The following is a 57,671-nucleotide window of genomic DNA, read 5'->3' on the forward strand; positions in this document are numbered from 1 at the left end:
TTCACATGCGGTATTAATTCACCTTTCGGTGAGCTATCCCCCACATAAGGGTAGGTTCTTTACGTGTTACGCACCCGTTCGCCACTCTCATGTTTAATTAGCAAGCTAACTAAACAATCCCGTTCGACTTGCATGTCTGAACCACGCCGCCAGCGTTCATTCTGAGCCAGGATCAAACTCTCCGAAAAGAGAGTTCATGAATCCATGGATTCTTGAACTACGCTGACAAATTATTAATTGTCAGTATTTTAAGTTATTGATTGGGGTCACAATCAATCACGCTAAATAAATTTCAAAGAACACCCTGAGTTATCAGGGAAAGACTCCATTCATTTCAAAACCAAATCCCTTCGTCAAGTTTTATTTTAAACTTTTTCGTTGGGGCGAAGTTTTTGTTGAACTTCAACTTGAATCTAAAAGAACGGGAGGCCGAACACTGTTCGAATTGTTTTCCGAATCAAGCTCTTTTTTGAACTTTTTCTTCACTTCCAAAACGAGACGTTTCGAAGCGAAACAATTTAGAAAACTTTAAGAACAGGAGGCCGGAAAGTGTCGAATCGTGATTTTGATTCAAGCAGAAAATTTAATAATTTTCGCTTTCCGAAAGCCGGTTCAAAAGACCAAGTAGTGAGTTGTGCTAAAAGGAACAGAGGTGGCGGAAAGTGCCATCTTCGTTTCTCATTTCAAGCAGAAAGTTTAATTATTTTTCGGGGCTCAAACCCATCGAAAATGAATCAAAACACTCGCTTTCGCGCACCGCTAAAAAGAACAGAGGAGGCGGACAGTGCCACTTCCAAAGACTAATTCAAGCAGTTTTTTCGACTTTTTTCGGTCGAAAAACGAAGGGCGCTTGATTGGAAACAAGCTGCTTGAGAGCACTGGAAAAGAACGAAGGCCCGGACAGTGCCCAAACCTAATCATCATTCAAGCGTTTTCTGAAAAAACTTTTCCACAATGCAAATTCCACAGGGGGACATCGCCATCGAACCGCTCCAAACAGGTTGGTTAAGCCCTTTCCGGAATCAACTCGCTGAAACACTTTGGCAGATTTCTGCCAATCTCCGCCAGCACTGCCAGAGAGAAGCGAAATCCACGGCGGCACGGAGCCGCCCTCCCCCCCCCCCCTTCCCAGTCTCAGCATAGTCAGGCCGAAAACGAAGGAGACCAAACGCGCCGCCCCAGCGCAGAGCTCGCCCGATCGTGACGCCATGGCGAGCTCGCTTCTCGAAACTCGAAGCGACAGCGTTCGAGGTGTAAACATCGCAGCGACCTCCAACGCGACAAGTAGCGGGAAATGGGCAGTCGGAGGCTCGATGTAAGAGCGTAGATAATATATATATAGTTGCATTGAACAGATGAAACCCAAGTCGTGCATTCACGCTCGCCATGCGAATCATTTTCACCAAACTCGCCCGCTATTACTTAGGCAGCTACTGGCACAAGACGGTTGCATCCTAGGAAAAACCCTGTAACAGACCCAAGTTTTACAGAACAACCACGAACCCATAGAGCTTTGGACATCAAAGAGATTAAGCAGATCGTCGACCTAATGAAGAAGTCCGACCTAACGGAATTTTCGGTCGAGGAAGAGAACTTCAAATTGCAAATTAAGCGAGCGACCGAGAGCGCCAACGCCCCGCAAATCGTCAGCTACGCCCCTGCTCCTGCCGCAGCGGCTCCTGCAGCTCCCGCTCCTGAAACCGCTCCTGCGCCCGCTCCCTCCGCAGCCGTCGAGGACAATTCGAAGTACATCACTTCTCCCATGGTCGGCACCTTCTACACCGCGCCATCCCCGGACAGCTCCGCATTCGTGAAGGTGGGAGACTCCGTGGAGGCCGAAAGCGTGGTCTGCATCATTGAAGCAATGAAGATCATGAACGAAATCCAGTCCGAGCTCAAAGGCACGATCGCCGAGATACTCGTCGAGAACGGCCAGCCGGTCGAATTCGGCCAGCGCCTCTTTCGCTTGTCCTAGGGCAAAGCTCGAACCGACCACTCCTTCTTTTCAAAGAGGCAGCCAGGAGCGATTCGGCTGCCTCGCCATTTAGACCACCGTATAAGCATGCAGAAAGTATTGATCGCCAATCGTGGCGAAATCGCCCTTCGCATCGTCAGAGCCTGCCGAGAACTTGGAATCAAGACGCTCGCCGTCTACTCCGAGGCCGACATCGAATCTCTCCACGTACAGCTCGCCGACGAAGCGATTTGTATCGGCAGGGCCCCCAGCTCCGAGAGCTACCTCAGAGCGGACCGGATCATCAGCGCCGCTGAAATAGCCGATGTAGACGCCATTCACCCCGGCTACGGATTTCTCTCGGAGAACGCGGACTTCGCCGAGCAATGCGAATCCTGCAACATCAAGTTCATCGGACCATCCTCCCACTCCATCAGAATGATGGGCGACAAAGCCGTCGCCAAGGAAACGGTTCGCAACGCAGGCGTACCTGTCGTCGACGGCAGCGACGGTCCGATCGACTCGGAGGACGAGGCCCTGAAGATCTCTCAACGCATCGGCTACCCCGTCATCATCAAGGCGGTCGCCGGGGGCGGCGGTCGCGGCATGCGCGTCGCGCACAACGACATCGCCCTGCGCAAGGAATTCAACATCGCCCGCAACGAAGCCGAAAAAGCGTTCGGCAACGGCTCGGTTTACGTGGAAAAATACATCCAGAATCCGCGCCACATCGAGTTCCAGGTGCTTGCCGACAGCCATGGAAAAGTGCTTCACCTCGGCGAGCGCGACTGCTCCGTCCAGCGACGTCACCAGAAGCTGATCGAGGAAGCGCCCTCCCCTTTCCTGACGCCCGAGCTGCGCAAAACCATGGGAGATGCAGCCGTGAAGGCCACCCAAGCGGCCAACTACGAAGGAGCCGGCACGATCGAATTTCTGGTGGACCAAGACGGCAGCTTCTACTTCCTCGAGATGAACACCCGAATCCAGGTGGAGCATCCGGTGACCGAGGAAGTGACTGGCATCGACCTCATCAAGCAGCAGCTGCTCATCGCCCAGGGCGAGGCGATCGCCTTCAACCAGGAGGACATCACCTTCGACAAGCATGCGATCGAGTGTCGCATCAATGCGGAAGACCCCTCTAAAAACTTCATTCCCAGTCCCGGCAGCATCGATCTCTACTACGCGCCTGGCGGCCACGGCGTTCGCGTCGATTCCCATGCCTACGGCGGCTACGTCATCCCGCCCTACTACGACAGCATGATCGGCAAGCTCATCACCTATGGAGCGACGCGAGAAATCGCCATCCAGCGCATGTACCGGGCTCTCGAAGAATACCTTATCCGCGGGATAAAGACCACCATCCCTCTGCACAAAGCGATCCTGCGCGACCCCACCTTCCGAGAAGGCAAAGCGACCACCGCGTTCATGGCTGAATTCATGACGCACCACAAAACCTTCGAGTAGCCCTCGTCAGGAATACCAACTTAGCTGAAACAAAACGGCGAACAGGCGAGACAAAGAAACAGCAGCGTGCTAGCCTCACCGCGTTAATCTCAATCCAAACTCCTTAGTTCAAATCATGGATCAACAAGAACCAACCATCGAAATCGGCGAAGACCAGGACGGCTCTCTCGGCCAGATCAAAGTCAACCACACCGTCGTCGCGACCATCGTCAAAATGGCGGCGACCAGCGTTGCGGGAGTTGTCGGCGTCGGTGGCAGCTTCATCGAGAACGTTTCCGCCCTCTTCTCGAGCAAGGATTACGACAAGGGCGTACGTGTATCAGAAGACGAAGGCGGAAACTACCACATCGAGCTTCGCGTGCACATGCAGTACGGCGTCGAGCTCGCCAAGACCGCGGAAAACCTCCAGCTCACCGTCGGCAAGCAGGTCACCAACATGACCGGCAAGACGGTAGCCGCAGTCGACGTAATCATCGAAGGCGTCAAAATGGAGGAGGAAATCCGCCGCGAACGCGCCAAGGAAGCCGAGTCGGAAGACTAGGCCCCGCCTGAACACGCGGTATACCCCCCTCAAGTGTAATGATCGAATCGGCGAAGGAAGTCTTCACCCAGCTGTCTCCCCTGCAAATCGGCGTCGGGGCGATCGCTTTGCTGTTTCTCGCCATCGGCCTCCGACTCGTGCTCAAGAAGCCGCCCGCCCACCTCACCGCCTTCAGCGGAAACGCAGGCAACGTGCTGGTCTCCCGCAAAGCCCTGCAGGAGCTGGTGAAGCAAGCCTGCCTGCTGGACGACTGGGTCGAGGCCGCTCGCCCCATCATCCGCGTCAAAAGCGACAAGGTGGAGGCACGCGTCGAGCTACGGCTCAGCCGGCCCGACAACCTCAAGGACGTCTGCGAACGCGTTCAGGGTCACATCACCGCCCTGCTGCAGAAGTCGCTGAGCTTCGACCAAATCGGATCCATCCAGATCGTGGTGAAGAGTTTCGGGTCTGAGAGCAGGGAAACCAACGTCCTCATCGAGGAACGACCTGCCCAATCCGAACTCGGCAGCGCCTCTCCAGCTGCAGTCCAGACGCCTACGGAGCCTCAGGCGGATCAGACGCCGACCGGATCCTCCACCGCAAAGGGCGACGAAAACGATCAGAAGGACCGCGGCGTCTAGGGCTCGCCCTTCCCAATGCCCTGCGGGAGTGGGTGAGGTTTGAGTAGACAAACGCGCCGGGCGGGACAAAACCCCTTTGCATGCTTCCCCTCAATTCGATCCGCTACTACGGAATACTGGACACGGGCTACGTCTCCGCGTCCGACTGGCTCGCTAAGTACGACGCCTTGGAACGCGGCGGCGCCGGCATCATCCAAATCCGGGCGAAAACCGAATCAACCCAGCAGCGAGCCGAGCTGGTGAAACGCGTCGTCGAGCATCGATCGAAAAAGGCCGCGCCCATCGATCAGCAGCCTCACCTCATCGTGAACGACGATCTTGATCTCTGCCTTGCCCACCCAGGACTCGGCCTCCACGTCGGGCAGGACGACCTCCCTGCGGCAACGGCTCGCGAACGTCTAGGCCCCGACCGGCTGCTCGGCCTTTCCACCCATTCCTTCGAGCAGGCCAAAGCCGCCATGGATCTCGGCCCTTCCACACTAAGCTACTTCGCGGTCGGTCCCGTTTTCCCCACCCAAACCAAGCCCACCTATCAAGCGGTGGGGCTGCAACTGGTCGCTGAAGTCGCGGCGGAAGCCCCCGAACTCCCCTTTTTCTGTATCGGAGGCATCAACCGCCAAAACATTCCTCAAGTCATCGCGGCCGGAGCCAAGCGGGTAGTAACCGTTTCCGATACCCTCTGCGACGAGGATACCGCCCAAGCGGTCGCCAAATCGATCCAGCTCCTCGGACAAGCCTAGGTCGAGCCTCGCTCGGGACTGTTTTCAGGCGCCGCAGGAAAAGGTTGCGCTCGCGTGCGCATAGGGAGAAGCTACCGCTCAATGAGCGATAAAACCGACTCGCCAGCGAGGCGAGATGCGGTATCTCATTTGTAAGAGGCGCCCCTTTCGCCTGCTAGTGATCATGGCCAAATTGAATCAAAAACTCATCGCGGATAAGCTCAACCTCTCCCGGACCACCGTATCTCGCTGCTTCACCAACCATCCGAAAATCAATCCGGAAACGCGAGCCAAGGTCTTTCGACTGGCAGCCGAAATGGGCTACTCCTACTCGGCCCAACGCAACGGCAACAACGCCAAGCTCGCCGGGCGCCGCAAGCTGGCTGTCATCGTCGGCATCGGCGAGAAGGAACGCGACAAGAACGATACCAAAACCGCAGAGGAGCTGCTGACCGGCATCAGCGAGAAGGCCGCCATCGAAAAGCTCGAGATCGAGGCGTTCTACGTCGATCCGCAGTCCTTCCTACCCCAATCCAGAGCTCGCCAGATCATCAAAGGCGTGAGTTGCCTCGACTGGAAGGGCGCCATCCTCATCTACCCCCTCAAGGAGGAGGCAGTCAGCAACATCATGGCGAAATTCCCCACCGTGTCAGTGCTGGAGGACTACGACAACTGCGACGTCGATTGCATCCATCCGGACCAGATCCGCGGAATTTCACGACTCATGCAGCGCCTAGTGGAGCTCGGGCACCGTCGCATAGGATTTCTCAGCTGGAAGTATCCCGTGCACACGCCATGGGTGGAGCGTCGACTTGGGGCCTACGTCGAAAACATCTACCGCTTCGGCCTGCAACTCGATCAGGACATCATCCTCAACCTTCGCCCCGAGGAGCAAATCCCTCTCGACGAACTAGCCCAACGGGCCGCGGAGCTGACCCGTCAAGGCGTCACCGCCTGGGTTTGCGCCGCAGACCACCAGGCCTACCACCTCATCGAACGCTTCAAGTCGCTCGGCATTTCCGTGCCAGAGCATTGCTCCATCACCGGGTTCGACGGCTTGGCGCCGCCTCCCGGTCTGCCGCAGGTCACTTCGATCCACATTCCCTTTCGCGATATCGGCATTTCCGCCATCAGCTCGCTGCTCCGAAAGATCGACCACCCCAATACCAGCCGGCGCAACATTCAGGTGTCCGGCGACATGATCATCGGAGAAACCTCCGGTCCTCCTCCAAAATCCTGAACTCCTAGGCAAAGGCCTGAGCGCCTTCTCCCCAACCGGGGAAACGAAATTCGCCTCGGCGGCGCGGTTTTAGTTGCACTACTTTGCATCTTAATAGAATGTATTTCGCATGAACCCCGTGACCCTTCTAAAAGCGAAAGCAGGCGATGCGCTGCTCGGCGGCCTGGCTTTGATTTCACCCCTTTCGATCGTCTCGTCCTTCGCGGGCGAGGAAGCGAACACTTCCGGCTGGCAGCTTGTCTGGTCCGACGAGTTCGAAGTCGATGGCCTGCCAGATCCCGAAAAATGGGGCTACGACGTGGGCGGACACGGATGGGGGAACAAGGAGCTGCAGTACTACACCGAATCGCGAGCCAAGAACGCTCGCGTGCAGGACGGACTGCTCATCATCGAAGCCCACCAGGAGCCTTTCCAAGGTTCAGACTACACTTCGGCAAGACTGGTGACCCGCGACACTGCCAACTGGACCTACGGACGCTTCGAGATCCGGGCCCGGATTCCCGACGGACTTGGCACCTGGCCAGCCATCTGGATGCTGCCGGTAGACTGGAACCTCGGCTCGGGCAACTGGCCTGACGTTGGGGAAATCGACATCATGGAGCACGTGGGCTACGACGTCGGCACGATTCACGCCTCCGCCCACTCCAAAGCCTACCAATGGCAGATCGGCACCCAAAAGACCGGAACCATCGAACTCGACGACGCCACCTCCGCCTTCCATACCTACGTCTTGGAATGGACCGAGGACGTCATCCGCGCCTACGTCGACGATACCCTTTACTTCGAATACGAAAACGAACACAGCGGCTGGGAAGCGTGGCCTTACCAGCGTGACTACTACCTGATCCTCAACGTCGCCTTCGGCGGGGCATGGGGTTCGGCTAAAGGGCTCGACCCGGACTGCCTGCCCAAAGCGATGGAAGTGGACTACGTTCGCGTCTACCAGCAGGCCGAAATCTGAATCAGAGGCGACTTCCCACGCTGCCTTCCGTCCGGAAAAGCCTCTTCGGCCCTTCAATGCGACCCACCCGGCGCCTTCCGAACCGATAAACGCTGAAGCCGCGAATCGAAATCGCGGCTTCTTTGTTTCCGGAGCGTCTCGAACCGGAGTTAGCTTGCGAACGAAGCGACAGGCTGCCACGCCGTGGCCTCCGGCTCGCCTAGTTCGCTCCAGCGCCTACGAAAGCTCCTTGTCGACCCAGAAGGGGAAGTTCGCCGTGGCAACGGTGTTGGCCTCTCCGCGTATCTCAACAAACAGACGATAGGGGCCCGACTGCATTGGAGCATCGAATCGTACCGTTCCGATCGCGTCCTTCACGAAGACCGTGGAAAGGACCGCGGCCGCCTCTTCCAGATCCCCTCCCAAACGCTTGTCGCAGCTCTCGCGACGCAGACTCCAGACGATTTCAGGGTCTTCCTCTTCAGGAGAGGTCCATTCCACCTCCGCGAGGAGCGACTCCTTGGAAGCGACCTTCAAAGAGGCCGATGGCGAGCTTCCGTTTACCCGAAATGCTGAGATCTTGGGGCAGCTCCCGTCGCCGAGCTGCTCTTTCCACTGCGAGCTGATAGCGAAAACGCCCTCCGTGGCCCTACCTTCTGGCGTGAAAAGCCCGTACCAGGTGTGGGTCGTCTCCTGCTTGTTGCCCCAAAGAAAAACGTAGCTTCCCAAGCAACGCGAATCCGAGGATCCAATAAATTGATACCGATAGCGGATCTGACCGGCCTTTTCGGTGGAAGTCGGCTCGAGTTCCGCTCCCCAATCCGTCTTTTCCACCTCCCAAGCGCCGTTCGACCCCCACTCCGTGATCAGATAGGGCCGCGACCAGCCGATGGCATCCAGCGCTGGCTGCACGCGTGAAATGTCTCCGTAAGAATTGATTCCCACTAAATCCAGCGAGGGACAAAGCGTTTCTATAGCCTTGAGCGAGGCTTCATCCGCAGAGGCCAGCACCGTCATGACCGGATGCAAGCCATCGACCCGCTTGATGAAGCGAGCTACCTCTTCGACCGCCCGCCACACGTCGGGATCCGAGCCAGTCCCGAGCTCCAACTCGTTGCCCACCCCCCAAAGCAGAAGATTCGGCTCGTCTTTGATCGCGAGCACCTCTCGCTTGATCCTCTCCAGCTGTTCCGCGACCGCAGCTTCATCGGCATAGTCGAAACCGCGACGTGGCGGTTCGAGCCAATGTCCCGAGCACAGGGTGAGATCGGTTTTGCGCAATGTCGGCAAAATGTCCTGCGTCTGCTCGATTCCCCAGGTTCGCACCGAATTCGCCCCGCTCGCAGCAAGCTCCTCGATTCGCTCGCAACCACCCGCTCCATTTACGAAAAACGGCACGCCGTCACGAAAGAGCGAAAACCCTCCTTGATGCTGGCGAATCTCCACCTTGGCTGGCGGCTGATCGATAAGAGGTGCCGAGTGCTCCGTATCCATGATTATGCGACAGAGCCTCCCAACTCGCGATTTCTCCGTTCCTTCAGATCGATCTCCATGGTCTCGAGCTCGCGATTGACCAATGGGTAGAAGAATATGGCTACGATCGAAAGCAGGGCCAATCCTGCGGGGAAAAACGTAAACAGAATTCGGATACCCATCAGCGACTCGGGCGTCTGCTCGGCGTTTGCCACAAACCCGACAGACTCCAGAAACCAGCCCGCCATGGCCCCACCAATGGTGAGCCCCAACTTTTGGGCGAAAAGCGCTGCGGAAAAGACCAGACCCGTGGAGCGACGGCCTTGCTTCCACTCTCCATAGTCAGCCACATCGGCGTACATGGACCACACCAGCGGAACCGTTGGCCCCACCACGATCGAAGCGAACAGGCTGAGAAACACCATGGTCCAAAACGCGTCAGGCGGCACGAAGAAAAAGAGGCCGATGGAAAGCGCGTTGAGAGCGGAGAACCAGATCATGATAGACCGCTTCTCCATGCGTGCAGCCAAGGGCTTGGAAAACCACACTCCGATGATGAGTCCCAGCATGCCCGCGGTCATGACAATGGTCGTCTGGTCGAAAAACAGCCACATGGGCGAGCCATCGTCCTTCACGTAGTACTTGAAGTAGTAGACCACCGCCCCGTTTCGCGCCGCCACGTTGGCCAGATTGAAAACCGCGACGAAAAACAGAATCAGCCAAGGGCGATTCTTCACCAAGGCCAACAGGTCCTCCTTCAAGTTGCTCTTCTGCTGCGCCGACGGCTGGATGCGCTCCTTGGTGCCGAAAAAGGTGATTAAGAAAAGCCCGATCGAGGCCACCGCGAAGATGGCCATGGTCAGTTGAAAACCGAGCGCCTCGTCGTCAGCCCCGAGCGCCTTCACCAGCGGACGCACCAGCATCGAAATCAGCAAGCCGCCCGCGAAGGCGCAGAAGAAGCGATAGCTGGCGATCAAGGTACGCTCGCTCGATGAGCTGGACATCACTCCCATCAAAGCGGAATACGGAATATTGATCGCAGTGTACGCCATCATCATGGCAAGATAGGTGACATAGGCGTAAATGATCTTCCCGTTCGCGCTGAGGTCGGGCGTCGCAAACATCAAGTATCCAACGATTCCATACGGAACGCACATCCAGAGCAGATAGGGCCTAAACTTTCCCCATCTGCTATTGGTGCGATCCGCCACATATCCCATCAAAGGATCGTTGATCGTGTCCCACGAGCGGGCCACCAGAAAGAGCGTGCCTGCCGCCGCCGGACCTATGCCGAACACGTCGGTATAGTAGTAGAGCAGGAAAATGTTGAACGTTTGGAAGAAGAAATTCGAAGCCGTGTCTCCGAGACCGTAGCTGAGCTTCTCGCCAACGCCAATTCGTTGAGTTGCTTGGGACATTCGTTTCTAGCGTAGTCGTTTTCTAACGACAGGAGGAAGAGGTCGATCCCCACACAGGAAGGAAACCGATAAAGAGATACTTAAAAGAGGCAGCGTAGAAAACGGATTGAGAAAAGCGGCGCCGGAGCAGGTTTGCCCCGACACCGCCAAATTCCCCATTCTCCACTACCCGAGGAGATCCTTTAGAGATCCACGCCGAACTGGAGGCGGTAAGTCGTCGGCTTGGCGTAAATATAGCCGTATGCCGACTGATCGTTCATCACGTTGTAGACATTCAACTGCACGTGGGCATTTCTGTCCTCGCCGATGGTGAACTCGTACTTGGCCATGGCGTCGATATTGATGCGAGTGTCCGTTTCCAAGACCACACGCTGACCGTTGGTGTCGGTCACGAGCTGACCGGATCCGTCGGTGATGCCCGAGAAGTACTCGCGCTCGCTCTCGTACTGAAAGCCAAGGCCGAAGGAGAGGCCAGCGAACTGGCCGTCGCGAATCTGGTAGTTACCCCAGCCGCTGAGAGCATGACGCGGCGTATCATCCTGCTTTTCGCCAGCGCCGTATCCACGGCCCTGCCAGGTGGAGGTGTCGTTCGGATCGAGGAACTGATCCTCGAGCGAGTATCCAGAAAGTCCCCACGCGCCATCCGGGAAGTACCAGACGGCCCACTTGTCGACGCCGCCCGCGCCCCACTCGTATTCAGGGAAGGCGCCAGCATTGACCACCGAACGCTTGGTCTGAGCGTAGTTGAGCACGAACTGCATGTTATCGGTAGGTGCATAGTTGAACTGAGCTTCCCAACCGGATGACTCCTGGTCGCCGCTGAGGTAGGCGTCGTACCCGCCCGCTTCCGCCGCAGCGAAGTCCAGCGTAGCGTTGTTGGTATTGTCGTCCTGAGTGTAGAGCCAGCCAGGCCAGCCAGGATTTGTGGTTTTGGAAGCGTCGAAGACGCGGTCCATATAAGCGCGGCCTTCCGCCTCGGTGGCGTTGAGGTACCACGTTCCATCGATCTGATAAGCTGCGCCACTATCCACGGCCGCGTCCCATTCCGGTTTGGCGACGGTGAAGGAGCCGTTTCTCCAATCCGCTTCCACGGTGGGATTGAAGTCGCCTACATTGTAGATGATGTCGGCGTCCGGATCGAAGCGTCCCTTCGCGGGAGCTGGAGCCCACCAGTAGAAGATAGGCGTACCCGTTTGCTTGATACGGTAGGCGCTGATCGTACCGCTCAGTTTGCCTTCGATCAGGTCGAACTTGATACCTGCTTCCTCGCTTTCGGCGGTGACCGCGTCCATTGGATTGCCGTAGACGTCGCGATTGCCGTCGAAGTTTGGCATGATGCCCTCCGCCTTTAGGGCGTAAACGGAGATCCGATCGTTGAGAGCGAAGGTCAGACCGACTTGCGAAGTGTCCTTTTCCTTGGCTCCCGCATCGTTGTTGGTGACGGTGTCCTCGCGGAAATCGGTCAGCATGCCGCGGAAGTCGTTTCGGTCGCGGCGCATACCAGCCACTGCGGTCAGACGCTCGTCCAGCCAGCTGCCCTGGTACACGAGGTAGGTTCCCTGGTTCCAGGATTGGTCATGCACGTCGCTGACGTCTTCCATGCCAGGAGCAGCCGTACCATCGCCATTCACGCCGAAGCGCATGTAGGAGGAGTCGGTCGGATCCCAGTAGAAGTATTGGTTTTGGATGGTGCCGCGTGTGAAGACGTCCTTGATCGACTTCTCTTCCGAGCGTCCGAGCAAGAAGCTGTTCTGCAAGCTCCAGAGCTCGCTGTTTTCGAACAGGTCGAAGTTGTAGTTCAACTCGGCGCGGATCTGACTGCGATCGATAATCTCGTTCTTGTCCATCCAGGAACCCTGGAAAATCGCGTCCGTGACTTCGCCATAAACGAACTCGGCATCGCCGTTCTCCACACTAGCTGGGATAACCGTGATGGTGCTGCGCAGGTTTTCAGGACCGACGTTGTTGGTGATGCCACCCGACACGTCGCGAGAATCGAACTCGACCTTGGATGTGTTGTATCCAAGAAGCAAATTCAGGTTGTCGCTAAAGCTATGCGTAGCTTGCAGACGGATGTTATGCGACTCGGTATCGAGAAACGTATCGGGTCCGCTCCAGCGCATGGTGCGAATCTCCTTGTCCGGGAACTGGAGGAAACCGGCTCGTTCCAAGCGGTCCTGCTGGTTGGCCACGTTCTCGCTTGAGAGGTCGCCACGAGCGCGAACGCTTTGGAATCCCACCGCGTTCTTGTGCTCCAATCCGTACTCCATGTCGATGGTGACCTCCGTCTTCTCAGTGGGACGGAACGTGAAGATCGGCGAAATGAACTGTCGCTCGTCCTCGGCGAGCTCGGTGTAGCTGCCATTCTGCTCGTGCACCGCGGTGACGTAGTAGCCCAGCTTCATGGCGTTATCCAAGGTGTCGCCCGCTTCGAAAACCGCGCGGTAGTGCTTTTGGTTCCCGGCGCTCAGCGTCAGACGCTGCATCGGATCCTCGGTCGGAGTCTTCGGCAGGTAGTTCACTATGCCGCCGAAGTTGCCGATTCCGTACAAGAGGGCCGCGGGTCCGCGAATGACCTCTACACGTCCAATGTTTGCGGCGTCGGTGGCGAACTGGCGACGGTAGCCGTCACGCAAGGTCGCGTCGGTGATGAAGCCGCGCACCTTGTAAGAGGTTTGAGTCTTGTTGCTGGTGGCGCCTTCGGGATTGTGCACGCCGCCGATGGTGCCAAAACTGTTTCCTTTGCCCGCGTCGTTCTGCGAGGTCATCACCATGCCGGCGCTGTAGGCCAACGACTGGCGGAGATCGGTCGACCCCGTGTCCTTGATGAATTCTTCGGTGACGACTTCGATGGGCATCGGGATGTCCTTGATGGCCGCATTGAGTCGCGTGCCTGAAATCGTGTTGGTGGCTCGATATCCTTGGTCTTGAGAAGCGTCCACGGTGAAGGGAGTGAGCTCGTAGACATCGTCTTCTGACTCCTCCGAATCAAGCGTGCTGACGGATTGACCCGAAAGGGTCGCGGCGAAAAGTACGCCGGCGCCGAGACAAGCGTAGGATGCCTGCTTACGACGCGATAAGTTAGTGCGTATCATATCCATTCCTGGTTCGTGAGTTGCGGGGTTCTGGGGTGAGTGGGCCGACCGCTCGGCCGTGATTGGGGTGTTGGGGCGAAGCCAAACGAGAGACATCGCTAGGCCAGAGATGTTTGCCTCGTCGGGCTGATTTAGATGCAATTTGATACAACACCACCCGCAGGTCAAATCTTTTATTTGCACTAGTGTGCACCTTGACAAAGAATTCCTCACGATCTCATGCGCGCTGAGATCGGCGCGCGAATGCGGCGATTCAGCTCTTTCGGCGAACTCCGCCTTCGCGGAAACACGCATAAAGGTACCTAGCCGAAGGCGCTAGCTATGCTTCGGTTCCTAGTGGAATCCATGCAGCGCTTCGCTCTCACATAAGCATTCGAGGCGCGAATGCGCCCGCGTGAAAACTCTGCAACAAGCTGGTTAAGTCTGCGTGAAGACAAGCCTGCCCCCATTGACCGGTGGTAAATAAAGCGTAAGCCTAATCAGCGTCGGGCAAAGCGATCCAACGTATTCGCGTTCCCGATACACATCAAACTGAACTAGCACACGAAACATGAAAACTACCATAAAACGCCAAGCGTTGGCTGCGTTGACCCTAGCGGCGCCAGCGCTCGTCTGCGCCCAGTCCATAGAGAATCCGGAGCCGGACTACTATGAGCTCGACGCGGTCACCATCACTCCACTGGAGCAGTTCTCCAACCGAGCGATCTACGGCGAAACGCCCATCGCCTTCTCTGAAGTATCCAAGGCGGATCTCGACACCTACCTCGCGTCGCAGGACATCCCCATGGTGCTCAACTACACGCCTTCGGTCTACGCGACCACTCAAGGTGGCGGAGCGGGAGACGCTCGCATCAACATCCGCGGCTTCGACCAACGCAACGTTGCGGTCATGATCAATGGCGTTCCCGTGAACGACATGGAAAACGGCTGGGTGTATTGGTCGAACTGGGACGGCGTTGGCGACATCGCCTCCTCCGTTCAGGTCCAGCGCGGCATCTCCAATCTTGATCTGGCAGTGCCCTCCATCGGCGGCACCCTCAACATCATGACCGATCCCGCGGCCAAGCAGCGCGGCGGCATGGTCAAGCAGGAGTTCGGTTCGGACGGCTTTTCCAAAACCACCGTCATCGGCCACACCGGTCTCATCAACGACACCTTCGCGGCGTCCGCAGCAGTCGCTCGCAAGATGAGCGGCGGCTACGTCGATGGCGTCTGGGCAGACGCTTGGTCTTGGTACGTCGGAGCATCCTATAAGCTAAACGAAAACAACACCATCGAGTTCTACGGCTTCGGCGCCCCGCAGCGTCACGGCCAGAATCTCTACCAGCGCAACATCGGCACCTATAGCGAATCCTTCGCTCTCGGACTCGACTCCTACGACCCAGCCGCTCTCGATCGCTACTACGAGCGCGGCTACGCCTACAACGAAACCTGGAACTACGTCGACCCTGACTACGACGGACTTCAAGCTGACCACCACGGCATCGGACCCCGTCGTTTTCCGGACTACATCAATGAGCGCGAGAACTTCTACGATAAGCCTCAAGTCAGCCTAAACTGGTACTTCCGTCCGGAAAACAGCAAGTGGTCTTGGGACAACGTATTCTACTACTCCGGCGGCGAAGGCGGCGGCACCGGCACCTACGGCAGCGTGGCGCGTGTGATCGACTCCGGCACCTACTTCCATCGCAATCGCGACTGGAACGCCCAAATCGCCCAGAACAGAGCCAATCTGAACAGCGAAGGCCTGGCGGAGTCTACCGGCATCCTGCGCAACTCGCGCAACAACCAATGGACCATCGGAGCCATTTCCAAGGTGACCTTCGAAGCTTCCGAAAACTGGAGCACCTCCTTCGGGATCGACTGGCGCACCGCTGAGATCCAACACTTCCGCGAAGTGCGCGACTTGCTCGGGGGCGACTACTATCTCGAAAACGGCGTGCAAAAAGGACTCGGCGGCACCATCGACTACAACAACACCAACACCGTCGATTGGCTCGGAGGCTACTTCCAGGCTGCCTACGAGAAGGACGCGTTCTCCGGATTCGGCATGATCGGGCTCTCCCAGATCTCCTACAGCTTCGAGGACTTCTTCCGTCCGCTCGGAAACGGTCAGAACTACGTCATCGATTCGGACGACTTCGACGGCATGCAAATCAAGCTAGGCGGTCGCTACGACATCAATGAAACGGTCAGCATGTACGCGAACTTCGGATACGTCGAAAAGGTGCCGATCTTCGACAACGTGATCGACGACTTCACAGGCCGCGCCTACCTCAACCCGCCGGACGAAGTCTTCACCAACTATGAAGTTGGCTTCAACTACATCGACTCCGACGGAAAGCTCACCCTTGGAGCAAACATCTACCGTACCAACTGGGACGACCGCGCCTTCTCCAAAAGCCTCCGAATCGAGGAGGACACGGACAACGATGGCGTCAACGACACAGTCGTCTTCGACGAATACGTTAACATCAGCGGCGTCAATCAGCGTCACCAAGGCTTCGAACTGGAAGGCAGCTATCGCTTCAACAAGGAGTTCCGCCTGGACAGCACCTTGGCTCTCAACGATTGGGAATACACCAACAACGTGACGGCCCGAATCCCTGGCTTGGACACGGACCTGATTCCCAGCGAGTTCGACCTCTACATCGAAGGGCTCAAGGTAGGCGACGCCCCGCAGACGCAGTTCACCACTAGCCTGATCTACATGCCGACGTCGGAAATGAACTTCAGCGCTCGCATGCGTCACAACCGCGACAACTACGCCGCGTTCGACCCGCTGAGCCGTACAGACAAAACGGATACAACTCAGAGCTGGAAGGCTCCCGACTATACGGTCTACGACTTGCACATGAACTGGACCCTGCCGACTCAAACGGACGTGAAGTACGAAGTCTTCGCTAGCGTGCTCAACGTATTCGACGAAAAATACGTTCAAGACGCCACCGACAACGATCGCTTCAACAGCTTCGACGGCGACCACGACGCCGATGACGCCGCAGTGCACTTCGGCGCGCCACGCCGCATCAACGCCGGCCTAAAGATCGAGTTCTAAGCGAGCAATCGAAAAGGCGCCCGCCAACTTGCAAAGACAAGACGCTACGCTGATTTCGGCGTAGCGTCTTTTTTTGCAAACGGTCTTCGGACGACCGGCTAGGTGAGCACCGCGAAGGGAATCATCTCCGGCTCTACCAGCCATTCGAAGTCGTCGTACGACAATCGGATCAGCTCAGTGTGCGTGCCAGCCGAGAAGGCGATGGTCTCATCCTCCGCCAGCTCCGGAGCTACGAAGACTTTCATACCAAACAAGTTTCCGAACGGCGGGATCGCTCCCAAATCGCAGCCAGGAAACATGTCGATGAACTCGTCCTCCGTAGCCAAGCAGGCTTCGCGGGCGTTGACGATTTCGGCCATGTAATCCAGGTCGATATGTTCGGAAGCAGGCAAGACCGCCATGGCGAACTCGCCGTCCAGCTTCACCACCACCGTCTTCGCTAAGTCCCATCCAGACACGTGCGCCTTTGCGGCGACCTCCTGGGCGGTGTAAGCCGGCGAGTGGGTGATCTTCTCGTACTTGATGCGGTGCATGTCCAAGTACTCTGTTATTCGAGCGATAGGCATAACGCTCTCCTCCTATTTGTTTGTTCCGCTACCGAAGGATCCCAATCAGGACCTCCGAAAACGCGCGTCGCAATGCGATCGCGAGGCAACGATGTAAACCGACAAACGTCGGCGCCACGGCCCTGGGCCATGTCGTCGGCGGCAATGGAGGAATTGTAGCAGCTTATGTCAGGTTGTCCAGATCCGCGCTGCGGCTAATGCCATAAATAGGCCCTCTAACCCTCGCCTTGCGGCGAAAACCCGACCCTAGTCATCGGCCACTCGAAATCGCCAAAAAACGCTATCGGCCCCATCCCCTAGTGGAATCTCCACCCGACGCTTGAGAAACGCCTCTTCGCTCTCGAGATCGCTGACTTTCGGAGCTCCCCCCGCCCCCTCCTCCACAGGTTGCCATTGCCGCAGGTCTTCGGACCGCTCCCACTGCAGCGTCAGACCCTGGTCCCCCGAGATCCAATCGAATTCCCTCACCAGGGCGTCTCCGTCGACCGACGACTCGATTCGCTCGTCTATGATTGCCCGATCGTAGCGGCTCGGATTCGTTCCCAACGCATATTCCAGGACGAGCGGCGTCCCATCGCCGTCCTCATCGGAAAACGGATCCGTGGCAGCCACGTCATACCCGAGCTCAAGAAGCCATTCCCCAAACCCTTGGCTGAGCGTCGGCAGCAGCCCTTCGCGAGCCAGGCTTCGATTTGCGTTGTCGGCCCCGAAGCGATGCCATGAGGACAGGCCGGGGTCGCCAGTCCATTCGATGGCATACACCGATCCATCATAGCAACCAAACAGCAGGCGGCCATCCCCATCGAGGACCGGTGAAGCGTCGACGTAGTCAGAAACCAAATACTCGAGCACCAGCTCGCCTGCAGGATCCAAGGCAGACACCGAGCTGACGCCCGACCCCAAATAGCAACCGACAAAAATCCGATCGCTGTCATCGATCGCAGGAGTGGAATAGAACACGTCCCCCACATAGCTTTCCCACAGTTTGACCCCTTCCGTGTCGACGCAGTACACGAAACCGTCATGGCTGGCGAACACCAACGAACCATCGGAAAGCAAGGCGACTCCAGTGTCGATCGCTTCCTCGGCTTGAAACTTCCACAGAAAATCTCCCTCTGGACTCACCGCGTAGAGCCCACCGTCCCCACCGCCAAAGTAGACCGTACCATCATCACCTATGGTTGGAGAACTCTTGATACGATGATCGACCGGATCCTGCGTTTGATCGATCTCGAACTCCCAAAGAGCTTCGCCTGTATTCGAAAACGCATACAGGCTTCCGTCCATCCCTCCCACGAAAATCCGACCAGCGGAATCGATCGCTGGGGAGCTATCCATTTCCGCACCTACGAAATAGCTCCATCGCAGACCTCCGTCCTTGTCGATCGAATACAGGAATCCGTCCGACGAACCGATGAACACGTTTCCCCAAGCATCGAGAGAGGGAGAGCCCACCACCAGATTCCCCGTCTCGAATCGCCAGAGCTCGACACCGTTCGAAGCGTCCACCGCGTAGAGAGCGTTGTCCCAAGACCCCACGTAGACCGTCGCTTCATCGTGGCTGAGCGTTGGAGTCGAATCTATCCAGTCGGCCGCTTGAAACCGCCAGATCTCGCTGCCAGACGGAGACAGTGCGTAGAGCCCGTTGTCACGGCTCGCTATGAAGACCGAGCCCGAGCTCGAAACCGCTGGCGAAGCGAAGATGCTGCCGTTCGTCTGAAACTCCCAAAGCAGATCGCCATCTGCCGCGACACTCGGAAGCGCCCCAGCCAGGCATGATCCAAGCATGACGCTCAGCCCTCTCAATGATCGTGAAAACGCGGTTGTCATATCGCCATCCCTAAAGCTCGTCCTCCACCGGGAAACGGAGTTCGAAACAGGAGCCCTCCGCAGAGCTTCGCTTCAGCTCCAACGAACCTCCCAAATGCAAGGCCAACTGTCTGCAGATCGAAAGCCCGATGCCCGCTCCACCGCTTTTCGAACTCGGCACAGGCGAGAAAAGCCTGTCTCTCATCTCTTCCGGAATCCCTGGGCCTGTATCCAAAACGCATACACGGAAGTGTCCCTCCTGCCGATCGATTCGCGCCTCGATCCGATCGCCCGGCCTCGCTGCCTCCAGCGAGTTCTGGACAAGATTGCTCGCGATGAGCAAAACGATGTTTCCTCGATAGCTGCTGATCGTATCCGCGGCACCGGATTGGCAGACAAAGCTCAGCGAACGAGCGACCGCCGCTTCGCCCATGCGTCGCTCCAGCTCCCCAGCGATCTCATCTAGACTGATCTCGTATCCAGTCTCTGAATTCACATCCTGCAAAAGAGCTACCACCTCCTGAACCATGCGTTGCATCCGTCGCGCGGCCTCTTGCGCCCCACGCCACTCCTCGTCGCCAAGATCTCCCGAAGCGCTCGGCCCCGCCTGCATCACCTGCTGAAGACCCGCTAGCGGATTCTTCAGACCATGCATCAAATGAGCGGCGACCGGTCCTAGAGCCGAGGTGCGGGCCAGCGAGGCAAGCTCCGCATTCGCTTTTTCCAGACGACGGGACTGCGCCATGATGCTCCGATTCGCTTTGGAAAGACGCCACCAAGCAGCGCCAAACAGCCCCGCGATGAGCAGACCTCCGATCCCCACCGCAACGCCTGCCTGCCTCCGCAATCGTCGATCGAGCAAAGCGAACGACGCCTCGATCTCCGCTCCGTCCAAAAGATAGCGAACAACCCCGAGCGATTGCCCCATTCGGCTGGATGCCAAAGGAAGGTAAAGCTCGAGAACGGCAAAGCGATCGAAGGCATCGGTCCCGCCGCGCACGAACTGGCCAAACGGCGTCTGTTCATGGTACTCGGACAGCGCCTCTCCAGCGAGCACGGTTTGCCAACGCGATGCTTCCAGCCCACGAGCCTCGACCTCGTCGGATGAGGTTCTTGCCAATTCCCCGTCCGGGGAATAAAGCTGCACCGCGAAAACGCCTTTAGCGGTCGCGGTCTCGATCAAGATCTCCCACAACTCGGTATCGCTGAGACCTTCGAACTCAAAGATGAAACCACGCTCGAACTCCGCTTGATCGATCTGATTCTGTATCAGCAGCGCCAATACCTGCGCATCGCGAGACTTTATCTGATCTCGAATATCCCGCCTCAGACTCCAGGTAACGCCTGCCACGACAAAAGCGAACACCAGCAGCAAGGCGAGGAGCGATCCGGTTCCGACCGCCCACGCCCCTTTTCCTTTCGAGTCAAAACGCCTTTGCATCAGCTACTTTTTCCATTCGTCACTTTGTTCCTGCTAGAGCCCTTGAAAGAGGCTGACTCCTAGCATCACGCTTTCTCCCCGATATGACAACCCATTCGCATTGGAGTCCTTATCGTCGCCAGACCCTCTAAGGAAGAGGCGAGCTTTCGGAGACAGGCGCCGCGACAAGTCGAAACTCCAGCGAAACGAATCGTCCTTTCGCGTATCGTCCTGACCGAGAACCGCCGGGCGACGATCATAGTCCACCTCGCCCAATCGAGCCTCTACCGACAGCTCCCAGGCTCCGAAGTGGAAAACCGCCTTCTGCCGCAGCGACCATTCGCCCCGACCGTAAAACGACCCTTCGGTTTCGCTCTCATCACGAAACAAGAGCTGAGTCTTGCCACCCCGCCAGAATCCCTGCTCACGGCTATGCTCCCACTGCAGGCCCCACTCTCTTAGATCCAGGTCCAACGCTCGATCAAGCCTCTCCCCTCGAGCCGATCGCGACAAGCGCTGCTCGTAGTTTTCCCGTTCCATGGACGCTGCGATCTTGAAGGTTCCAAAACGTCCTGCGTCGAGTTTGTAGAACGCTTCCGAGCCCAAGGTATCGTACGCTTCGCCCGGAATGTCGTAGTCCGCTCGCGAATACCGGGTTTGAATTCCCGCGAGTCCATTCGACATCAGGCTCCGTTCCAAGCTGACGACGAGCCCGGGTTCGCGAAAGCGGATACGAGCCGCGTCGATCTCAAACTCCTGAGCTGAGCGGTCGTATGCTTGCACCGTATGCACCGCCTCCATGCCGGTGGACAGTTTCCACCGATCGCCCAAGCGACGACCTACCGAAGCTTGTGCCAGAAACAGGTTTTCCGTATCAAGTCCATCGATACCGTCAAACCAGCGAATCTCCCCATAGACCATGATGGTGGTCTCCAATCGGTGGCCCAAAGCCGGCTTGAACGCCAGGTAGTCGAACTCCGTCTCCAGAAAAGCCGCGTCCACGCCGCCCGTCTCCTCAAGCAGCACATTGTTTTTCCAACCAAATCCAGCCGCGAGCGACGCTTCCTGCGTCCAGTCAACCATCGACTGAATCATTTCCTCGAGTTCAGCCAGCTCGGCGAGCTCCTCCTCGACCCCAAGCTCCGCCTCGTCTTCAGCAAATATCAAATCGCTGAGCCAGTCGAGATCGTCAACTGGCTCCGGATCCTCCTGAGCGAAGCTGGATACTGAAGCCAGAGCGAGGCTTAAAAGCGTTTTCCGGAAGGATGGCATTCCGACGTGTCCCCGGGGGACTTCTATTTGATGGCGCGAGGGGTTGACATTTTCGAAACGGTCAGGGCGCGGGCGGGAATTCACCCACCCGCGCCATTCATTCGCAATGACTAGAAATCAAGCCACAGGTCCTCAACCTTCAGGACGACGGTCGCCATCCTGGTCATCCCGAAGATCCTGGATCGCCTGACGGCGGCGTTCCTTGATATCATCATGAACATCCTTCAACTCGTCGATAAGCGCTCGACGATACTCCTCGCGTTCCTCACGGGTCATTCCCTTCATTTCCTCGCGAGCCTCCTGCTTGCGGGCCCGTACCTGCTGGCGCAAGGCGTGAATATCGTTTCTGAGCTCGCGCATCGCATCGGACATGGGGCCTCTCTCCAGCTCGACGCGATCCCGCCGATTGTCTCGAATCAGCTCCCGTAGCGAGCTCGCCAGCTCCTTGCGTTGAGCGATCAATTCGGCGTTTTCCTCTTCGAATTGCTCCTTGGCCGACGCGATCTCCTCCCGCGTGGCGTCCTCTCCCAGTTCATCCCGTATGGCCCGCCACTGCTCCGCAAGAGACTGCTTCAGCTCGCGGTACTCCTCCAGAAGAGCCTGCCCCTCCTCGCCAAGGTTTTCCCCGTCGAAACGCTCGCGAAAGTCCGCCCGAAGCTCAGTCACGACCGAGTACCTCAGCTCCTTCGCCGTCTCGATCTCGTCGGCGTAATCCGACATGAAGGCGTCTCGAGCCGCCTTCCATGCCTGGTTGCCCGCTCCAATGTCCGGACGATAGTCGGCTTCCCAGGCATCGGAAATCGCCTGCAAGGTGTCGCGCAGCGCCACCACGTCCTGCTGCAGCCCTTCCGGCAGCGTGTCCAGATTTGCCAAGGCTCGCGCCAGCAGCTGATCATTGGGGCGCATGATGGGGTTGAGGGGGCGGTCACGGTTCAAGGCGTATCCAGTTTCCGGATCTGATCCGTCACCGGATTGAGCAAGGACCGAGCTCGTCAGGATGCCCGCAGACAACGCCATCAGGCCCGCGAGGGATTTTATTCTTATTTTCATGATACTTCTCCAATTGTTCGGTTTTTCAGCTGGCGACTGAATCCCAACTTGCAGGGCGTGCGCCACGTTCCGCCAATCAATCCCAAGTCCCTTTCCTTCAGTTTTTTATATTCTTTCCAAAGAATTGTACCGACCGGTTCTAGGGCTGAATCCGGGCATTATTTCCCATTTTTCGACACGAATTTGGCAGACATCCGGGGACTATTTCCCGCCGAGGCCGGAGCCTCGCGGGCGATTGGGAAGCACTACCCACTCCCCCCTTGAGCAACCCTACAGACCAAGTGCCGACAAGCGGCAACGGCCCGTAGACCCAGCGGCCTATCAGTTTCCCTGTATCTAATATTTGATTACTTAATACCCGCCTTTCCCGTTGATTCGCCTCAGGCATCCCCTGATATCAGGCTCAGGTCTCATCCAACTCTTCATCCAACTTGAGCTCCCTCGCCTGTCGTAGCGCTGGGCCGCCTCATTCCAGAATCCAACTCCAACTCTAGCCTAAATGAGCGTTACTCTAGCCATTCTTAGACGCTTTCCGAGCGTCGCTTTCCTAGCCGTCCTATCAGTCGGTCTGGCAACGCCTCCGGTCTTGGCGCAGCAATCTGGCGTGCTGCGCGAGGTATGGACCAATCTCAGCGGTTCGGACATCGATCACCTCCTCGAAAGCCCCAACTACCCCTCTTCTCCAACGATCAGGGATGTTCTGCCTGGCTTCTCAGCGCCACCCAACTTTGCGGACAGCTACGGGACGCGCCTTCGGGCCTACCTGACGCCGAGCGTGAGCGGCGACTACCATTTCTGGATCGCTGGCGACGATCGCTGCGCCCTGTATTTCGGAGAAGAGGGAACAGCTAGCAGCGCTGAACTCGTCGCCTACGTTCCGGGGCACACCGGCGCGAGCGAGTGGGAAAAGTATCAGGAGCAGCGTTCCGGCCCCCTTCCGCTCATCGCCGGCCGGACCTACTACCTCGAAGCGCTTCATAAGGAGGGCAGCGGCGGAGACCGTGTCTCGGTTCACTGGGAACGCATCAACGGCTTCGAACGAAGCCCCATTCCCAGCGCCATGCTTGCTCCCTACGAACAGGCACCCGATTTCGATCCAGAACGAACACTGTATCTGGAAGCTGGAGACGATCGGGAAATCTATCTCCCTCGCGAAAGCGTACAACTCGATGGCAGCCTATTCGCCAAGGGACTCTCATCCGAAGAGGCGTCGATCGCGTGGACGCAGATCGAGGGGAGTTCCGTAGATATCCAAGACGCGAATACGCTGGCTCCTACCATTAGCTCCACTTCGCCCGGCAGCGTGACCTTGCAGCTTTCCGTATCAGCGAACGGAGAAACGCGAACGGACCAGCTAACCGTGACCACACATCAAGCGTTGGCGACGGGAACTGGGACGTTTACCCAGGAAATCTGGCTCGGCATTGGCGGCGGCCAGATTGAAGACCTCGTCGACTCGAATGACTATCCAACCCGACCGCACTTGATTCGCGAGACCGATACGCTCACTGGCCCTCGCCACTGGGGCGATCTCTACGGCGTGCGCACAAGAGGCAGAATCACGCCTCCGAAAACCGGAGACTACACCTTCTACGTCATGGGCGACGACGCGACCGCTCTTTTCATCAGCTCCGACCGCACCGAAGAAAACGTGGAGCTAGTGGCGTTCACTCCAGAACGCACTTCGGAAAACACCTGGACCCAATTCCCCGAACAGGCATCCGCCCCTATTCGCCTCGAAAAAGGCAAGCAATACTACCTGGAGCTTCTTTATGTCGACAAATGGGGTGGCGACTACCACGGAGCGGCCTGGAGCATCGACGGAGGCCCGATCCAGCTCCTTGCTGGCGAGTTCTTCATTTCCGAATCGATCGAACAAACGGATACGCCACCGTTTGAGGACGCAGGCAGCTTTGCTGTGGAAGCGGGCCCGAACCAATCGCTCTACCTTCCGGACAGTGAAACGAAGCTCAATGGGGCGGCCCATCGCATCAGCCAATCTCCTGAGATTGAATCCGTGGAGTGGATACAAGTTTCAGGGCCTAGCGCCATCCTAAGCAGTCCGAATTCCAACGAGACCGCTGTCACGCTCTCCACTCCTGGCGAATACGTATTCGAATTCTCGGGTACCATGGCTGAAGAAACGGCCCGCGATCGCGTCACGGTTTCCTTAAACGCGCCCCTTTCCGAAAATACCGGAAAATTCACCCGTGAAGTATGGCTCGATCTAAAAGGATCCTCAGTTGACGACCTGCTGACTTCGCCACGGTATCCAGATCATCCCGACATCGTAGACCAGCTGACGAGCTTGACCGGCCCCAAGAACTGGGAAGACCGCTTTGGCGTTCGGGCGAGCGGCTACCTGATCCCAACTCGCACGGGTCCTTACACTTTCTACCTGTCGGCTGACGAGTCCGCGACGCTCAAGCTCTCTCCGGACAACTCGCGGGAAAACGCCGTTCAGATCGCCTCTTCATCACGCCGCAACGAAGGCGACTACCGAGACGAAAACCAGATCTCGGACCCCATACAACTCGTGGCCAATCAGCGCTACTACATCGAGGTCCTGCACAAGGAGGAGTGGGGAAACGACCATTTCCAAGTCGAGTGGAGCTTTGGCGAAGAGAACGCTCCGACGCCCGTCGGAGGCGGTCAGATTGAACCCTTCGAGCCAAACCGGGAAACGTTTGATCCAGATCTGGCGGAGTACGCCTACGCGGGCCGAGATCGGCACTACTACTTGCCCACCTCTCAAATCGAGCTGCAAGGAGAGATTCTCGTCGTGGGCGAGAGAGACTACTATCATACCGCAGAATGGACCTACATCGGCGACATTCCCGGCGTGGAACTGATCGATCCGAAGGGCGTTTCGGCCAAGGCGAATCTGCCCGGAGCCGGCTCTTACTCGTTCCGCCTCACCTTGCGGACCGAAAGCGGCATCCACTACGATGACGTATCCATTATCATACTACCTCCACTTAGCGAGGAAACCGGAGGTCTTCTCCGCTCCGTCTGGCTCAACGTGGACGGCTCAAGCGTCAGCGAGATGATGATGGATGGCACGCTACTCGACCCGCCGAGCTTCGAGGACATCCTTCCGAAATCCGAGACGCCCGTCGACTGGACTGACGCGTACGCGACTCGCCTCTTGGGCTACATCCATCCGCCCGCCAGCGGAGACTATCAGTTCTGGATCGCGGCGGACGATATGGCCCAGCTTCGCATCAGCTCTAGCGAGGACCCTGAAGCGAGCGTGCTCGTGGCTGAACTGATGCGATCGGTCGGTCACCGTCAGTGGGATCGCTACGAGGAACAGGCCAGCGCCCCCATTCCACTGGAGGCGGGCAAGAGATACTTCGTCGAAGCCCTGCAAAAGGAGTCTCGCTACAGCGACAACCTTTCCATCGCGTGGAGCGGGCCTGGTCTCAACCAGCGAGAGGTGATCACCGCTGGCTACCTCTCGCCCGCCTACGAGGCCGCGCCCTTTCCCGAGCACATTCTCGTTTTGGCGGGGAATGACCAGACGCTGCGCTGGCCAGAAAATGAGATCGGACTCCTCGCTCGCGTCTACGACCATGTCGAGGGTCCCGAGGCGCTGACCTACTCATGGAGCTCAGATCGCCCTGGCGTCGAGTTCGCGTTTCCTGACGCCGTGTCATCAAGCGCGTCCTTCTCGGGACCAGGGGCGTATACGCTAACGCTTTCCGTCACCGATGGACAGCATACAGCTAGCGACAGCCTGCACGTCACCGTCGAACAGCCGATCTCCGAAACCGCCGGCTCCATCACTCGCGAGGTTTGGCTGGAGACGCCGGGCTACCGAATTGGAGACCTACTGGAGGATCCGCATTTTCCAGACCTTCCCCATATCGTGGATACACTTGAAACATTCGAGATCCCGGTCAATTGGGCTGACGACTACGGAACGCGCGTTCGCGGGTATCTGATTCCTCCGGTCTCCGGAAGCTACGTTTTCTACGCGGCCGCCAATGACAGAGCCCGCGTATCCATCAACACCAGCAGCGAGAGCTTCGCTGGATTGGAGCCGATCATCGATATTCAAGGCCACACCAGTTACCGTCGTTGGGACCAGCGCGAAGATCAGGCGTCAGCTCCGATCCAGTTGGTAGCGGGTCAAGCCTACCCGATCGAGTTGCTTCACAAGGAAGGAAGCAACGAAGACTACGCGTCCCTCGCCTGGAAGCGCCCCGGCTCCTCCGAAATCGAAATCATTTCCGGCGCCTACCTCGCCCCATCCCGACACGCTCCCGCGTTGCAGGAGGGTTTGATCGTGATCGCTCCGGAGGACATCTCTCAGCGCTGGCCGCAAAATATCGTCGACCTGCACGGCATCGCATTCGACACCGAGTTCGGACCCGAGGCCGTGACCACCCGTTGGGAGCAGGAAAGCGGTCCGGGCGAGGTTACCTTCAGCGTTGCCGGAAGCCTGGATACAGATGCCCATTTCTCCGAAGCTGGCGTGTATCAGCTTCGACTCTACGCTACCGACGGAGAGAACGAGGCCTACGACACCTTTAAGGTTACGATAGAAGAACCGCTTTCCTCCAAGGCAGGCGCCGCGACGCGTTCGATCTTCACGAACATCTCAGGCGATCGCGTTATCGACATGGTGAATAGCGAAGCCTTTCCGACCGAACCTGAATCAACCGGCCCCATCAATCAACTGGATACACAGACCGGCGAATCCGATCACTTCGGCACGCTGGTGACCGGCTATCTCCACCCGCCGGCAAGCGGAAGCTACCGTTTTAGCATCACCGGTGATGACTGGGCGGAACTCTGGCTCAGCTCGAGCGACAGCCCTCGAGAGAAAACCCTGATCTGCTTTACTCCACGCTCAACCGATCCCTACGAATGGGACAAGTATCCAGAATACCAGACATCCGCTGAAATCGATTTGGAAGCGGGCAAACGCTACTACCTGGAGATCCGCCACAAGGAGCATAACTGGCGCGACCACTTTTCCGTCGCTTGGCTTCGTCCCGACGAGGAGGAAATGTCTATCATTCAGGGAGCCTACCTCTCTCCGACCGACGAAAGCGACTTGGCGATCATTCCTGAAATCCGCTTAACGGGCGGGCTAGTCACCACTCTAAACGTTGGCGAGGAATACGTCGACGCTGGCTTCAAGGCCATCGACAATTTCGGAAATGACATAAGCGACCGGGTGGTCGTATCCAACTCTGTTGATACAAGCAAAGCAGGCAGCTATTCCGTACGTTTCCAAGTCATCAATCCCGTCACCGGCTTCGCCGAGACAGTAGTGCGTACCGTAAACGTTGTAGTGCCCGAAAGCTTGCCCGCGACGTACCCAGATCCGACAACACGTCCCCCAATGCTGGTGGAATGGGAAGAGCCGGAGAGTCTATCCCCCCAGCAGGCGGCTCGTTTTCTCGAGCAAGCCAGCTTCGGTCCCACCAAGGCCGAGATCGCCCGCGTACAGGATATAGGAATAGAAGCGTGGATTGACGAACAGCTTTCGATCCCGGCCTCCCTGCACGCTGAGTCCATGTTCGCCATCAAGCCAGTTCTCGACGAACTTGGCTACGACGACTACAACAGCGAGCGATTGGCCACTTGGTGGACCCAAGCAATCACCGGCCCTGATCAGCTGCGACAAAGAGTGGCTTTCGCTCTCAGTGAAATCATGGTGGTCTCCGACGGGCACAGTTTCACCCGGGACGGTCGAGCGGTGGCGAACTACTACGATATCCTCGTTCGCAACGCTCTGGGCGACTACGAAACGCTTCTCAAAGAGGTCACGCTCAACCCGATCATGGGCATGTACCTGACCATGCTTAGAAGCGACAAGTCGTCTCCAGATGAAAACTACGCCCGAGAAGTGATGCAGCTCTTCTCCATTGGGCTCGTTATGCTCAACCCCGACGGATCCTCTCTGCGAGACGCCTATGGTCGCGAAATCCCAACCTATGACCAGCGCGTCATTCTCGAGCTTTCGCGAGCATTCACCGGATGGACCTACGCTGGGTCGAAGAATTTTCACTACACTCATCATGGCGAGACCGACCTTTTCTCTCCGATGGTCGCCTACGACGAACACCATGACTCTGGTCGCAAGGAGCTCATGGGGGGATTCATCCTGCCCGAGGGGCTCAGTCCACGGGAAGACCTGATGCGAGCCATCGCACATATCGCCGATCATCCAAACGTCGGGCCATTCATCGCTCGTCGGCTTATTCAGCGACTCGTCACCAGCAATCCCAGCCCCGCCTACATCTATCGCGTGGCAAGCGTTTTCAACGACGACGGAAGCGGAACGCGCGGAAACCTAGGCGCAGTAGTAAAGGCCATCCTGATGGATCCAGAGGCACGCGAACCCGACAACCACGCGAGCGGGCTATTCGGAAAAGCCCGCGAGCCGATCATAAAGCTGACCCAATTGCTGCGAGCATTCGAAGCGCCGAGCTCCGGCAACTCGCCTGTACTCGGTCGCTACCCGATCGACAGCGTATCCACCGCGTTTGGACAATCGCCTCTTCAAGCGCCAAGCGTATTCAACTTCTTCGATCCCGACTACGCTCCGCCCGGAGAAATCATGGACCAGGGCCATTTGGCTCCGGAGTTCGGCATCATCACCGAGCTCACAACAGTCGATACCGCGAACTTCCTTCATCGGGTGATCGATCGAGGAACGCCGACCTGGTGGCGCTACTCAGCAAGTATCCATCCAAACCTGACAACTCTAATAGCCAACGCCCGCGACTCCAACCTCATACTCGACGAAATCGACCTGCTCCTCATGGCAGGATCCATGAGCCCGGAAACGCGATCCATCATAAAAACTGCCATCGACACCATGGAAGATCCGGAAGAGCGCGTCGAAAGCGCCATCAAGCTCATTCTCAGCAGTCCGGAATACTCCATCCAAAAGTAGATCGCCATGAATCCAAATACGAAAGACATCAACCACATCAATCGCCGCTCCTTCATACGCCTATCGGCCTGCGCAGCGGTAGGTACTTCCAGCCTCTTCTCCACTCTTTTCAACCTGAGACAGCTCAACGCCGCCACTACTGAAACCAACGGCGAAGCAGACGACTACAAAGCCATCGTCTGCATTTTTCTCTACGGCGGAAACGACGCCAACAACCTCCTGGTCCCGACGGATCAAGCCACCTACAGCCTCTACGCCGCGGGACGCGAGCAGCTGGCACTCGCTCGAGAATCGCTGCTGCCACTGAACGCCCTGAACTCCGATGGGCGCAGCTTCGGTATCCATCCTTCCATGACAGGATGTCATGAGCTCTTCAACAATGGGAGCTTGGCCCTCGTGGCGAACGTGGGCACCCTTCTGGCTCCCGCCACCCTGTCGGATTTCCGGAACCGCACCGCAGCCATCCCAGACCACCTTTTCTCCCACAGCGACCAGCAGGTCTTGTGGCAGACTTCCGTAAATGAAAACGCAGCCATCGATCCGACGGGATGGGGAGGTCGGATCGCGGATTTGCTTCATGCCCGGCACAACGATTCCAGCATTTCGATGCTGGTCTCGCTGTCCGGCTCGAATTTCTTCCAAGTGGGCGACACCTTGCTCCCCTTCCGTACCGACAGTCGGGGATCGAGCACCTACGACATTCTCAACGGCTGGGACCAGCATGCGACCACTCGCGCCGAAGGCTTCCGCAGCCTTTTGGAAAAGGACTACGCCCACGTCATGGAGAGGGCCTTCGCGGATATTTCAAACACCGCTATCAAGAACGCCGACACCTTCAACGCCGCCATCGAAAACGCCAGCGATTTCGAAATGATCCCCGACTCCGGTTTGGGCAATCAGCTTCGCATGGTGGCGAAACTGATCCAATCTCGCCAGGCTCTCGGCCAGAAACGCCAAGTCTTCTTCGTCGCCACCGGCGGTTTCGACACGCACGGTCCGCAACTGGGCGCCCACGCCGGTCTGCTGGGCGGGCTGGACTCGGCCATCAAAGGCTTTCACGACGCCCTCGCCTCCATCGAAGCGGAGGACAAGGTCACCTCGTTCACCGCATCGGATTTCGGCCGGACCTTCGACACCAACGGCCGCGGCTCGGATCATGGTTGGGGCAGTCACCACATCGTGATGGGCGGGGCGGTCAAAGGGCAGAACATTTACGGACAGTTCCCAGACATCCAAATGGGCAGCGACCAGGACACCGGACGCGGACGCTGGCTACCCACCACGTCGGTCGATCAATACGGGGCCACCATGGCCCGTTGGTTCGGAGTGCCGGAATCGGAGCTCGCCACGGTTTTTCCGAATATCGGAAACTTCGGCTCCAGCGACCTGGGCTTCATGAATTCCTAGCGAGAGCGTCTACTCATTTCTTCACTGGAGCATCCAAACCACCCCTATGCCTGCTGTTACTTCGAAAAAGCCGTTCCTCGCTGCCGGGCTGACCTTAGCCCTGGCAGCGGGGATCGGATTGGGACTCTATCTAGGCCAATCAGGATCGGAAGGCGGTAGCGAACGCTCCGCCTTCTTTCCCGCCGACAAGAAGGAGATCGAAACGATCCTAAATATCCCAAAACCCAAAGCTCCAAAAAGTGAATACACCGTCGCTCGATCCGATCGAAACGCGAGCGAAACCGCCTCTTCGAGCATAGACGCCCTTGACGGGTTAAACGATCCGCGAACCAGCATTCGAAGCGACATTCGCCTGCTGGACCACCTGATGGCTCAGACCCATACCGTGTTCCACGAGCTACCGATCGGGGACAATCGCGAAATCACGGCCTTTCTGCAAGGCGACAACCCTCGCGGAATCGAGTACCTTTCAGAGAGTGATCCCAGCGTAAACACAGACGGAGAAATCGTCGACCGCTGGGGCACCCCCTTCTTCTTCCATGCTCTCAGTCGCCATCAGATGGAAATTCGTTCAGCGGGGCCGGACAAGCTCCATTGGAGCGAGGACGACATCGTGAGCGAAACCGTGGAAAGCCAGTCACTGGCGCGATTCTAGATCGAGAAACGCCAAAGGGCTTTCCTAAACCATCCTCACCCTTTCTTGCTCTTCCGGTAGCGGATGTAGTCTCGTTGCACCCCTAATCGTCGCGCCGCTTTGGATACATTTCCACCGCACTGCTCGATCGCCAGATCGATGAGGCGATCTATCGCGTTCTCCAGCGAAAAGCCTTGCTCCGGCACGCTCCAACCGCTCGCGAGCCAATCCTCTTCTTCGCGATGCGACGACTCGATAGAGCTCGGCGCCATGGATACAAACTCCAGCGACTCCGGCACGCCCAAAATCAACGCTCGCTCGATCTCGTGCTCCAGCTCCCGCACGTTGCCAGGCCAGTCGTAGTCTCGAATCCAAGCGAGGCAACGCTTGGAAAAGGCAGCTCCGCTGTACCCATATTTTCGTGACAGCTTTTCCAGCAAATGCTCCGCCATGCGTACGGTATCTTCTCCTCGCGATCGAAGCGGGGGAATGGTGAACTGCAAAAGGTTCAGGCGATGATACAGATCTTCGCGAAACTCCCCTTTTTCGACCAGATCCTTCAATGGGCGATTCGACGCGGCGATGAGGCGTACGTTTATCTCCACTTCTTTCGAGCTCCCCACTTTTCGGATACGTCCTTCCTCTATGGCAGTCAGCGCCTTGGCCTGCAGTGAACTCGATAAGCTGGCGATTTCGTCTAGAAAGAGCGTGCCTCCATCCGCCGCTTCGAACAAGCCGATGCGGGTTTGCTTGGCATCGGTGAAGGCCCCCTTCTCGTGCCCGAAGAGCTCCGACTCCGCCAGCTGCTCGGGCAAAGCGGCGCAATTCACCACTACCAGCTCCTTGTCGTGGCGCGAGCCATTGGCATGCAGCCAGCGAGCCACGCTGGTCTTCCCGGTGCCGGTTTCTCCTTCGATCAAGATCGGCGGCAGTTTGTCGCTCAGACGACGGTCCGCCTCGATGACCCTCTCCAACTGGGCGCGAAAGCTCTCCAAGGCATCGCCAAAAAAAAGCCCTTGCTCGTCGCTCGGAATATCCGTTTCCCGCTTGCGATGCGTCTTTAGGCGTTGGTCGCGGCGACTCGTTTCCGCGCGGGCCAAGACCAACGGGATCTCCTGCGGATCGAAGGGTTTGGAAAGGTAGTCGCTGGCCCCGCGTCGCATCGCCTCCACCGCCACATCAACGCCTCCATCGGCCGTCATGATCACTATCGGGATATCGCCCTGCTCGCGGGCCCGCTCGATAAGGTCCAGGCCTAGGCCATCCGGCAGATTCACGTCCGCCAGCACGTAGTCGAGTGGAAGGTTTTCCAACGCGTTGCGCCCCTCTGCCAGCGTGCCCACTCCCGTGCAAGCCGCGCCCCGCTTCTCCAGAAACGCCACCAGACGCTTGCGCAGCAAGGCCTCGTCTTCGACGATTAGAATTTCGCGACCACTCAAAAAGGTGCCCATGCCCCTAGCAAGCCAGCGGGCCCTTAAGAGGCAAGACCAAGATCCCGCGCAAGCTTACTCCGCGCTCGGGTAGGCGAATCGCTCGGCCAAACGCGGCTCGCTTCGCTCCACTTGGTCATCGCCCCACAACCGGTTTCGAACCGTCACCCGGCCCTCAAGCAATGCCAGCTGATGGGGCGCGTTGGCTCTCATCGTTGCCTCTACAGCCGCTTTGTCGGAGTACGTTTTCAGCGTCTCGGTCTGTCCGTCCGCATCGACTTCGACCACATAGCGAACGCGCTTTCCTTCCCCTGGTCCGATTGGACTATCCGCGAAGTCGCGGCGATTCGGGAACCGAGTTATGGGAACGGAACACAGGTGAGAGCTCCCCTGACTGGAGAAACGTTTGCCGGCAAAGCTGTGATCGTACCAGAAATCGACCGAGCCAACTCGCAGATTTTCCTTGGCGGAAAACCACACGCGCACCACGCCCTCCGGCAGGGGAATCGAAACCTCGAGACTGCCGGAGACGGATCCTGCCTCCAAGCGCAGTTCGATGACTCTATTTTCCCGTTCGAGCATAGCTGCCGATACCGACGCGGGCTGTAGAGCCACGCCGTAAGTTCCAAAAATCAATCGGTTCAAACGAGACCCGAACGGCTCCACCCTCGCCCCCACTTCGAAGCACTGGCTCAAGGTCTCTTCCGACAGCAAGCGAATCAAGGTAGCATCGGAAACCATCACGGTGGCGGAATACGTGAAATCGTTCTCTTCCGCCTCCGCGGCCCGATTTCGGGATTCGAAGTCGGCCTGCATCTCATCCGCCCGCACCCGCTTGAGCTCCTCATCATCGAAATAGCTCATCTTGAGCTCCACTTCCCACGCTTCCTGCGGGCTTCTGTCATAGTCTGCGGATACAAGAGGTTCGGCTTGCAGAAACGCCACGGGATCCTCCTGCAGGCCCGGACCAAGCAACGAAAGGATCAGGAAGGACGCAAAAACAGCAATCAAAAGGGCGAGGGGCAACTTTCTCATGAGGAGGATCGACGACGGATTCAAGAGTGGGATCGTCGAAGCCTTTCGTTCGATCCGGTGGTTATCAACGCAAAAGCGACGTCTCCGCTTCCCCTAAAATCCGAGCGGCCCCGCAGGCGAGGCGCCTCGCCCTAGGCTTGAAGCGTCACGCTTGTCCACTCGCCCAGCTCGTGAAGCTCGATCGATTTCCAATCGCGCAGCGGAGCGAAGGCGTTTTTCACGGATTCCGCCTCCTTGCCCAGGATCCCGCTCAGGATCAAGGTCCCCCCCTCCGCAACGGTCGGGGCGATTCGCTCGCGAAACTCGATCAGCACCACCGCGAGAATGTTCGCGATCACCACACCGTAAGGCTGCTGTGGGAAGCCGCTTTCCAGATCGTCTACCGTAAAAGGGATCTCCGGCGTCTCGTTGAGCTCCCCGTTTTCGATCGCGATGCGCACCGCATCCGGATCATTGTCGAAACCAGTCACCGAAGCAAAGCCAAGCTTGCGGGCAGAGATGGCGAGAATGCCTGAACCGCAGCCGGCATCGACAACCGTGGCGGCGCTGACCGCGGAGCTGCCAAGGCGCTCGCGCGCTTCGATCAAGCGTTCCACGCACAGCCGCGTCGTCTCGTGGTTGCCCGTTCCGAAGGCCATGCCCGGATCGAGCCAGACCGCTTCATGTCCGACCGGTAGCGTGTATTCGTCTTTCAACCACACTGGCACCCAATGAATGGGCCCAATCGACCACGGCTTGAAATGCTCCTTGTAGCTATCCTTCCAGTCGGAGTCCTTCAGCTCCCTAAGTATCGGCTTCGCCTTCACTTCGGAGATGGCGGAGAGCTCCTCCCAGGCCTCGTTCGCTTCGGCTTGCGATTCGAAGATGCCTTGAGCGCGATAACCCTTGCTCTCGAAGTCCTCGAAAAGATTCCAACGCGTGGCGTCTTCGATCTCGAAAACGGCCTCCTCCAGGATGGCGAATTCCTCCGCGGTGACGTGTATAGTGATTTCGATCATACCAGCGAGCGACTGTCGTCTAGACGTTTCGTATTGTATCTATTTTTCAACTACTGAGCCAACGGCCCCTTCTTGAATACGGACGCTCCGATCAAGCCGCCCAGCGATCCCAAGGCAAGCGAGCCCAGGCCCACGATGACGAAGCACACTCCCAGCATCGAGGGGATGTTGTCCACCACCATAAGCTTTTCGAGGACTTCCACCGCTTCTGGCTGGCCCGATTCGTAGGCGTCCTGGACCGCCTCCTCTCGGATAGGAGCGATATCCTCCTCCGTCAATTGCATGGCCTGATAGGAAAAAAGCCCAAATGCCGGCAGCATGCCCAGAAAAGCCGCCATGGCCCCGATCTTCACTCCCTGGAATCCGGCGATGGTGATCTTGTGCCGCTTGGCGAAATGCCCCACCGCAGCCAAGCCTCCGAGCAAATAGTGCCCCAAGAGCAAAACGTAGCTGAACGGCACGAGCCCCAGCAACAGAGTCACCAAGGCGCCAATCAGAATCGACTTCTTCTTTGAACAGGTATCGAGATCGACGATCTCCACTTCGTTTTCGTTGTCCGTCAAATCGCTCATTTCTTTGGTAAACTGACTAGCTTTGTCCTGCTTCGAAGCATGGCGAGTAAATTTGACCGGTACTCCCAGGTGGACCGGTTCATCCCTCGAAGAGCGTCGAGACCTCGAGCGGCGTTTCATCGACCCGTCGGTGGATCGCGCCTGGCGGCAGCTGACCGCGAAACCACGTGCGCTGCTTCTTGGCGAGCCGGCGGGTGTTCACGATGAGCTTTTCCACCATCTCCTGGCGATCGTATTCGCCTTTTAGATACCCAATCGTTTCGCGATAGCCGATGGAGCGGCTGGCGCTGGGATTGCGCTCGATGCCCCGCTGCAGCAGGAGCTCGACCTCCTTCAGCAGTCCCGCCTGGAGCATTAGGTGGACGCGCTGCTCGATTCGGCGATTCAAGCTCTCAGTATCGCGCTCGAGTATCACCACCCTCTTTTCCGCATCAATCAGGGGGTTGCGAAGGGACCGAAACGACTGCTTCAGCTGCAGCAGCGTCCGACCTGACTGCAAACAGCGTTCCAGAGCCTTGCTGACGCGACGCGGATTTCGTTCGTCCAATCCATCGAGTCCCTCGGGATTCCGCCGGCGCAGCTCCTCCACCGCCCGCTCCAGCCCCGACTCCATCACGTCCGCCACCTGGCGCGAAATCGCCTCGGTGACTTCCACCTCGTCGACCACTGGAGCGAGAAAGGCCTTCAGGTAGAAGCCGCTGCCCCCCGTGATCAGGGCCTTGCGCCCACGCGACTGGATTTCCCGGATGGACTCGATAGCCAGCTCCACGAATCGCCCCACATCCATGGGTTCGCTCGGCTCGAGAATGTCGATCAGGTGGTGAGGCACCCGGGCTCGTTCCTCGGCAGTCGGCTTAGCCGTGCCAATATCCATGCCTCGGTAGAAAAGCAGCGAGTCGCAGGACACGATCTCCGCGTCGTTGGCCTCCGCCCATTGCAGCGAGAGCTCCGTCTTGCCCACCGCCGTGCAACCCGAGAGGCAAAAAAACGGATCCAGACGCACCGCTTTTTTACGTTTTGACTGTGTAGAATCGTCCATTTGTGACCTTCACGCAACTCCACAGTTACGAGGCAGTTACATCTTGGGCTAGGAAAAACAATTGACTCGCGGGCTAGAGCGACAGCCTTTTTATCATAAGAGCAAAGCTCCCGCCCCCCTCCAGCCGGATGCAATGCATGAAGAAGCCACCGCTCAAATACAAGTCGATCTTCATATCGGACGTTCACCTTGGCACCCTCAATTGCAAGGTGAAGGAAGTGCTGCACTTTCTGAAAAACACGCGCTGCGATCGGCTTGTGCTCAACGGCGACATCATCGATGGCTGGCAGCTGGGCCGCGGAAGCCGTTGGACCAAGGACCACACGAAATTTGTGAGGTGGGTGCTCAAAAAGGTGGAGAAGAAGCAGCAGGAGGTCATCTACCTGCGCGGGAACCATGACGATATCCTGAGCCGCTTCCTGCCCTTGCAATTTTCCACGGTATCCATCGTGGAGGACTACATTCACGAAACGCCCAACGGCCGCTATCTGGTGCTGCACGGCGACATCTTCGACACCGTGACGAAGAATTTCACCTTCCTGGCCCATCTCGGCGACTGGGGCTACAAGATGCTGATGAACATCAACCGCTGGTACAACAAGTACCGAGCATGGCGAGGGAAGGACTACCACTCCCTCTCCAAGGCGATCAAAGCCAAGGTAAAGAAAGCGGTTAACTTCATTTCGGATTTCGAGGAAAAGCTGGCCAAGCTCGCCGAATCCAGAGGCTGCGTCGGCGTGATCTGCGGGCACATCCACACTCCCGCAGACAAGATGTTCGGCGATTTGCACTACCTCAACTCCGGAGACTGGGTGGAATCGCTCTCCGCCATCGTGGAGCACCATGACGGACGCTTCGAGCTGGTCCACTTCGCCGATTTCGCCCTCGAATACCCGATGAAAAGCGAGGACCCCAACGCCGATGACGGTGGCTCCGAAGAGGACGCCTACCCGATCGAAATCGTCACCCAGGCCCTGTCCGAAAAAAGCAGCGCCTAGCGGTTAGCAGCTGGCTTCCCGCCACCCTCAGGCTATCGGACAACGGGATCGCGAACTAATTCACGATCGCCTCAAACGCCTATGTCGAAGCGGTTTAGGATCGCTATCGACACTTTTTTTACCATATTTGGCCCTATCGTCCAGAGTCCCAAGGCTCTGTCATCAGCTAACCACGTCACACGAATACCAACCATGTTAGGTCACCTAATCCTTCCTCTCGCTCAGGCCGCCACGCCTGACGCCGCAACCGAAGAATCCGCCGATATCATCGTGAAAGCGCAGGAAACCTCTCAGCAGGTCATCGACTACCTGATCGCTTTCGCCACCAGCTACGGGATGAATATCATCGGAGCCATCATCATTCTGGTGATCGGCTCGATGGTCTCCAAGTTCGTCAGCAAACGCGTCGAAGGCTTCATCCTAAAATCGCCCAGCACTGACAGCTCGATCGCAGCCATCGCTCGCAAGGTGAGCTATGCCGGCTTGATGACCATCGTCATCATCATCGTGCTCGGCAAGTTCGGGGTGGAAACCGCCAGCCTCATCGCAGTGCTCGGTACCGCCGGTCTGGCCATCGGTCTAGCCTTGCAAGGCACGCTGAGCAACATAGCGGCGGGCGTAATGATCCTCATCCTCAAGCCGTTCAAGGCGGGGAATGCCGTCAAGATCGCCGGCGGAGACGTCTACCTGGTCGATCAGATCGGACTCTTCGTGACGCACGCCCACCAGCCCGACTGCCCGCGGGTCATGATTCCCAACTCCAAGATCTGGGGCAATATCATCGTCAATTTCTCCGACACCGATCAAGGCCTGCGCCGCTTCGACATTCCTTTTGGCATTTCCTATGGCGACGATATCAATGCAGCCCTTGAAATCCTCGAAAAGCTCGCCGCCGACGATCCTCGCGTGAAGACGGACCCAGCGCCCTTCATCAAGGTCGATAGCCTAGGCGACTCGTCGGTCAACATTCTCTTCCGCGTCTACACCGCGGCATCCGACTGGTGGCCGGCCAAGCTCGAGCTCACCAAGGCTGGCAAGGAAGCCCTGGAAGCAGGCGGCCTCACCATCCCATTCCCGCAGCAGGACGTTTACATGCACCAGGTGTCCGAATCGAAATCCTAGGCTGCCTAGCGGATGGACGACAAAGTTCTCAAGGTCATCCTGGCGATCCTACTCGCCCCGGTGGCGGTCTTCATTCAGGTCGGGGCCACCAAGCACCTTTGGATCAATCTGGTTCTTCTGGTGCTCACCTTCGGCACCGCCTCCATGGTACACGCCCTCTGGCTGGTGCTGACGGACCAGAAACCGTCGTAAGAAACGGCACGAGCCGAATCGTTTTATCACATGAAAAAGCCGCAGCGACTCGCTGCGGCTTTTTTTTGGTTCATCCGCAAAATGCGGAAGAACCTTTTTTTTCGAAATGGAAAAACTCGCCCTTCGCTCAGCGAAGACCAACCGGCGTATCCAGAATCTCCTTCAGCACGATCGCCTTCTTGAGCGAGTCAGCACCCTTCAAATCCTGAGCGAGCTGCCCCCTTAGCGTGCTAACCGGCAAAGCGACCTCGCGACGCCAAACATCGCGCCTGCCAGCAGCCTTCGACTTTTCCTGAGCTTGCGCCCGCAGACGCTTCGCTTGCTCCAGCTTGTCCTGAATCTGGCGGCGCTGCTTCTCGTATTCGTCCTCGAGCGAATCGATGCTTGAAACGGCCTCTTCGGCGGCTTGGAAGACCGGTTCCGGCCTCACCGGTCTCTCCGCCTCGCTCCGCTCCTCTCTGCGCCGAAGCTCCTCGGCGGCCCGACGTTCCTGCGCTTCGCGTTGACGACGCTCGGCCAGGCGTTCGTGCACCGGGCGCTCAGGGACAAACGGATCGTACGGTTCCGGCTCCCACTGTTCGGCAGGCTCTGGACGACCGGTCGACTGGCCCTCCTTCTCGCCTCCCTTTTGCTGGCGCTCCAGGATCTTGCGACGAATTTCCTCCTGGATACGACGCGCCCTTTCCGCAGCTTCGGGATCCTGCTCTTCCTCCTCCTCGCCCCGGCTTCTCAGCGCGGAAATCAGGTAGAAGACGAAAATCGCCAGGGGAGCGAGCTTGCCTAGATTGTCAAACAGCCAGTCCATCTAGCTACTTGGCGTCCTTCTCGCTTTCGCCCTTGCCGGATATGGAATCGCGCATGCGCGTGTCGGACTCCACATTCTTCATCTTGTAGTAGTCCATGATGCCCAGATTTCCACTGCGGAAAGCCTCCGCCATGGCGAGCGGCACCTGAGCCTCCGCTTCCACCACCTTAGCCCGCATCTCCTGCACTCTCGCTTGCATTTCCTGCTCCAGAGCCACCGCCGCGGCGCGACGGATTTCCGCTTGGGCCTGAGCCATGTTCTTGTTCGCTTCGGCCTGGGCCTCCTGCAGCATGGCCCCAACGTTCTGGCCCACATCCACGTCGGCGATGTCGATGGAGAGGATCTCAAACGCGGTACCCACATCCAAGCCACGATCCAAGACCACGCGTGAAATGCTGTCCGGACTTTCCAGAACCGTCTTGTAGCTATCGGCCGAACCGATGGTGGTCACGATGCCCTCCCCAACGCGGGCGATGATGGTTTCCTCCTTGGCTCCCCCGACGAATCGGTCGAGATTGGTGCGGACCGTCACGCGAGCTTTGGCTTTCACTTGTATTCCATCTTTGGCGACACCATCGATGGTCTTCTTCGGACCGTCCTGACTTGGGCAATCGATCACTTTCGGGTCGACCGAGGTGCGAACCGCTTCCACGACCGACTTCTCCGAGCCCTTCGTCGCCAGGTCGATGGCGCAGGCTCGCTCCCAATCCAGACTGATGCCCGCCTTCTTGGCAGCGATGATCGCCTGTACCGTGGGCAGCAGGTTGCCCCCTGCCAAGTAGTGAGCTTCGAGCTGGCCCTCGTGAAGATCGATCCCTGCCTTCACGGCAGTGATTTTCGCGTCGACTACCGCGTTGTAGGGCACGCCTCGCAAACGCATCGCCACCAGAGTGGCGAAGCCCACAGTCGCTCGCGCCAACACCGCTTTCAGCCAGGTCTGGAAGAAGGATAATAGATAGAAGAAGACGACGAGACCGATCAGGCCTACGACCGCCAAAGCGATTGTGATCATTGTATTGCTTATCATAGTCAAATTTTGGATACGGTTACTTTGAACTGATCGACTGAGTCGATGCGTACTTTTTGTCCTTTATTCAGAAAACCACTACGCGAACAGGCCTCGAGCTTGCGGCCGTCCACCACGATTTGGCCGGACGGCGCCAGCGCGGTGACCGCGCGACCCGTCGCCCCGATCAACTCGCTCTGACCCACATCCGGCTGACTCCTCCCGGAAACGCGGTCCTCGAGAAACAGCCGCTTCCCCACCTTGGTCTTGGGCAGAATCTTGTACTCCACGAACAAGCAAAGCACAACTCCCACCACGCTGACCAGAAAGGCGATCAAGGCCCCGTCCACCCCGAATTCGCGGTAGGCGAGCCAGATGCCGAACAGCAGGCTCGCCCCACCAAAGAGCCCCACGATGCCACCTGGAATGAAGATTTCCAACATGATGAGGGCGAAGCCCAGCACCAGCAGTCCCACGATCACGCTCATGAGCGGGCCTCCTCCACGACGTAGGCGAAATCCTCGCGACGAAGCACCTTGACCCGAGCTCCGCGCCGTATGGAGCCGGTCTCGCAGCGCGCATCGAAACGCCGGCCCTCGAACTCGATTTCTCCCGAGGGATGCAGATCGGAGACCGCCCTGGCCAAGCTGCCGTTCAGCGGCGACGGCGACGTCCCGAGGTCTGGCGACTCAGGAACGCGGGCATCGCCGACCACAGCCTCCTTCAACACCAGACGGTCCCAGATGAAGGTTTTCGGCAGGAAGCGGGCCAGTATGAGAATCATCACAATCCCAAGCAAGGAACCGCCCAGCAGGTTTCGGATCGGCTCTTCGAACATCGCCCACTCCCACTGATAGTCAGGCGTGTTGGCCGGCCAGATGTCCGCCATAGCCCAAATAAGGCTCGCGATCATGATCACGAAGCCGGGAATCGCGAAAAACAAGGTGCCCGGGGCTACGAATACCTCGAGCGACAGCAGCAAAATGCCCAGCAGGAAGAGCAACATGGGCTCGTGACCGGACAGTCCCGCCACGTTGTGGCCGAATATGGCCACCAGAAAGCAGATCACTCCAGTGATGCCGAACACGCCAAATCCGGGCGACTGAAACTCGATGTAGACCGTGATGAACGCCACCGCCAAGAGAAACGGGGCCAGACTCACGATGAACTCCGCCAGGTTGAGCGACCATGTCGCCTGGAAGCGGGTGATCTGCGGCTCCTTTCCCCCTGCCAGGCTTCTCAGCAACGGATCCAGTTCATCCACGATGCCAGATCCCAGCAGCGGAGACGGTGGGTCTCCGTACTCCATATGGGCTCGCTTGGCGTTTAGATTCAGCAGCTCGCCCTCCGGGCAAATCACTTCGTCGCCGATCTTCAGCTCGAAATCGGGGTCCATCATGGCGCGAATGACCTCGCTGCGGTACGGATACTCGCCGGTATACGCCTCCATCTTCGCGTTGAGGTAGGACATGAGCTTACGTTTCATAGAATCGTTGATATCCTCGCCCTGCCCCGTCACCGGCTCCGCGCTCCCCATAGTGGCCTTGGGAGCGAAATAGATCTGCTGCGTGACCGACGCGATGATGGCCCCCGCGGAAGTCGCCTCGTCGTTGACATAGGTCAGCGTCTTTCCCGGGAAGCGATCCAGCACCTCCATGATTTCCAAAGTCGAATCGAGCCGTCCGCCAGGCGTGTCCATGTCCAGCACCACGTAGTCGTACTCCTCCTCGATAGCGGTCTTCACTCCACCGCGAATAGCGAAAAGCGTCGGCTGCCCGATCGGTCCCTGCACTGGGATCACGTAGAAGCGGCTCTGCGCAGCGGCTCGGGGAGCTTCAACCGACTCGGCCTGGACCGGCTCCGCCGCGCTTTCGGCGGGCGTCTGCTCGACCTCCTGAGCACGGATGAAAAGCGGGGACGACCAAGCGACGAGGAAGGCGCTCAACAGGGTAAGGCAACGATTTGTCATCGGAAGGATCAGGCTGTTCTATCTGCCAACGAAAATCAAGACTCACCCATTGCAACTCGTTTATTAATAGGAAACTGCCCTGAAGAGCCTGCCCGGCTAATACCCTCCGCCCCCGCAAGGGCAAATGAAAGCCGATTTCGAAAAATCCTTTCGCAAATCCCGCAAAACGCCTTTTTATGCCAAACACAAATCATGGAGGAAGTAGAGTACCTAGGAGCGCGCATCTATCGTTGGCAGGTCGGAGTGTCGACCTTTCTCGCCTGGCCAGAAAAAGGAGCGCGCCTGATGAATTGGAACCTGAGCTACGCCGACGGCAGCTTCCGCGACATCGTCCATTGGCCCGACCTTTCCTCGACCGATCAGTTCGTGAAGGCCCGCGGGGGCAACCCCATCCTCTTCCCCTTCTGCGCCCGCACCTTCGAAAACGGACAGATTGGGCGCTGGACCGACCCCAAGGGCGTATCTCGGCCCATGCCCATGCACGGCTTCGCCCGGCAAGGCGCCTTCGAAATCACGCGCATCGACAAGAAAGGCTTCGCCGCGAAGCTTCTGCCAACCGAGGAGGATCAGCAGGCCTACCCCTACGACTACGAGTTCGAAGTCATCTACCGCTTCGACGACAAAGCCTTCAGCGTGGAGCTGCGCCTCAGCAATCAGGATACGGTTTCCATCCCGTGGTCGGCTGGCCATCATTTCTACTTCACCCTTCCCTGGGCCGACGCCACCACACGCGCCGACTACCACCTGAAAATCCCCGCCAAAAAAGCGTCTCGCCAGCTGCAAAACGGCAGTCTGGAGGAAGTGGCCTTCAAGAGAACCAGCCCGCTTTCCACCAAAGCCCTGATCGACCGTATTCACTACAGGCTTACAGATCCCATCGTCGAGTGCTCCAATACCAAAGACGGATCGCAAATCGACATCGAGATCGGCACGCAATCCACCCCCAACCCCGACTACGCCCTGGTCACCTGGACCGAATCCGAGGACTCTCCCTTCTTTTGCATCGAGCCCTGGATGGGCCCTCCCAACAGCCCCGAGCACAAGATCGGCTTCCACAGCGTGGGTCCCGGAGAAACGGGCAAGTTCTCCGTCACTATCCGCGTCTAGACGAGGGGCTCCATCGCGTCACGGAGCGCCCCCTCACCTCGAATCCCCGTATTCATCCTTCCATGACAGGATCTCCTCGCAAGCGACCCGACCTTTGCTGCCAACGAATCACTTGGCAGGACATCGACCTCACTCCCGTGCAAGCCTTGGTGCAACTGGCCAAAGAAGAGGACCTGGAGGGAGGTGGACTCAGGTCCGGAACCAAGACGCCGGGCGATCATTCAGCGGCCCTCTTGCCCGCCGATCAGAAGGCGAAAGCCTACCTCAGAGCGCGCAAGGAACTGGTCGTATGCGGGCTCCCGCTGGCTCGCGAAGTCCTCGCCGCCTACCACCCTGGCCTGTCGCTAGCCCCCGATTGCCAGGATGGCGACTTCCTGCGCCCCGGCCAATCGATCGCCTCCATCAGCGGTCCGGTGCGAGCCTTGCTCAGCGCCGAGCGACCGTTGCTCAATTTTCTGCAGATGCTCTCAGGCGTATCCACCGAAACCCGACGCTACGTCGCAGCGCTCGGCGAGACTTCGACTCGCCTGCTCGATACGCGAAAGACGACGCCTGGCTACCGCATACTGGAGAAGTACGCCGTGGCCTGCGGAGGGGCCTGGAATCATCGCATCGGTCTCTTCGACCGAGTGATGCTCAAGGACAACCACATCGCCGCATTCGGTCCCGAGCCCAAAGCGGCCACAGTGGAAGCCGTTCGAAGATCGCGCCAAAAGCATCCGAAGATGCTGGTGGAGATGGAGGTCGACGCGCTCGAGCAAATCGAATACGCCCTAGCCGCCGAGGTCGATGTGATCATGCTGGACAACTTCGCCGACGAGGAACTGCATGAGGCGATCAAGCTGATAGGCGACCGGGCTTGCACCGAGGCCAGCGGCGGCATCACCATCGAGCGACTGCCTCGCATCGCTGGCATCGGCTTGGATTTCATTTCGACCGGGGCTCTCGTTCATCAAAGTTCATGGATCGACATCGGTCTGGATTGGGAATAAGGCACACCACGATGGACGACAAAGACGTGCAAATCATTCGCGAACTCCTGCTCGCGGAAGACGAATATGTTTCAGGCAGCCAACTCGCCGAGCTCATCGGCGTCTCTCGCGTATCCATTTGGTCATACATGGAAAAGCTGAAGGCGCAGGGCTTCGATTTCGAAGCGGTTCGCAGCAAGGGCTATCGCATGACCGGGCGCCCTTCCATCCTGAACCAGACCTTGATCCAAGCCCAGCTCACCCGCAAGGCCTCCGCCTTCACGGTCTTCGTGCACGACGAAATCGACAGCACCAATTCGGAGGCTGAGCGACTGCTCGCTCACGGACAGGAAGCCCCCTTTGTGGTGATCGCCCGCAAGCAAACGCTAGGGCGCGGCCGCCTGGGACGCGTTTGGCACAGCCCTTCCAATGGAAACGTCTATTCCAGCTTCGCCTTTCGGCCCTTCGTCTCACCCAGCCACATGTCGCTGTTCACCCTCTGGATGGGCCTGAACCTATGCGAATGCATCAACTCCCTCTATCGAATCAAATGCGGGGTGAAGTGGCCAAACGACATACACATCGACGGTCGGAAGGTGGCTGGCATCCTGACCGAGGCCCGCATGGAAGCCGACCAAGTGCGCGACGTAATCCTCGGGATAGGGCTCAACGCCAACAGCGACGGAAGCGACTGGCCTGAGGAGCTGAAAAACGTCGCCATCTCCCTCAGTCAAGCGACCGGAGAAACCATGGACGTGAACCGTCTCTTCGCCGCCATCACCGGCAGGATCGCTATCGCGTATCAACAGTTTCTTGACGGCGCCCACAAGGCCATCGCGAAGGAAAAATGGCCGCAGTTCGACACCTTGCGTGGCAAGACGATCAGCCTGATGCAAGGCGACAACCAGATCTCCGGCGTGGCTCGCGGCATCGATCTAACCGGTTCGCTCATCGTGGAGCGTGACGACGGCTCACGGTTTCTGGCGCGTGCTGGCGAAGTTACGCTGAAGAAGGAAAACGAGCCCTCGAGCTAGGCAGCCATTCCCTGAGGCGCATTCAGTTTCTCAATACGTACTTCGATATGAATTCGAATTCCTTGGTGTAGAAATCGACGCGACGCTCCTCGTCGATAAACCCATGACGTCCCCAGGAATCCACGACTAGCTCGCTCGTTTTCCCCGCCTTCAGAAGCGCCTTGTGCAAGGCTTTGGACTGGCCGACTTCCACTCGATCGTCGCTGGCACCGTGCACGAGCAGCACCGGCGCTTGAATCCGTTCCGCGTAAAAGATGGGCGAATACTTCTGATATTCCTTTTTGTTTCCCTTCAAGTCGCCGATCTCATCCTCCAAAAACCAGTCCCAACCATAGCGGTCGTCTCTCCGGCTGGCTAGCAATTGGCGATGCCAATCGTAGACTCCGGCGAAGCCGACCGAGCACCGAAAAAGCTCGGGGGCACGAGCCGCCGACTCCACCGCGATGTAGCCACCGAAACTGCCTCCACTGATGGCGATGCGTTTCGGGTCCGCGATCCCCTGCTCCATCGCCCACTTGGTGGCGTCGATCACGTCATCCACCGATCGTTCTAGGATGGATACAAAGCCATCTTGCAGCCAGAAGGCTCTACCTCTTCCGGACGACCCTCTGTAGTTGATATTCAATACAGCGATTCCGTTCTGGGCATAGAATTGGTTCCTCGCTCGAAAGCCCCATTTGTCTTGGGCGTGCGGTCCGCCGTGCGGATCGACGAGGAGAGGGACCCCTTTTTCCCGACCGGGCGGGAGCGTCAGGTAGCCGCGAATCTCCTGACCCTCTCGATTGACGAACGAGATCGGGCGCGTGCGCGCCAAATCGTAATTCGCCAGCCTGCTATTGATCTGCGCGATCCGCTTCACCTGACCGTCCTTCGTCAGCTCGAAATAGGTCCCGGGATCTATATCGCTCGCCGAGCGAAAGAAGATCGATTGGTTCACGCTGTTCACGCCGAGGAAGGAGACGTTCGCGCCCGGCAAGCTCGTTTCCAACTGCTCGGCCAACTGCTTCAGCCCCGCGTCGAACCACACCACCCGCGGCATCGGCTCGTCGATGCGAATCCCGTAAAGTCCCAAACTCGTCGGATCGGTCATGAAGCCGTCCACGGTCACGTCGCAAAGCTCGCTCTTGATAGGATCCCGCACCAGCTGCCCGCTCTCGAAATCGAACAGCTGCACGAATACCCGCTCGTCATCATGCACCTCTGCGAAAGCCGTGGCGCCCGCATCGAAGAAATGCCAGTCCTCGATCCGTCGCGACAACTCCAGTTCGACCCAATCCGAATCGTCTTCGCCAGACCGATACATCCAAGTCGACTCCCCTTCCTTTTCACCCAGGCATTTCACCACTCTCGGACGGCCCAGCGTATCCAAAAAGAAACGAATGCCGCGGCCAGGATTCTTCACACGGCTGACCAGCTCTCCAGTGATCACGTTCATGTAGCGAACATCCGGAAAACGGGTTCGGACCCGTCGATCAATCACCGCGCAGTACTCCGGATCGTGCGGCATGGTGTGCAGCACGCGGGGCAAGCGCTCCAGGCCGTCGTCCAGATTCCGGATGTCGTTGAACAGCGGCTCCGCGGAAAACACCCCGAGAATCCGATTCCCAGACAAACCCAGCTTCACTCCGATCAAGCGGTTCTCCGAAACCCAGCCCTGGCTGTAGATGTCCTGCCCGGGACCCGCAGCCAGACCGCGACTCTCCCCCTTCTCCAAATCCACGGTCATCAGGGAGCGGCGGCTCTTGTCCAAATACTCGCCGTAGCTCAAACAGCGCCCGCCTGGCGCCACCTGAAATCCGACCGTCTCCGGGTCACGAAAAAAGTCGTCGATCATCTCCGCCAATCGATCCTGACTCGGGGCGGCGAAACTGGAGACAACGAGGAAGAGCGCGAGGGTAACAAGAGGGGGTCGCATCCCTAAAAGTCAGCCGAGCAGCGCCGCAAAAACAAGCGCTGCGGCAAGCAATTTCGTCTGACCGTCAAGTGAGATCGCGAACCGAAGGGATTTCGTTTCAAGCTTCCAGCTTGGCCACTCGTAGTAGCTGGTGAACCCTTCGCTAGGACCTGCGGCCGATACCGCCGGTTTCGATCTTGATGGCTAACACCAACGCTCTCTTCTATGAAACTGCATCCAGAAATCACCCCGAAACTCGCTCGCTGGATCGAGCAGCAGAAACTGTTTTTCGTCGGATCCGCCCCCCTCTCGGCGGACGGACACATCAACCTGTCGCCGAAGGGTGGCGATTGTTTCCGCATTCTAGGCCCCAAGGAGGTCGCCTACCTCGACTACACCGGCAGCGGCGCCGAGACCATTGCTCACCTGCGGGAAAACGGGCGCATCGTTATCATGTTCTGCGCCTTCGAAGGCGGTCCGCAAATCGTGCGTCTCCACGGAACGGGTACGGCGCATCTACCGAGTGACGACTCGTTCCAATCGCTCGCCTCCCGCTTTCCCAGCAATCCGGGGATGCGCTCAATCATCCGCATCGAGGTCCAACGCGTCTCGGATTCCTGCGGCTACTCAGTCCCCTACTTCGACTATCAAGGCGAGCGCGACATCCTCGACAAATGGGCGAACGCCAAAGGCCGAGAAGGAGTGACGGCGTACCAAGCGGAAAAGAACCGCCTCAGCATCGACGGGCTCCCCGCTCTCGAACAGCCGAGCGAGCGTACCTGATTCCGAAGCTAGTCGCCCTGGCCGGACTGCAACCGCGGCCGCATCAAGCCTAGACGCGACCCAATCGCACGCTTAGCTCGTAGCGACCGTCCAGGCGCTTCACGACGCGTCCCTTCAGCTCCAGGGTCATCAAGCCGACGGACAGCGACGCCACCGGATGGTCCAGCATGCGGGATAGCGTTTCCAGATCGTAGGCCTCGCCTCCCGCCAGAACGTCGAGCAGCGCTTTCTGGTCTTCGTCCAAGGCGTCGTCCTGAGAAAACAAATCCTCCGACTCGGATTCGAGCTCCAAGGCTGGGGCCTGGCGCAGATGGTTCAACTCCTCCAACAGGTCGTCGATAGATTCCAGCAAGAGGGCCCCGTCGCGTATGAGCTGATGGCATCCACGGCTAGAGGCCTGATCGATCCTGCCCGGCACGGCGCAGACCAAGCGCCCCTGATCCGCCGCGAAGCGGGCCGTGATCATGGAACCGCCCGCCTCCTCGGACTCGATCACGACGACGGCGTGCGACATGCCGCTGACGAGTCGATTGCGCATGGGAAAGGTTTGCCGATCCGCCCGCCTGCCAAAAGGAAACTCGCTCACCACCGCCCCGCATCTCTGAACGTCCTTGTAGAGGTCGATGTTTTCCGGCGGATACACGATGTCGATCCCGTTCCCTAGTACGCACACCGTGCTGCCGTCTTCCGCCTCCAAGGCGCCGCGATGAGCGAAGGTATCGATGCCCCGAGCCATGCCGCTCACCACGCAGAACCCGATTTGAGCAAGATCGCGAGCGAAGCAGCGGGCCACCGACTGTCCGTACAGCGTGGTCTTCCTAGTGCCCACGATGGCTACGGACGGCTTCTTGAAATCGTAGTTTCCCTGTCGATACAAGCCGATAGGCGGATCATCGATCTCCTTCAACAGCGCGGGATAGTCACCGTCCTCACGGGTCACGAAATCGACTCCCCGCGATGCCGCCTGAGCCATCTCGCGCTGCAGATCGAAACGGTTTCTCCAATCGAGCAGAGACTCGACCGCCCGTTTCTGCAGCCCCTGCACCGAGGCCAAGGACGCCCGGTCCGCCTCGAGGACGCGACAGGGGTCGCCACCGAAGCGATGCAGCAAGCGATTGAGAGAGATGGGGCCAATAGCAGGCAGGCCGTTCAAGACCCAGTAGGCCTCTCGACGGGAGAGTGGGGATTCCATGACTCGCCACTATCAAGCGCCGGCGAGAGAAAGTCCAACAAGTCTGTAGTGCGGGCCGCGTGCTGGCCGTTTTTCATCGCCCAAACATCCGCAGCTCTTCCGTGCCAATAAACTGCCTGACAGGCCGCCACGAAGCAGTCGTCGGGACGCTGGGCCATCAGCCCTGCCGCCAACCCCGCCAGCAGATCGCCGCTTCCTCCGCGCGCCAGCACCGCATTGCCCGTCGGGCAAACGCAAGTGAGGTCGCCCCGAGAGACGCGGGTGCAGCTTCCTTTCTTGATCAAAACGAGTTTTCGGTCCTCGGCGTAGCCAGCGATGGCCTCAAGCGAGGAATCCTTTCGACCGCTCAGGCGCCAGAACTCTCCGTCGTGGGGGGTGACCACAACTCCCTCGTTGCCCCCGGCAGTGAAGGCCTGGACGATCTCCGGCTGCAAGGCGTCCGCATCCAGCAAGACTGGCTTCTCCCACATGCGCCCGAGCTCCTGCAGCATGGTTCGGGTCTCGCGCTCCTGCCCCATCCCCGGACCAGCCAGCAAAGCCGTCGCTTTAGAAGCGAGCGTTTGCACCTGCCAAATGCCTTCCAACGCCAAGCCGCCCTCCGGCGTCTCCGGCCAGGAGCGCCACATAGCCTCGGGCAAGCTCGCCGCGAACCGCCCCGCGATGGATTCGGGAGCCAGCACCGTGACCAGGCCCACGCCGCTTCGCGAGGCGGCCTTCACGCTCATCGCCAGCGCCCCAGGCATGGAGCGCGATCCGGCAAGCACCAGCAAATGCCCATAGGATCGCTTGTCCGCCGACGCTGGACGAAACGCCCGCAGCGGATCCAGCACCGTATCCGTAATGACACGACAGACGCTCTCGCGATCCTCTTCGAAAAAGCCGACATCCAAATAGCGGATCATGCCGCAAGCTTCGTTTTTCAGCAGCGGACTCTTGAAAACGCCCGTCGCGTAGGTGATGTCCGCCCGAAACGGTCGCTCGTCGGAGCTATCACCCGTACCACTCGGCAGATCGACCGCCACGCGCAGACCGATGCAGCGCAAGGCATTGACTTTCTCAATGAGGACTCCGCTTCCACCGCGCAGGGGAGGCTTGAACTGCATGCCCAAGAGTCCGTCGATGCAAAGCTCATACGGACCCTGATGCAAAACGGAATCGACCAGCGCCAGCCAATCGCCTTCCTCCATCCCAGCGGGGTCCAGCGTACGCAGCGCTTCGCTCTCCGCGATCAGCTCATAAGCCTTGCGAGCAAGCGGCTTCAAATCGGAAACGGGCGAGCTGAAGATCAAAGTCACATCGCTGATCTTCCGGGGCATCTTCAGCAGCTCGCGGATTGCGAGCAGAGCGTCTCCGCCATTGTTCCCCTTCCCCACCAAAGCCAGCACACGCCAGTCGCGCTGCGGCAAGCGCGTCATCGAAAAGTCACTACAGATCGCGCTCGCCAGCTTCCGCCCGACCCGACGCATGGCGCTCCATCCCTGATCGTCGCTCTTCATCAAGCCCCGCTCCCACTCGTTCGATTCCGAGCAGCTCAGAACAGGATGAGAAGCATGCCGCATAAAAAAACTCATAGACGCCAGTCTAGCCCAGAATCGTCGCGAACGCAATGGCCGTCTCGTCCGTATGCGAGAGGCTGATCGCCACATACTTCCCTCTCACCTGATGCAGGAGGTGTCTGCCTTTCTCATCCAATTCGACCAATGGTTCGCCGCGTTCGCCGGGAACTACGCTCACGGAGGTCCAAGTCAAGTGTTCGCCGATTCCCGTAGTAAAGGCTTTGGCGACCGCCTCCTTGGCGGCGAAGCGAGCCGCGAACCGTTCGCCGGGATCCTTGTATTTCAGGCAGTACTCCCGCTCCGCTTTCGTGTAAACGCGATGCAGAAAACGGTCGCCCTGCCGATCGATCAAGTCTCGTATCCGTTTAACAGATACAATATCGACGCCAATTCCGAGAACCGGTCCTTTGCAGGGCAGAGATATCGCATCCATGGAAAAACGCGTTTGGCAGCCGGCTATGCGCCCGCCATAAGGGCTTTCATTTCCCGTACAGCTTCGTCGATCCCGAAGAAGAGGGCCCGGCTGATGATGCTGTGTCCGATATTGAGCTCGTGCAGCTCGGGAATGGTGATGACCTCGCTAACGTTGACGTAGTTGATGCCGTGACCGGCGTTGACGATGAGCCCGAGTTCGGAAGCGAGCGCGGCTCCCTCCACGAGTCGCTCGAACTCCTCGGCTCTCCTTGCAGTGTAGTAGGCATTTGCATACGCTCCGGTGTGCAGTTCCACATACTTGGCGCCGATCTTGGCAGAGGCTTCGATCTGCGCCTTGTCCGGATCGATAAACAAACTGCTCTCGATACCGGCTTCCTTGGCGGACTTGACGATGCTATCGATGCGATCGAACTGCCCTGCCACTTCCAGACCGCCTTCAGTCGTCACCTCCTCGCGCTTCTCCGGCACGATGCAGATGGTTTCAGGCAAGACCTCCAGAGCGAAGGAGAGCATGTCCTCGGTGGCGGCCATCTCCATGTTGAGCCGAGTCTGGATGCACTCGCGAAGGCGCCGCACATCCGAGCGTTGCACATGTCGCGCGTCCTCGCGCGGGTGGACCGTGATGCCTTGCGCCCCGGCCTTCTCGCAGAGCAGAGCGATGGTCACCGGATCCGGCTCCACGAACTGGCCGCAGCCCCGTGGGCTGTCCTTGTAGCGCGCTTGGCGCACGGTTGCGACATGGTCGATATTGACCCCGAGAAGAATGGTTTGGCTAGACATGGCTAAGTTTTGCCGACGGTATAGGGCAGCCTCCATCCGGACGCAACCAAAGCTTCAAAGAGAATGAGCGACGACGCACCCGCCAGCACCACCAAGCAAATACCGAAGAACGAGAACTTTCTCGCCAACATCGTCTGCAACCTCGTGCTGCCGATTCTCTGCTTGAAGAACCTGAGCAGCGAGGATCGTCTCGGCCCGGTACTTGGTCTGGTCGTGGCCCTGGCCTTCCCGATCGGCTACTTTTTCTACGACTTCGCGAAGCGACGAAACTACAACATCATCTCCATCTTCGGATTCCTCAACATCCTGCTCACCGGCGGGATCGGCCTGATGGCCGCGGAACCGAAGTGGGTGGTGATCAAGGAGACCGCCATGCCGCTCATGATCGGCGTGCTAGTCCTCGCGACAGCGAATCGCAAAAACTCGCTGCTGAAAACCTTCCTCTTCAACGAAGCCATTTTCGACATCGACAAGATTCGCAGCCATATCGACACCGACGAAAAGCGCTCCACTCTAGAGGGACATTTCAAAGTGGCGAATTGGCTGCTTGTATTCAGTTTTCTGATAAGCGCTCTGCTCAACTTCATCCTCGCTTCCATGATCGTAAAAAGCCCTGGCGGCACCGAGCAGTTCAATCAGGAGATCGCCACCCTGACCTGGGTTTCCTGGCTGGTCATCACAGCGCCAACCATGGCGATTCTCATCTACGCCCTTTGGCGGTTGATAAATGGCTTGAAGGGCCTAACCGGACTTAGCTTCGAAGGCCTGCTGCACGAGCACCACGTGAAGAAGGACTGAGCAACTAGCGCCAACGCCTTCAGTCCAAAAAAAGGCGACTCCCTGCCGAGAGCCGCCTTTCCTGAAATTCGCCTTTTACCGAGCTTTCGCTTAGCCGCGATCCGCGATCGGCACGTAGTCGCGAACGGCCGGGCCTTGATAGACCTGGCGGGGGCGGCTGATTCGTCCTTTCGGGTTGCTGGAAACCTCCATCCAGTTGGCCACCCAGCCTGGCATGCGGCCGATGGCGAACATCACGGTGAACATTTCCACCGGAATGCCGAGGGCTCGCATGATGATGCCGCTGTAGAAGTCGACGTTCGGATAGAGGTTGCGAGAGATGAAGTAATCGTCAGCCAGCGCAGCTTGCTCGAGCTTGCGAGCGATGTCCAAACAGGGATCGCTGATGCCGAGCTTGTTCAGCAGCTGATCGCAGGCCTTGCCGATGATCTTGGCGCGTGGATCGAAGTTCTTGTAGACGCGGTGACCGAAACCCATCAGGCGGCGATTGCTTTTGCCGCTCTTGGCCTCCTCGATGAACTTGCTGCCGTCGTCGCCTTCCGCATGAATGGCTTCCAGCATCTGGATGACCGCGAGATTCGCTCCGCCGTGCAAAGGTCCCCAAAGAGCGGATACGCCTGCGGAGATGGAAGCGAAGAGATTCGCTCCCCCGGAGCCCACCATGCGCACGGTGGAGGTAGAGCAATTCTGCTCGTGGTCCGCATGCAGGAGCAAAATGAGATTCAGAGCGGACGCCTGGATGGTATCGCGAGGATACTCGTCGTACGGCTCGGAGAACATCATGTGCAAAAAGTTGTCGCAGTAGCCGATGTTCTTTTTCGGATACATGATCGGCAGACCTTGGCTCACGCGATAAACCGCCGCAGTGATGGTGCGCACCTTGGAAATGGCGAAGGCCGCCGCCTTCTCGAAATTTTCCAAGTCCGTGGCGCGATCGTTGGTGGCCAGATGCGGATAGAAGCAAGCCAGCGAATTCATCATGGCCGCCAGGATCGACATGGGATTCGCGGAGCGCGGGTAGCCTTCGAAAATGCGGTGCATGCGCTCGTCGATCGCCGCGTTTTCTGAAATGAGGTTCGAGAAGTGGGCCCGCTGCTTCTTGGTGGGCAGCTCTCCGTTGATGATCAAATAGGCGCTCTCGATGAAGTCAGACTTCTCCGCCAGCTGCTCGATCGGGTAGCCGCGGTAGCGAAGGATGCCTTTTTCCCCGTCGATAAAGGTGATCTCGCTCTGGCACGACCCTGTGTTGCCGAAGCCCTCGTCGTAAGTAATGTAGCCGCCGCTCTTCGCACGCAGGGTACGCAGGTCGACCGCTCGCTCTTTTTCAGTGCCCTCGATGATCGGAAAGGACAGCTCTTGATCGTCTATTTTGAGAATGGCTTCTTTGCTCATTGTCAGGAAACTCGGAGTTGCAAGTTAGGCGTTGGCGGCGAATCAGGAAATCCTAATTCAAAGAAGACCAACTAATTACCCCGACATGCGGGTCATGTAAAGTATCTGCTACCGACTTCGTAACTATTAGCTTTTCTGTTCGCTGTTTTCAGTTGGCCTAATCACACGAAGCCACGAAGTTCGCGTAGAGCTGCAGCCCATTCCGCTGGCTCTTTTCGGGGTGAAACTGACTGGCGAGCAGGGAGCCGACCGCTACGGAGCTGGTGAAGACGCCATCGTAGTCGGTGGTGGTCAAGGTGATAGATGGATCTTCCGGCAGGATATGGTAGCTGTGCACGAAGTAGAAGCGGTCCGTTTCGGGATCGAGCTCCTCCCAGTACGGGGAGCCTTCCTGCTGCAGCTTCGCGAAATTCCAGCCCATGTGCGGGATTTTAAATCCTGGACGCGACTTGAAGCGCACAACCTTTCCTGGCAGGACGCCAAGCCCCGTCACATCGTCTTCTTCCGAATGCTCGAACAGAGCCTGGAGACCGAGACAAACGCCCATGAAGGGACGCTGCTCCTTGACCCAGCCACGGATGAAGTCGTCGAAGGCCGCGGTCTTGAGGCCGTCAACGCAGTCGCGCAGCGCGCCCACGCCCGGCAAGATAAGCCCGCTCGCTTCTCCGACTTGCTCTGGACGAGTCACGATACGCGGCTGGGCGCCGATCTTCAGCAAGGCGTTTTCCACGCTGCGCAGATTTCCCATGCCGTAGTTGATGACAGCAATGTCTTTGCTCATCTCGAAAAGTCTTAGGAGTTAATCAGAGTTCGGGAACGCTCTAAAGCATGCCCTTGGTCGAAGGAAGCCGTCCTTCCATGCGCGGATCGATACGCGAGGCGGCATCGATCGCTCGCGCCATGCACTTGAAGATGCTCTCCACGATGTGGTGCGGCTCTTCGCCATACTCCAACTCGATGTGCAGGTTCGCTCCCAGACTGTTGGAAAAGCCTCGGCAGAATTCCTTGATCAGGATGATGTTGAAATCGCGCACGTAGCTTGTCGGAGCGGACACCTTGTAGGCCAGGTAGGGCCGGTTGCCCAAATCGATGGCCACCCGGGTGAGGCACTCGTCCATGGGCAGGATGAAAAAACCATAGCGCGTGATGCCCGACTTGTCGCCAAGCGCCTTCTTGAAGAGCTCGCCTAAAACGATGCCAACATCCTCCACGGTGTGGTGGTAGTCGACCTCGATGTCTCCGTCCGCCTTCACCGTGAGGTCGAACAGTCCATGGCCCGCGAACAAGGTAAGCATGTGGTCGAAGAAAGGGATGCCAGTCGCGATGTCCGCTCTGCCCTTTCCGTCGACGTTCAGCTCTGCCGCGATACGGGTTTCCTTCGTATTGCGCTCGAGGGATGCTATGCGTTCTTCAGCCATTTCGATATCGTTTCGCTCACGTGGAGCATCTGATCTTCGTCGCCCACACTGATACGCAGGAACGACGCAGTCAAGGGGCTGGACGGGAAATACCGCACCAGTATCTTGCGCTGCTTGAAGTATTCAAAAAGCCCTTGCGCCACTTCCGGACCCGTTTCCCCAGAGGCGTTCCGTGGCTCGACGAACAGGAAGTTGGATTGGGACGGATAGCAAAACCAGCCCAATGCTTCCCACTCCGCTCGGTAGAAGTCGCGGGTGCGCTTCACCTTTCCCACCACCGCCTTCAGGTAGCTCTGGTCTCGAAGGGCCGCCAGGCCGCCAGCCTGAGTGAGTCGATTGACGTTGTAGCTATCTCGGACGCGATCGAGTATATCGACAACCGAAGGATCCGCCATGGCGTAGCCTAGTCGCAAGCCCGCCAATCCGTAGGATTTGGAGAAGGTGCGCGTGACCACGAGATTCGGGAAGCGCGAAAGCAGATCCACGGCAGTCTCCTTCGCGAAATCCGCATACGCTTCGTCCACCACCACTATGCCATCGAAGCCTTCGATCACTTTGGCCAGCTCCTCGTTGGAAAAGCCGACACCAGTCGGAGCGTTGGGCGAAGTGATAAACAGGATACGCGCATCGAGCTCGATCAGCTCATCGATCGGCAACTCCATGCTGCGATCGAACGGGAGCTCCACCACGCCGGAGTTTTGAATGCCACAAAGAACTGGATACAAACTGTAGCTCGGCATCAGATAGCCGGCGGCTTTCTCGCAGGCGAACGCTCGCACGAGGAGGTTTAGCAAGTCGTCCGACCCATTTCCAAAAATCAACTGATCAGGAGAAAGCCCGTGCAAGTTTGCTGCCGCTTCGCGAAGCGCCATGCTGCGAGGATCTGGATACAAACGCAGAGCATCTCCCATTGCCTCTTTCAAGGCTTCGTCCACCATCGGACTAGGTGGATAAGGGTTCTCGTTTGTATTCAGCTTAACCCAACCCGTTCCTTTCGGTTGAAATCCGGGCGTATAGGCGTGCAGCTTGCGAACATGCGACAACGCGTATTCAGAAGGCGAATTCAAAGCGCTCATGAGCGCCTTTCTAAGCGTACCGAGACGGAACGTCCGTGCGCATCCAAACCTTCCATACGAGCAAAAGCCTCAACGGCGGAAGCCGCCTTTCCAAGAGCCGCCTTGCTGTACTTCACCAAGCTCGACCGACGCATGAAATCGCTGATCTGCAACCCGCTGTAGCACTGGCCGGAGCGACCGGTCGGCAGCTCGTGACTGGGCCCTGCCACGAAGTCTCCCAAAGCCGTGGCAGACCAGCCGCCTTGCATGATGGCTCCTGCAGTCGTTATGGATTTTATCAGCTTGGAGAATTGCTTTGGATCGACTTCCAGCTCCATGTGCTCGGGGGCGACGTAGTTCGCGACCTTCGCCGCGTCTTCGTACGTATCCACGATCACAGACATCAACCCGTCCTTGAGAACCGCCTTGATGGCGTCCTTACGCGAAAGGGTTTTCATCTGCTCGCGCATGGCGGCTCGGATCGCTTTCGTCTT

General features: G+C 58.2%; 46 protein-coding genes and 1 rRNA gene (2 of these 47 only partly in view). 19 read left to right on the plus strand and 28 right to left on the minus strand.

The features are described 5' to 3' along the window. Window positions 1–188, minus strand: a 16S ribosomal RNA gene (locus QEH54_RS17305); it reaches 1,373 nt to the left of the window's first position. 1,325 nt (window positions 189–1,513) lie between these two features. Between QEH54_RS17305 and accB the strand changes: the two genes are divergently transcribed. The 7 genes from accB to QEH54_RS17340 all read left to right on the plus strand — a co-directional run bounded on the left by accB (window position 1,514) and on the right by QEH54_RS17340 (window position 7,499). Further along, window positions 1,514–1,975 (plus strand): acetyl-CoA carboxylase biotin carboxyl carrier protein, encoded by a 462-nt coding sequence (gene accB, locus QEH54_RS17310; protein WP_309019961.1) that lies wholly within the window; start codon window positions 1,514–1,516, stop codon window positions 1,973–1,975. A gap of 87 nt (window positions 1,976–2,062) precedes the next feature. Further along, a complete protein-coding gene (accC, locus tag QEH54_RS17315) occupies window positions 2,063–3,418 on the plus strand; it encodes an acetyl-CoA carboxylase biotin carboxylase subunit (RefSeq protein WP_309019962.1) in 1,356 nt (451 codons plus the stop codon). A 115-nt stretch (window positions 3,419–3,533) separates the two neighbouring features. Continuing rightward, a complete protein-coding gene (locus QEH54_RS17320) occupies window positions 3,534–3,959 on the plus strand; it encodes an Asp23/Gls24 family envelope stress response protein (RefSeq protein ID WP_309019963.1) in 426 nt (141 codons plus the stop codon). A 38-nt stretch (window positions 3,960–3,997) separates the two neighbouring features. After that, window positions 3,998–4,579: a hypothetical protein gene (locus tag QEH54_RS17325; RefSeq protein ID WP_309019964.1), complete on the plus strand. Its 582-nt coding sequence runs from the start codon at window positions 3,998–4,000 to the stop codon at window positions 4,577–4,579. An 80-nt stretch (window positions 4,580–4,659) separates the two neighbouring features. Beyond that, complete coding sequence (thiE, locus tag QEH54_RS17330) at window positions 4,660–5,319, plus strand: thiamine phosphate synthase (protein ID WP_309019965.1); 660 nt, start codon at window positions 4,660–4,662, stop codon at window positions 5,317–5,319. Between the two features lie 163 nt (window positions 5,320–5,482). Beyond that, complete coding sequence (locus tag QEH54_RS17335; RefSeq protein ID WP_309019966.1) at window positions 5,483–6,538, plus strand: LacI family DNA-binding transcriptional regulator; 1,056 nt, start codon at window positions 5,483–5,485, stop codon at window positions 6,536–6,538. A 109-nt stretch (window positions 6,539–6,647) separates the two neighbouring features. Continuing rightward, on the plus strand, window positions 6,648–7,499 hold the full coding sequence (locus QEH54_RS17340) for a glycoside hydrolase family 16 protein (protein ID WP_309019967.1): 852 nt from the start codon (window positions 6,648–6,650) through the stop codon (window positions 7,497–7,499). A gap of 216 nt (window positions 7,500–7,715) precedes the next feature. Here QEH54_RS17340 and QEH54_RS17345 read toward each other — a convergent pair whose 3' ends face one another. From QEH54_RS17345 to QEH54_RS17355, 3 genes are all read right to left on the minus strand, one after another. After that, on the minus strand, window positions 7,716–8,972 hold the full coding sequence (locus QEH54_RS17345; protein WP_309019968.1) for a hypothetical protein: 1,257 nt from the start codon (window positions 8,970–8,972) through the stop codon (window positions 7,716–7,718). 2 nt (window positions 8,973–8,974) lie between these two features. After that, on the minus strand, window positions 8,975–10,369 hold the full coding sequence (locus tag QEH54_RS17350; RefSeq protein ID WP_309019969.1) for an MFS transporter: 1,395 nt from the start codon (window positions 10,367–10,369) through the stop codon (window positions 8,975–8,977). Window positions 10,370–10,551: 182 nt separating this feature from the next. Further along, the gene (locus QEH54_RS17355; protein WP_309019970.1) at window positions 10,552–13,464 is read right to left on the minus strand and encodes a TonB-dependent receptor plug domain-containing protein; all 2,913 of its coding nucleotides are present in this window, start codon (window positions 13,462–13,464) and stop codon (window positions 10,552–10,554) included. A gap of 550 nt (window positions 13,465–14,014) precedes the next feature. Here QEH54_RS17355 and QEH54_RS17360 point away from each other — a divergent pair. After that, window positions 14,015–16,522: a TonB-dependent receptor plug domain-containing protein gene (locus QEH54_RS17360; protein ID WP_309019971.1), complete on the plus strand. Its 2,508-nt coding sequence runs from the start codon at window positions 14,015–14,017 to the stop codon at window positions 16,520–16,522. Window positions 16,523–16,620: 98 nt separating this feature from the next. Here QEH54_RS17360 and QEH54_RS17365 read toward each other — a convergent pair whose 3' ends face one another. The 5 genes from QEH54_RS17365 to QEH54_RS17385 all read right to left on the minus strand — a co-directional run bounded on the left by QEH54_RS17365 (window position 16,621) and on the right by QEH54_RS17385 (window position 22,639). Further along, a complete protein-coding gene (locus tag QEH54_RS17365; protein WP_309019972.1) occupies window positions 16,621–17,088 on the minus strand; it encodes a YbaK/EbsC family protein in 468 nt (155 codons plus the stop codon). A 246-nt stretch (window positions 17,089–17,334) separates the two neighbouring features. Then, window positions 17,335–18,876, minus strand: a complete 1,542-nt coding sequence (locus QEH54_RS17370) for a PQQ-binding-like beta-propeller repeat protein (RefSeq protein ID WP_309019973.1) — start codon at window positions 18,874–18,876, stop codon at window positions 17,335–17,337. A 52-nt stretch (window positions 18,877–18,928) separates the two neighbouring features. Further along, window positions 18,929–20,338, minus strand: a complete 1,410-nt coding sequence (locus QEH54_RS17375; RefSeq protein ID WP_309019974.1) for a HAMP domain-containing sensor histidine kinase — start codon at window positions 20,336–20,338, stop codon at window positions 18,929–18,931. A gap of 33 nt (window positions 20,339–20,371) precedes the next feature. Further along, the gene (locus QEH54_RS17380) at window positions 20,372–21,589 is read right to left on the minus strand and encodes a hypothetical protein (RefSeq protein ID WP_309019975.1); all 1,218 of its coding nucleotides are present in this window, start codon (window positions 21,587–21,589) and stop codon (window positions 20,372–20,374) included. A gap of 132 nt (window positions 21,590–21,721) precedes the next feature. Further along, window positions 21,722–22,639: a hypothetical protein gene (locus QEH54_RS17385; protein WP_309019976.1), complete on the minus strand. Its 918-nt coding sequence runs from the start codon at window positions 22,637–22,639 to the stop codon at window positions 21,722–21,724. A 499-nt stretch (window positions 22,640–23,138) separates the two neighbouring features. Between QEH54_RS17385 and QEH54_RS17390 the strand changes: the two genes are divergently transcribed. From QEH54_RS17390 to QEH54_RS17400, 3 genes are read left to right on the plus strand one after another with little or no spacing between them, the layout of a single operon-like run. Beyond that, window positions 23,139–29,555, plus strand: a complete 6,417-nt coding sequence (locus QEH54_RS17390) for a DUF1800 family protein (RefSeq protein WP_309019977.1) — start codon at window positions 23,139–23,141, stop codon at window positions 29,553–29,555. A gap of 6 nt (window positions 29,556–29,561) precedes the next feature. Further along, a complete protein-coding gene (locus QEH54_RS17395) occupies window positions 29,562–30,962 on the plus strand; it encodes a DUF1501 domain-containing protein (RefSeq protein ID WP_309019978.1) in 1,401 nt (466 codons plus the stop codon). A gap of 46 nt (window positions 30,963–31,008) precedes the next feature. Then, a complete protein-coding gene (locus QEH54_RS17400; RefSeq protein ID WP_309019979.1) occupies window positions 31,009–31,617 on the plus strand; it encodes a hypothetical protein in 609 nt (202 codons plus the stop codon). A gap of 35 nt (window positions 31,618–31,652) precedes the next feature. Here the strand turns inward: QEH54_RS17400 and QEH54_RS17405 are convergent, their stop codons facing one another. The 5 genes from QEH54_RS17405 to miaA all read right to left on the minus strand — a co-directional run bounded on the left by QEH54_RS17405 (window position 31,653) and on the right by miaA (window position 36,670). Continuing rightward, a complete protein-coding gene (locus QEH54_RS17405; RefSeq protein ID WP_309019980.1) occupies window positions 31,653–33,047 on the minus strand; it encodes a sigma-54 dependent transcriptional regulator in 1,395 nt (464 codons plus the stop codon). Window positions 33,048–33,101: 54 nt separating this feature from the next. Continuing rightward, the gene (locus tag QEH54_RS17410; RefSeq protein WP_309019981.1) at window positions 33,102–34,061 is read right to left on the minus strand and encodes a hypothetical protein; all 960 of its coding nucleotides are present in this window, start codon (window positions 34,059–34,061) and stop codon (window positions 33,102–33,104) included. Window positions 34,062–34,192: 131 nt separating this feature from the next. Next, entirely contained in the window at window positions 34,193–35,059 is an 867-nt protein-coding gene (locus tag QEH54_RS17415) for a 50S ribosomal protein L11 methyltransferase (RefSeq protein WP_309019982.1), read from the minus strand. A gap of 50 nt (window positions 35,060–35,109) precedes the next feature. After that, the gene (locus tag QEH54_RS17420) at window positions 35,110–35,631 is read right to left on the minus strand and encodes a hypothetical protein (RefSeq protein ID WP_309019983.1); all 522 of its coding nucleotides are present in this window, start codon (window positions 35,629–35,631) and stop codon (window positions 35,110–35,112) included. 79 nt (window positions 35,632–35,710) lie between these two features. Next, on the minus strand, window positions 35,711–36,670 hold the full coding sequence (gene miaA, locus QEH54_RS17425) for a tRNA (adenosine(37)-N6)-dimethylallyltransferase MiaA (protein WP_309019984.1): 960 nt from the start codon (window positions 36,668–36,670) through the stop codon (window positions 35,711–35,713). Window positions 36,671–36,807: 137 nt separating this feature from the next. Between miaA and QEH54_RS17430 the strand changes: the two genes are divergently transcribed. The 3 genes from QEH54_RS17430 (at window position 36,808) to QEH54_RS17440 (ending at window position 38,982) form a co-directional block, all read left to right on the plus strand. Beyond that, window positions 36,808–37,668, plus strand: a complete 861-nt coding sequence (locus tag QEH54_RS17430) for a UDP-2,3-diacylglucosamine diphosphatase (RefSeq protein WP_309019985.1) — start codon at window positions 36,808–36,810, stop codon at window positions 37,666–37,668. Window positions 37,669–37,860: 192 nt separating this feature from the next. After that, window positions 37,861–38,790: a mechanosensitive ion channel family protein gene (locus QEH54_RS17435; protein ID WP_309019986.1), complete on the plus strand. Its 930-nt coding sequence runs from the start codon at window positions 37,861–37,863 to the stop codon at window positions 38,788–38,790. Between the two features lie 12 nt (window positions 38,791–38,802). Continuing rightward, complete coding sequence (locus QEH54_RS17440; RefSeq protein WP_309019987.1) at window positions 38,803–38,982, plus strand: YqaE/Pmp3 family membrane protein; 180 nt, start codon at window positions 38,803–38,805, stop codon at window positions 38,980–38,982. Between the two features lie 127 nt (window positions 38,983–39,109). Here the strand turns inward: QEH54_RS17440 and QEH54_RS17445 are convergent, their stop codons facing one another. Genes QEH54_RS17445 through QEH54_RS17460 form a run of 4 tightly spaced genes read right to left on the minus strand, consistent with a single transcriptional unit; the run spans window position 39,110 to window position 42,762 of the window. Continuing rightward, window positions 39,110–39,787 carry a hypothetical protein gene (locus QEH54_RS17445; protein ID WP_309019988.1) on the minus strand — a complete coding sequence of 226 codons (678 nt, stop codon included), beginning with the start codon at window positions 39,785–39,787 and terminating at the stop codon, window positions 39,110–39,112. Between the two features lie 4 nt (window positions 39,788–39,791). After that, on the minus strand, window positions 39,792–40,814 hold the full coding sequence (gene floA / locus QEH54_RS17450; RefSeq protein WP_309019989.1) for a flotillin-like protein FloA: 1,023 nt from the start codon (window positions 40,812–40,814) through the stop codon (window positions 39,792–39,794). A 2-nt stretch (window positions 40,815–40,816) separates the two neighbouring features. Next, window positions 40,817–41,281 carry an NfeD family protein gene (locus QEH54_RS17455; protein WP_309019990.1) on the minus strand — a complete coding sequence of 155 codons (465 nt, stop codon included), beginning with the start codon at window positions 41,279–41,281 and terminating at the stop codon, window positions 40,817–40,819. After that, window positions 41,278–42,762: an NfeD family protein gene (locus QEH54_RS17460; protein WP_309019991.1), complete on the minus strand. Its 1,485-nt coding sequence runs from the start codon at window positions 42,760–42,762 to the stop codon at window positions 41,278–41,280. Before QEH54_RS17460 ends, QEH54_RS17455 begins: the two co-directional genes overlap by 4 nt. A 192-nt stretch (window positions 42,763–42,954) precedes the next feature. Between QEH54_RS17460 and QEH54_RS17465 the strand changes: the two genes are divergently transcribed. The 3 genes from QEH54_RS17465 to QEH54_RS17475 all read left to right on the plus strand — a co-directional run bounded on the left by QEH54_RS17465 (window position 42,955) and on the right by QEH54_RS17475 (window position 45,874). Next, entirely contained in the window at window positions 42,955–43,869 is a 915-nt protein-coding gene (locus tag QEH54_RS17465; RefSeq protein ID WP_309019992.1) for a hypothetical protein, read from the plus strand. 62 nt (window positions 43,870–43,931) lie between these two features. Then, the gene (gene nadC, locus QEH54_RS17470) at window positions 43,932–44,861 is read left to right on the plus strand and encodes a carboxylating nicotinate-nucleotide diphosphorylase (protein ID WP_309019993.1); all 930 of its coding nucleotides are present in this window, start codon (window positions 43,932–43,934) and stop codon (window positions 44,859–44,861) included. 11 nt (window positions 44,862–44,872) lie between these two features. After that, window positions 44,873–45,874 carry a biotin--[acetyl-CoA-carboxylase] ligase gene (locus QEH54_RS17475; RefSeq protein ID WP_309019994.1) on the plus strand — a complete coding sequence of 334 codons (1,002 nt, stop codon included), beginning with the start codon at window positions 44,873–44,875 and terminating at the stop codon, window positions 45,872–45,874. Window positions 45,875–45,896: 22 nt separating this feature from the next. On the opposite strand, the gene QEH54_RS17480 is transcribed toward QEH54_RS17475, so the two are convergent. Continuing rightward, on the minus strand, window positions 45,897–47,789 hold the full coding sequence (locus QEH54_RS17480; protein WP_309019995.1) for a prolyl oligopeptidase family serine peptidase: 1,893 nt from the start codon (window positions 47,787–47,789) through the stop codon (window positions 45,897–45,899). A 204-nt stretch (window positions 47,790–47,993) separates the two neighbouring features. Between QEH54_RS17480 and QEH54_RS17485 the strand changes: the two genes are divergently transcribed. Next, entirely contained in the window at window positions 47,994–48,551 is a 558-nt protein-coding gene (locus QEH54_RS17485) for a pyridoxamine 5'-phosphate oxidase family protein (RefSeq protein ID WP_309019996.1), read from the plus strand. Window positions 48,552–48,600: 49 nt separating this feature from the next. Here the strand turns inward: QEH54_RS17485 and dprA are convergent, their stop codons facing one another. Genes dprA through QEH54_RS17505 form a run of 4 tightly spaced genes read right to left on the minus strand, consistent with a single transcriptional unit; the run spans window position 48,601 to window position 52,514 of the window. Beyond that, window positions 48,601–49,743 (minus strand): DNA-processing protein DprA, encoded by a 1,143-nt coding sequence (dprA, locus tag QEH54_RS17490; RefSeq protein WP_309019997.1) that lies wholly within the window; start codon window positions 49,741–49,743, stop codon window positions 48,601–48,603. Next, a complete protein-coding gene (locus tag QEH54_RS17495) occupies window positions 49,701–51,302 on the minus strand; it encodes an NAD(P)H-hydrate dehydratase (protein ID WP_309019998.1) in 1,602 nt (533 codons plus the stop codon). Before QEH54_RS17495 ends, dprA begins: the two co-directional genes overlap by 43 nt. 22 nt (window positions 51,303–51,324) lie before the next feature. Continuing rightward, entirely contained in the window at window positions 51,325–51,732 is a 408-nt protein-coding gene (gene acpS, locus QEH54_RS17500; RefSeq protein WP_309019999.1) for a holo-ACP synthase, read from the minus strand. Between the two features lie 23 nt (window positions 51,733–51,755). Then, window positions 51,756–52,514, minus strand: a complete 759-nt coding sequence (locus QEH54_RS17505; protein WP_309020000.1) for a pyridoxine 5'-phosphate synthase — start codon at window positions 52,512–52,514, stop codon at window positions 51,756–51,758. A gap of 63 nt (window positions 52,515–52,577) precedes the next feature. Between QEH54_RS17505 and QEH54_RS17510 the strand changes: the two genes are divergently transcribed. Next, window positions 52,578–53,312, plus strand: a complete 735-nt coding sequence (locus QEH54_RS17510; protein WP_309020001.1) for a VC0807 family protein — start codon at window positions 52,578–52,580, stop codon at window positions 53,310–53,312. Window positions 53,313–53,402: 90 nt separating this feature from the next. On the opposite strand, the gene QEH54_RS17515 is transcribed toward QEH54_RS17510, so the two are convergent. The 5 genes from QEH54_RS17515 to hisD form a co-directional block, all read right to left on the minus strand. Beyond that, window positions 53,403–54,704, minus strand: coding sequence for a citrate synthase (locus QEH54_RS17515; RefSeq protein WP_309020002.1), 1,302 nt, complete (start codon window positions 54,702–54,704; stop codon window positions 53,403–53,405). Window positions 54,705–54,861: 157 nt separating this feature from the next. Continuing rightward, window positions 54,862–55,485, minus strand: a complete 624-nt coding sequence (hisH, locus tag QEH54_RS17520) for an imidazole glycerol phosphate synthase subunit HisH (protein ID WP_309020003.1) — start codon at window positions 55,483–55,485, stop codon at window positions 54,862–54,864. Between the two features lie 40 nt (window positions 55,486–55,525). Continuing rightward, window positions 55,526–56,122: an imidazoleglycerol-phosphate dehydratase HisB gene (gene hisB, locus QEH54_RS17525; RefSeq protein ID WP_309020004.1), complete on the minus strand. Its 597-nt coding sequence runs from the start codon at window positions 56,120–56,122 to the stop codon at window positions 55,526–55,528. Further along, complete coding sequence (gene hisC, locus QEH54_RS17530) at window positions 56,104–57,198, minus strand: histidinol-phosphate transaminase (RefSeq protein WP_309020005.1); 1,095 nt, start codon at window positions 57,196–57,198, stop codon at window positions 56,104–56,106. The genes hisB and hisC overlap by 19 nt, the downstream gene beginning before the upstream one ends. Next, window positions 57,195–57,671, minus strand: the final stretch of a protein-coding gene (hisD, locus tag QEH54_RS17535) for a histidinol dehydrogenase (RefSeq protein WP_309020006.1). Its footprint extends 819 nt past the window's final position; only the last 477 of its 1,296 coding nucleotides appear in the window; the start codon falls outside the window, past its right edge — the gene reads right to left on this strand; the stop codon is at window positions 57,195–57,197. Before hisD ends, hisC begins: the two co-directional genes overlap by 4 nt.

It is taken from the genome of Pelagicoccus sp. SDUM812003, assembly GCF_031127815.1.
In the GTDB taxonomy this organism is placed as follows: domain Bacteria; phylum Verrucomicrobiota; class Verrucomicrobiia; order Opitutales; family Opitutaceae; genus Pelagicoccus.

Excerpts from the sequence above, each read along its gene's own strand:
- accC (WP_309019962.1), top strand. The coding sequence starts at position 2,063 with ATGCAGAAAGTATTGATCGCCAATCGTGGCGAAATCGCCCTTCGCATC.
- QEH54_RS17320 (WP_309019963.1), top strand. The coding sequence starts at position 3,534 with ATGGATCAACAAGAACCAACCATCGAAATCGGCGAAGACCAGGACGGC.
- QEH54_RS17325 (WP_309019964.1), top strand. The coding sequence starts at position 3,998 with ATGATCGAATCGGCGAAGGAAGTCTTCACCCAGCTGTCTCCCCTGCAA.
- thiE (WP_309019965.1), top strand. The coding sequence starts at position 4,660 with ATGCTTCCCCTCAATTCGATCCGCTACTACGGAATACTGGACACGGGC.
- QEH54_RS17335 (WP_309019966.1), top strand. The coding sequence starts at position 5,483 with ATGGCCAAATTGAATCAAAAACTCATCGCGGATAAGCTCAACCTCTCC.
- QEH54_RS17340 (WP_309019967.1), top strand. The coding sequence starts at position 6,648 with ATGAACCCCGTGACCCTTCTAAAAGCGAAAGCAGGCGATGCGCTGCTC.
- QEH54_RS17345 (WP_309019968.1), bottom strand. The coding sequence starts at position 8,972 with ATGGATACGGAGCACTCGGCACCTCTTATCGATCAGCCGCCAGCCAAG.
- QEH54_RS17350 (WP_309019969.1), bottom strand. The coding sequence starts at position 10,369 with ATGTCCCAAGCAACTCAACGAATTGGCGTTGGCGAGAAGCTCAGCTAC.
- QEH54_RS17355 (WP_309019970.1), bottom strand. The coding sequence starts at position 13,464 with ATGATACGCACTAACTTATCGCGTCGTAAGCAGGCATCCTACGCTTGT.
- QEH54_RS17360 (WP_309019971.1), top strand. The coding sequence starts at position 14,015 with ATGAAAACTACCATAAAACGCCAAGCGTTGGCTGCGTTGACCCTAGCG.
- QEH54_RS17365 (WP_309019972.1), bottom strand. The coding sequence starts at position 17,088 with ATGCCTATCGCTCGAATAACAGAGTACTTGGACATGCACCGCATCAAG.
- QEH54_RS17370 (WP_309019973.1), bottom strand. The coding sequence starts at position 18,876 with ATGCTTGGATCATGCCTGGCTGGGGCGCTTCCGAGTGTCGCGGCAGAT.
- QEH54_RS17375 (WP_309019974.1), bottom strand. The coding sequence starts at position 20,338 with ATGCAAAGGCGTTTTGACTCGAAAGGAAAAGGGGCGTGGGCGGTCGGA.
- QEH54_RS17380 (WP_309019975.1), bottom strand. The coding sequence starts at position 21,589 with ATGCCATCCTTCCGGAAAACGCTTTTAAGCCTCGCTCTGGCTTCAGTA.
- QEH54_RS17385 (WP_309019976.1), bottom strand. The coding sequence starts at position 22,639 with ATGAAAATAAGAATAAAATCCCTCGCGGGCCTGATGGCGTTGTCTGCG.
- QEH54_RS17390 (WP_309019977.1), top strand. The coding sequence starts at position 23,139 with ATGAGCGTTACTCTAGCCATTCTTAGACGCTTTCCGAGCGTCGCTTTC.
- QEH54_RS17395 (WP_309019978.1), top strand. The coding sequence starts at position 29,562 with ATGAATCCAAATACGAAAGACATCAACCACATCAATCGCCGCTCCTTC.
- QEH54_RS17400 (WP_309019979.1), top strand. The coding sequence starts at position 31,009 with ATGCCTGCTGTTACTTCGAAAAAGCCGTTCCTCGCTGCCGGGCTGACC.
- QEH54_RS17405 (WP_309019980.1), bottom strand. The coding sequence starts at position 33,047 with ATGGGCACCTTTTTGAGTGGTCGCGAAATTCTAATCGTCGAAGACGAG.
- QEH54_RS17410 (WP_309019981.1), bottom strand. The coding sequence starts at position 34,061 with ATGAGAAAGTTGCCCCTCGCCCTTTTGATTGCTGTTTTTGCGTCCTTC.
- QEH54_RS17415 (WP_309019982.1), bottom strand. The coding sequence starts at position 35,059 with ATGATCGAAATCACTATACACGTCACCGCGGAGGAATTCGCCATCCTG.
- QEH54_RS17420 (WP_309019983.1), bottom strand. The coding sequence starts at position 35,631 with ATGAGCGATTTGACGGACAACGAAAACGAAGTGGAGATCGTCGATCTC.
- miaA (WP_309019984.1), bottom strand. The coding sequence starts at position 36,670 with ATGGACGATTCTACACAGTCAAAACGTAAAAAAGCGGTGCGTCTGGAT.
- QEH54_RS17430 (WP_309019985.1), top strand. The coding sequence starts at position 36,808 with ATGAAGAAGCCACCGCTCAAATACAAGTCGATCTTCATATCGGACGTT.
- QEH54_RS17435 (WP_309019986.1), top strand. The coding sequence starts at position 37,861 with ATGTTAGGTCACCTAATCCTTCCTCTCGCTCAGGCCGCCACGCCTGAC.
- QEH54_RS17440 (WP_309019987.1), top strand. The coding sequence starts at position 38,803 with ATGGACGACAAAGTTCTCAAGGTCATCCTGGCGATCCTACTCGCCCCG.
- QEH54_RS17445 (WP_309019988.1), bottom strand. The coding sequence starts at position 39,787 with ATGGACTGGCTGTTTGACAATCTAGGCAAGCTCGCTCCCCTGGCGATT.
- floA (WP_309019989.1), bottom strand. The coding sequence starts at position 40,814 with ATGATAAGCAATACAATGATCACAATCGCTTTGGCGGTCGTAGGCCTG.
- QEH54_RS17455 (WP_309019990.1), bottom strand. The coding sequence starts at position 41,281 with ATGAGCGTGATCGTGGGACTGCTGGTGCTGGGCTTCGCCCTCATCATG.
- QEH54_RS17460 (WP_309019991.1), bottom strand. The coding sequence starts at position 42,762 with ATGACAAATCGTTGCCTTACCCTGTTGAGCGCCTTCCTCGTCGCTTGG.
- QEH54_RS17465 (WP_309019992.1), top strand. The coding sequence starts at position 42,955 with ATGGAGGAAGTAGAGTACCTAGGAGCGCGCATCTATCGTTGGCAGGTC.
- nadC (WP_309019993.1), top strand. The coding sequence starts at position 43,932 with ATGACAGGATCTCCTCGCAAGCGACCCGACCTTTGCTGCCAACGAATC.
- QEH54_RS17475 (WP_309019994.1), top strand. The coding sequence starts at position 44,873 with ATGGACGACAAAGACGTGCAAATCATTCGCGAACTCCTGCTCGCGGAA.
- QEH54_RS17480 (WP_309019995.1), bottom strand. The coding sequence starts at position 47,789 with ATGCGACCCCCTCTTGTTACCCTCGCGCTCTTCCTCGTTGTCTCCAGT.
- QEH54_RS17485 (WP_309019996.1), top strand. The coding sequence starts at position 47,994 with ATGAAACTGCATCCAGAAATCACCCCGAAACTCGCTCGCTGGATCGAG.
- dprA (WP_309019997.1), bottom strand. The coding sequence starts at position 49,743 with ATGGAATCCCCACTCTCCCGTCGAGAGGCCTACTGGGTCTTGAACGGC.
- QEH54_RS17495 (WP_309019998.1), bottom strand. The coding sequence starts at position 51,302 with ATGCGGCATGCTTCTCATCCTGTTCTGAGCTGCTCGGAATCGAACGAG.
- acpS (WP_309019999.1), bottom strand. The coding sequence starts at position 51,732 with ATGGATGCGATATCTCTGCCCTGCAAAGGACCGGTTCTCGGAATTGGC.
- QEH54_RS17505 (WP_309020000.1), bottom strand. The coding sequence starts at position 52,514 with ATGTCTAGCCAAACCATTCTTCTCGGGGTCAATATCGACCATGTCGCA.
- QEH54_RS17510 (WP_309020001.1), top strand. The coding sequence starts at position 52,578 with ATGAGCGACGACGCACCCGCCAGCACCACCAAGCAAATACCGAAGAAC.
- QEH54_RS17515 (WP_309020002.1), bottom strand. The coding sequence starts at position 54,704 with ATGAGCAAAGAAGCCATTCTCAAAATAGACGATCAAGAGCTGTCCTTT.
- hisH (WP_309020003.1), bottom strand. The coding sequence starts at position 55,485 with ATGAGCAAAGACATTGCTGTCATCAACTACGGCATGGGAAATCTGCGC.
- hisB (WP_309020004.1), bottom strand. The coding sequence starts at position 56,122 with ATGGCTGAAGAACGCATAGCATCCCTCGAGCGCAATACGAAGGAAACC.
- hisC (WP_309020005.1), bottom strand. The coding sequence starts at position 57,198 with ATGAGCGCTTTGAATTCGCCTTCTGAATACGCGTTGTCGCATGTTCGC.